A 53,032-nucleotide genomic window follows, 5' to 3' on the forward strand; every position below is an offset into this window, starting at 1 on the left:
CGATCAGCTCGTTGTCGAGGACGATAGCGCCGTTGGACGATGCGTTGAACACATCCAGGTTATCCTGGACGCGCTCCAGGTATGCAGTTTGCGCCTCATCGTTGTAGATGATCAGGTCGCTGTTTACGGTTGTAGCCATGGGTGAGTCCCCTTACTTGGGCAATTGCAGGAATGCGGTTTGGCCGTGCTTGCGCTGATAATCGCGCTTTTGCTCGGAGGTCATTTCGGAGCGCTTGGGTATGGCCTGACCATTAACCCGCTCCAGGGCATTTGTTCCTGTAGCCCTGGGCCACAAGTGAGGCGCGCTTTCGCGCAGAGATTCCGCCCATTCGAGCGGTGTAAGAGGTGTTTTGCCGTCTTTGCCCATGATGGTCTGGCCAGACTCATCAACGGCGACCGCTTCACCCTCTTCATTCAGAGAGAACACGCCCTTGGCGCGCAGGATGATGTCGTCGGTTGCTTCCGGTAGTGCGCCGGCTTTCAGTGCTGCGCCGCGCACCGAGTCACCTAGGACCTTGCCCTGAAACTTGGCAGCGAAGGCCTCAGCCTTCTCGGCGCGCGCGCTAACCGACTTCAGTTGCTTGTCGTAGTCACCGCGTAGGCGCTCCGTCCGGCGATTAAAGACTTCGTCCACCTTGCCCTCGGTCAGCAGCTTGGTTTCTTCGTCCTGTCCTGCACGACTCAGCAGCCCTTTGACGGCGTCGATGTCGATACCCTCAAATTGGGTTTCGAACTGGGTCAGCTTGCCGGAGGTCTCCTTCAGCTTGCCCAGCAATTCGGTATTCTTGGATTTCAGGCCGGTAACAGAGGCCTCAACGGCAGTCGCGATAGCGGCCTTGATTGCCGGGTTTTCCAGGTCGATTTCGTTTTCTTCTGCCACTTGATTCACCCCTTGGGTTTGATCGGCCCGCTTTGCAGGCATGAAAAAGCCGCCCGTAGGCGGCTGATTGAATGTGTTCGTTTAAATCCCGGCCTTAGCGAATGCGAGTGGTTCTAAAGCCATCATTTGCAACAGTGTCAGCGGTGAGAAATTGCGATCAAGCTGCAGCTCGGCGAATCGTTCGATGCTCAATCCACCTTCGCGAAACAACTTCGCCCGCTTCGGGCCAATGGCTGCATCCTGAAAGGAGGCCGGCTGCCGCTGTAACCAGTGGTAATAGTCGAGGCTGGCCGCGACTTGCTGCGGCCCGTCGTCGCCGACCGAAGCTCGCGTAGCGCCCTTGGCGAATACTTCGCTCAGCTTGGTCAGGAAGATGAAGGTGGTGCGGCAGTTCGGGTGAAACGGCGGCCTCGGCCCGGAGTGGACCGGAAACCGCTGCTTATCCATCGTTCGACAGAGCTGACTGGTCTTGCTGTCCAGCGTGGCGACCATTTCAATCTCGGTCACCACGTCAGTATTGGCCTTGGCCACCTCCATCCGCGCTTGTGACGACACATGCTGAATCGCGGTGTGCACCACCGTGCTGGCATTGCGGTTGGTCGTGGCCAGGATGCCGTCTTTGTACCCTGCCGCTTTGGTACCGCGAATGTTGCGGATGATCTGGAAGTTCGTCTGCCCCTCAAAGAAGCCTTGCCGAATCGTGCCGGTGACGCGCTCGCGCTCCGCCGTGGTCCAGCCCTTAATGAAGGCCTTCAGCAGCTTGCCGCCACCGGTACCACGAACACTGAGTGGATTCGTCAGTACCGCCGTCCGGATTGCAGCCACCGTTGGCATTGCCACATCGAGCGACACACCGACCGGTGCCGTTCTGGCCAGACTCGTAGCTTCGAATTCGGCCTCGTAGTTGGCGATGTCGATCAGGTCGAGGTTCAGCTGCGCACTGTAGCGGTCGAAGATGCCCAGTAGCAGACTGTCGACCTCCTTTAACAGCGCCTCCAGCCGCTTGACGTTGTACTTGGTCAAGTCCGACTGAGTGAGCCGGTCGCGGATCGAGCGGTCGATCTCCTTGAGGAATGGAGCGAACTTGCCGACCTCGCCGGACTTCAGTTGCTCGAGAAAGACAGCATGCCGGATCGTAGCATCAAGGATTGCCTGGTTGACCGCCACTGTTCACCCCCACGTCGTCCAGGCCGAGGCCGTCAGTCTGCTCCTGCAGTTCGTTGTCAATCTGTAGGTCTGTGCGCTCTGGAGCAATCAAGCCCAGTTTGCGCAGATAGGCACGAAGGTCCGCTTTCGCAAAGCCGCCGTTCTGCCAGAGCCCGACCAAGGCGGTGATCATCTGCGGATCAGCCGTCAGCTCGACGAATTCCTGATTGACCTGATAGGCGACTTTGTCAGTGACGCCCATGTAATCGCAGCACCACATGATTGCGCGGGTGTAGGCCTCGCTCAGGTTGGCCACACAGCCGGCGAGTACCGAAGTCGACGCTGACTGATCGCCGCGCGACTCGGTAGCCGTCTTGGTCGCCAGTGACGCGACGACCATCCGGGCGCCGAGCTCGATCATCATCTGGTTCTTGTCGGCCATCGCCTCTTTGACCAGCGTGTTCGGCAGCGGTTGTGCGTAGCCGAAGGCGCCACCAGAAGGCAGCATCATCGGCGCCCGGGAGCCGACGTAAACGCCGTTCTTCTCCATCCAGTCACGCCACTGCTCGTCCAAGCCAGAGATCCACGGCTGGGCCTGACCACACCAGAAGACACTGTCCTCATAATCAGCACTGTTGCGGTAGTGACCCAGGTTGATCATGGCGATGTCGTAGAGCGGCGACTCGTCTATGGTTGGGTCATTGTTCTGCGCGCCTACAAAGGTGAATGGAATCTCTTTCAGCCGGCCTTTAACACCGGTCGGGAAATGCTCCTCCACAACGGCAAGCGGGCCGCCATTCTCCGGTCCGGACCGGCGCCAAACTCGGCAGACGAAACCTTCAGCTTCCAATGCCAGCTCTCGGTACTGCTCGATCGTCTTGAATCCGAATCCGTCTTCGACTTCCGGAGTCTCGCGGAGCACGACCAGAGTCAGAACGTTGTGACCATTCACCATGCCGGTACGCCAGTTGATGATGTCCTCGGCACAGTACGACAAGATCACCGAATGACCGCCGGCGCCTTCGTCCTGGTGGTAGTCGACGTACAGGCCGTGACGCCCAGCCTCAAGCACCTTTTCAAGCGTGCCCTGGGAGTGTTGGTAGATGCTCACGCCGGAGCCGTTGGCGTTGTCCTGCAAGTACTCCAGCTTCTTCGGCACAGTAAGTGTCGGGTCTTTGTGGAAGGCCAAGCCCAGCAAGCCGTTACGTGTGTGGCCGGTTGCGTTCTTGAACACCGCACGCTCGCGGTATGCCTTGTTACGGTCGGCGTTCTCCGGCGACTTGTCATGTGCGTTGATGTACGGCAGCCGCGACACAACACGGTGCTGACCGGCGCAGACATCACGCACAGTCGCCCAGCGGTCCAATACTTCGATGTAATCCGCCCGCTTGAAGGAGACGTCGTTGCTCATCGGGCGTATCCCATTTTGATAGAGGTGACGATCGCTTTGATCGGATAACGTTTGGCGATGAAGTAGCCGGCAGCGTCGTTCATGTGGTCGTGCCCCTTCTTCGGATCTTTGTCCGGCTCACCCTTGTCGGTGTATGTCTGTCGCTCCAGACACAAGGTGAGCTGAGGGCACTGATCGATGTTCACCTTCAGGCGGCGCTCGCCGTAGGCGTTCAGGAACATGGAATTGACTGAGTTGACCCGGTCTTTGACGCCTGGGTTTGTCGAATCAACGATCACCGTAAAGCCGGCCTTCTTCAGCAGTGACAGGTCCGACTCACTGGCGTTTTTGCTGCTGGTGTTCTGACCGCTGGCGTCGGGGTAGACCGCAACTGCGTGGCCTGGGAACCTAGCCTTGATCTTCTCGATCATCTCCGGCGTATCGCGCACCCCGTGGAACTCATCCAGAGCCAGCGGCAGGTCGTCGCGCACGACATAGACGACGGACGCCATCTTCATGACGTTGAAGTCCATGCCGATGTGCAGGGCTTCGTCGGGCTTGATTCGCTCGGAGGTGCGGCACTCATCACGGCTGAATGCGTAGTAGACGACGCCCGCATAGTTTTCGAAGCCGGCCTCGTACTCTTGCCGGAACGTTCGGGGGTCCATCTTGCGACGGGCCGCATCCAACTCTTCAGCTGGTACGTTGCCGCCCTGCAGAGATGTGTACTGCCAACTCTTGTGGTCTGGCTCTCCGCCAGGCTTACCATCTAGGTACGTGTCGTAGCAGTGGTTGAATCCCTTCGGGGTTCCAATGCGCAGTGCATGACCACCCTTGCGCACCCCGACTCCTGGAATCGTGTACTGACAGGTCGAAAGCATCGGCCTCAGAACTTCTTCCCATGCAGCCCACGGGCAATCCGCCCACTCATCCACCAGGACGAAGAACAGGCCGGAGCCCCGCAGGTTGTCGTAGTTGTCCAGCCCAACCACGCGCATGACGTGGCCAGACTTGAGCGTAATCGAGCATTCCGTCTCGTTCGGGCGGTGCGCACGCCAAGCTTCTGGAATGGCCTGCTTCAGACGCCTCCAGAACACGCGCTTAGCCTGCTTGAAGGTCGGCGCGCCATACCAGATTTCATCTTCAACGCTTACGCCCCACTCAGCGACCAGTCGGGCCGCGCGGCGCATCTCTGCCTTGCCCAAGAATGTCTTGCCAAACCGGCGGCCACATACCGCATCACGAAAGCGCGCTTCAGGCTGGAATCCCCAGCAGTAAATGTTCGCCTGCTTCGGCGTCAGCTTTACCGGCGGATCATAGGTGCGGGGTAGTCGGGACATTCTCATCAGGCTCCAGGGTGTACTCAGCAACTGCGTGCTGCTGGTCCGCCTGGGAGCCCAGGGGTTTTTCAGGTTCGAGGCGGCGATTCACGTAGACGTCGCCAACCTCTTTCGCTGCCTGCTCAATGATCTGAACAGCCAACGGGATATTTCGCATGTTCTCGGCCTTGTCAGCCAACCGATTCAGCGCACGAAGTCGGAACGCTCTATTCGCAATCGGCACCTCTGCGGTTTCTTCACGAAAGCGCTTTCTGGTGTCTTCGAAAAGGGTCTTCCACTTCAGATGCAGGTTGCGCCCCACGTACTTCGTAGGGTCGTAGGCCTCGCACTGCTGTCTCGATACCTCTAAGTCGAATTCTGCTTTGACCGACGCGACCACCTGGGATGGCGTGTCAAAGCAGGCGAGCGCCTGTACTACAAAGGCTTTCACCTCGTCTCTGAGTGCGGCCATAAGGGGATATCCGTCAAAGTACTGTCAAAGTCAGGCCGACTTGAGCAGACAGGTTCCGCAGGCCCTCGATATGTTCAATTTCCCCACCTCAGCAGGACTGTTTGCAGCATCCACCAAGGCCTGGACCTCGGGGCTTGCACCGTAGCGGCGGACCACACCGACGAACTCTTCGACGTCGTGGCCGCGCAGCTTCAGTTTGGGAGCGCCTTCTTCGGTGAAGGCTGGTTGACCGTACTTATCGGTCGCCTGGGCAATGTGGTACAGCTCATGTTCGACCAGGGCGCAGAAGTCAGCGTCGGAACACTGGGCGCAGTAATCGGCAGCCAGAGTGATGATGAAGGCCGGCACATCGCCGAACCAATCGCGCATCTGTTGTTCCATCCGGGCTTTCTGCCAACCGCCGGCACGGAACGCTACCTGTTCGGCTTGTCCCAGGACTGTCCGGCCCTGTTTCTCGAAACTCGACGACGCCCACATGATCCGGATGTCTGCATCCAGTAAATGGGCATGGTCTTCGTTGTGAATGCTGCCGGTGTCGGAGAGGATCTCGGTTTGGAGCCACTCCCATACGTCAGAGGCAGGAGTAAGGCGGATACCGAAGTCGGAGAGCTCTGACAGCTCAAGCAGCGACTGGGGCGGCATTGGTCTGCCCATCGTTCACCTAATGCTTGAAATGGTGGCTGGTTGTCGGTATTGCTGGACTTCAACTCAACGCAAGGAGCAATCGCATGGAATACAAGAAGGCTGAAATCGTCGTTCGCAAGGAAACTGGGCAACCGAAAACGCTTCCAGAGGTGGCTTTTACTTTCAACCAAAACCGACCATCTCTTAGCCAAAACATCGCCGCATACAAACCAGGTACGGACGGTCACTGCTGGCTGGGGATTGAAACCGAGCCGTTCGAAGGCTGGGCACAAGCAACCGTCATTGATTTTTCACACCCAAACGACGGTCATGGCGTGTTCTCCGTGGCCGGCATCCCCACTCAGGAAGGAGGGTGGCTTTGGTTCCCGGTGCTCGGGACTGGACCGGTCACGACTTATACTGACCGCTCCTAACAATCAGCTGTCATCCTGACTGTCTCGCTGCGTGCCTGTCCGTGCAGCAGCGCGACGACTAGCCCCTGCGGCAGGCCAGCAGCCTTTGCAGTGCCTACCGCCTTGGCGATTGCGCAATCAAGGTCGATGACGGCCTTGTTGATGTCTGGGCTCATCGGTAGAACGTGGCGCAGGCGGGTGACGTTGCTCATTGGCTGAATGGATCGGCGGGCTTGGCGATCGAACGCACAAACCACATGAAACCTTGCTGCAGATTGGTCTTCGCCAGTGCCAGCAGGCGCGGGTCAACACCCTCAATCTGGCCGATCTGCTTGAACAGCTCACCCGCATCAGCTTCCAGAGCCTTGATGGAGTTCATGCCGTCAATCTCGGATTGAGTCAGGTCGCGGTAGCCGGTGATTTTCTTGTGCTGGTTGTCCATGGTCATACCCTCGTCGCGTGTCGCGACACAATTTGATAATTCACGAAACGTGTCGCGACCTACCCCGCCACCTCAAACACATGCCCACGCCGAGCCCAGGCATAAGCCACCACTCCGGCATGGATCATCACGGTGAATGGGCTCACGTAGTGCCCCTGGATCGCCGCAGCGAAATCTCCAAACGCACCGATGGCCACCAGGTAGAACGAAATGCTGAGCGTTGGCTGCTCAATCGGTCGGACGCGGCGCAGGAAGTCGACCGCAGCGATCACCACCAGCACACACAGGAATGCGTCTATGCCTCCCAGAATAGGATTCATGATCAGGCACTCCCGGTTGCGCCGAACCGTCCCGCCAGTGCCTTGAGGCCCGGGATGATGTTCATCGCCAGCAGGCCAATCAGGAAGGCAACACCATTTTGGGTGTCACTATCTGGCGGAAGGCCAAACTGGTGAACGGCCAGGGGCGTGGTGAAAATCGCCGACAGGAAACCGGTGGCCACCGCCCAGAATGCCTGCTTACGGGTCAGTCCCTGCAATAGGGTCAGCGATACACAAGCGCCCGCGAAACCAGCGACAGCTACGCCGTACTTCGCAACGAGCGCAGCCGCAGCTGTAGATGCTGGTTCAGCCATTTGATACTCCAGAAACGAGAAAGCCCCAGCGAATGCTGAGGCTCGAAATAGATTTGCGGTCTCTCCCGCCGTCCGCCAAAGATCTTCACGACGCTGGCACCCTTCTGCACCAGTCTCGCCGATCCGTCTTGCGCCACTCTGGAGCATGTACGGCCAGGGTGCGCGGGCTGCCGGTGTTAATTCCGTACGTCGCACTATCCGGCTATCGACGTCAAGGCCTTCCCTGGAGCCACCAGTGTAAACTGGCGGGATTGACCGCTCACCAAAACGAACCGTCTAAAATTTCTCTGCGCTGAAGGACTTTCGCACAATGAATCTCTCTCACCTGCAAACCAAAGATTTACTCAAGCTTCAATCTGAAGTAATTGGCGAACTCAGAAGTCGTGGGATCCTGAGAACAATGAACAATCCTGTCGGCGACTATGCCGAGTGGCTGGTTGCTTCCGCTCTGGATTTGAAGCTGACCTCAAACTCAGCCGCAGGCCATGACGCGGAGTCCGGAACAGGCAAAAAGATTCAAATAAAGGCACGCCGTGTAAGCCACAACAACAATTCCAGACAGCTCGGCGCAATACGCAATCTGGATAAAGGCGATTTTGACGAGCTAGTTGCAGTGATTTTTAATGAATCTTACGAAGTAGTTGAGGCCGTATCGATACCTCACTCCATCGTAAAGAAATACAGCACGTACAGATCGCACGTGAATGCACACATTTTGCACCTTCGCGGAGCATTGCTTTCCGACAGCGGCGTTCAGGACATTAGTGCGAAGCTAAGCATTTTCAGCAATGCACACGCGTTGCTCGCAGAGGCCGCCGGAGCCGCACCAGCGGCTTGATCGTCCACGCCCTCCATAGCGGTTCCGCTTAATGGAATACCCCCCAAGGAAAGATCCCTGCGACTATGAAAGAAGAAACCCGGCTCGATGGCCGGGTTCAGGTATTCGTGTGCGTGTTGCGTGAATTGCGCACTATGGGAAAAGTACGCGCAATTCCCCGTCATGTCAATATATTTATGCCGCCTCTTCTTCTTTTTCCGCGTGTATCACCTGCCATACCGGTTGTTGTGCCTGAATATCCACTTCCTTGATGACTTCTTTCAGGGATTCCCACAGATCCAGCCAGTCACGCGTCCAGTTCTTTGGGTCAATCGTCACGCCGAAGAAGGTTTTCATCTCAGCGGCGACCCGGGCCGGCCCCCACTCCGCCGCCCCGACGACCTCACCCTTGTACGATTGCAGGGCCAGGGTCACCAGGTACTGCGCCTTCACGCGCTTTGCCGAAGTGAGGTCTGGCAACTTGGCGTGGGCGGTGATCAGCAGAACGGCGTTCATGACGTGGCGCATGGTCATTGCCGGGTGGTAGAGGTAGTGCCCGAACTGCTGCACCTGGAACGGCAGCGTGTCGATGGCGCGCAAGACCTTGCCGATGGTGGCCAGGTGCGCGGCGCGGGCGGTGGACCGACCAATCGGCGTGCGGCGGGTCTCGCTGATGCTGATCTTCTGCCGAACGATCTGGATGCGCTCCTCCTTGTCCTCGCCCAGGGCGGCAAATACGGCCTCATGGCGGCGCATGCGGTTGCCCTTCTGTACTGGAGCCGACTCCGCTTTCTCGATTGCCACAGCGCTGATCGACGCGTTCGATTCGTGCTGCGACTCAGTCCATACCTGTCTTGCGTTGATCAGCCTCATGCTGCTTCCCTCTTCAGTTCTCTGGTCTTTGCCCGGTAATTGGCCTTGATGGTTTTCAACTCTTCGATGGTGTAACGCTTCGGCTCATGCGGTCCCTCCAGCCACTCAACACGCTCAGTGCCGATGCGCTTAACCAGCTCAATCCGGTAATTCACGATGTCGCCGGACTTGTGGTTATTGCAGGGTGCGCACTGTTTCCAGACGTTCAGCGGCTCGAAGCGCAGTTCGGGATTCGCTCCCACAGTGCGATAGTGCCCGGCGTGCCATTGACCCTGGTGATGCCGGCCGCAACTCACGCATGGCAGGGCTGCATCACGCGCCCTCACCCATTCGTTGAACACGGCCTGCGTTTCCTTTAGGTACTGCGCCCGGCTCTTGAGCTTTACCCGCTTCTCGCGGATCTCTGCCCGCTCCTGGCGCGCCAGTGATTTACGGGCCTTCTCCTTGTTGGCGTTGGTGATCGCAATGGCGCACGGGACGCCACAAGCGGCCTGCAATTCTCTAACCGGAACAAACTCGGTCCGGCATTCGGCGTTTTTGCACTTCTTCTTTCGGAACACTCGCGGGGACTTAGCGAAACCCGATTTCTTGATCAAGCGGCCGCCTCCCACTGTTCAGGCATCTGCCCTTTCGGCTCACTCCAGGTGACGCCCTTCTCGGCGCCGAAGACGTACATGCACTCGATCACGTCGCCCAACTCCTGGACGCTCATGCGCTTGGTGCTGACACCGAGCATCACCACCCCTCCGTTGACGCCCTGGGCCATTCGGATTTCTTGACGAGCCGCCGCCGTCATCAGCGCTTTCCAGTCCTCGCTGTCCAGGCGCTGCATCAGGCCGTTGACCGGCCACTCCACCTGGCGCGAGATGTCGCCGAGCATTGCCCAGAGCTTGGCGTTCTGTTCCAGCGTGCGACGGGACTTCACGGGCCGGACGATGATCTCGACGGCGCCGGCGGCGGAAAGCTCGGTGGCGAACAGATACGCGACCTTGAACACTTCACGAATGCGGTTTGAGCCGGCTGACCAGAAGTGGCGCGGTTTAAGGATTACGCTACCCATGGGCTAACTCCCTGCTGCCACGCTGCGTCTCACGCTTGATGTTCAATCGAGCCAGCAGCTGCACGCGCGCTGCGTCGCCTGAAGTTGGAATCCCCTGAATTTCAAGCAGTCGCACCTGACGCTGGGCACCGAACTCCTCGGCCAATTCAACTTCCGATTTCTGGCTGTCATGGCCAATGCCGATCGCGATGTCCTCCAGCGGAAGCCCATCGACCAGCCTGCGGATGGTGATGTCGTAGGCACGGTCAAACACCTTGCTGGCCTTTTCCGATACCAGGTCCGCGAGGTTGTGCATCTCGCATTGCAGTGCGGCGTGACGCACGGCCGGATGCGACCATTCGCGAGAAGTGCGGCGAGCCGGGTGCAGGTTCAACAGCGCTTCACGAAACGCCTTGTCGTGCGATGGAATGCCCATCATCGCCGGCGTCGGCAAACACCACTTGATGAACTTGCCCACACTCGGCGCGAAGTCCGTCCCGCTCTGGCGGCAATTCTGCAGGCCGTACCGGATCTGCTCCAAGGTGTTGATCTCGGCAACGATGAAGGCCTTGGTCCAGCTGCGTTTGGCTGCGCGCAGGGCGTCGTCGTCGGGCCAAGCCTGCCTCCATGCCGGGAAAATCGCCTGCAACTCCTTGAACAGGGCGTTGACCACTTCCACGGTGCCGGACGGCAAAGTCTTGGGCATGACCGGCATGGGTGCCGGCTGATAATCCGCAATGGCGGACCTCAGGTCCGTGGTGGCGCCGACGATGCTCATCAACTGCGCGGCGCTTCTTGGCCGTTTAGGCTTGTTGCTCATAGGCCGCCACCGATGTCATTCGCCCATGTCTGGTCATCAAAGTCTGGGCCGTTCGCCTGACGCTGCGGCCGAAGCTGATGGACATTGCTGCCCGCGGGGGCCGGCACTGGCACTTCGTCTTCCCAGCGCTTGCCATTGAGCCACGTCGAGGCGTGCGGGATGAATTGGCCGTTGTCCTTGGTCCAGTCGACGCTGAGGCTCTGCGCGCCCAAGGCTTGGATCATGGCCTCAAAAAGTTCTACGGACAGATCAAGCTTGTCCCAGGCCTTGCGCGCAGCGTCCTTACTCACCTTGCGGGGATACAGCGCCCAGAACCGTGCGAACAGCTCCGCAGGATCGACTGCATCATCGCCAAAAGGCTTTTGATCTTTCTCTTCTCTTCTCTTCTCTTCTCTGGTCCGCTTTTTGTCCGCATCACTAGCGGACATATTGCGGACAGACTCACCATTGCGAGTATTGCGCTTGCGCTCATTGTCATTGGCGCGGCGCTTCGCACTCTTGCCGTTGTGCTCGTCAAAGCGAGGCATTACAAGGCTTCCACAGTCATCGAGGGCCACCCACTCAACGTCAATCATGGCCTGCGTGAAGCCTGGCCAGCCAATGACCGCATCCATTGCATCTGTGGTGTAACCGACCAACACGCCATCATCACAATGGGTGTCAAAGATGCTCCAAGCGATGTGCAGTCCGCCGATGATCCGAAGTCTGTCCGCTTGCAATGCGGACACCATGCGGAAAACTTTCGGATGGGTCTGAAGGTCGATGCGCATTTTTATCCAATCTCCAGCCATTACGCGGCTTCCTGTGTGGTGATGGCTACGTCATAACGCTCGACAGCACGAACGGCCAGCTTCAGCTTGCGCTTGGCTGTGTTGACGGCTTGACGGGCGTTGCAGCGAGCGATGTAGAGGTGACGAGTCGCGTCGATAACCGGAAGGAACTCTTCGACCTCCGGGTTGATTGGGCGGCGATCGTCAAATGGGCGGCCATGCTCTTCGAAGAAGTCGGCGTAACCTTGGTCAAGACGGCGCTGAGCTTCGGCAAGATCGTCGAGAGCGGATTGATGAGTCATCGCACGATCGGCAACGCGGAGAGACAGCTGAAGGCGCTCGGTGGTGATCACTGCGCACCTCCCAGCAGATCGGCTTCGCGGCGAGACCACATAGCCTGAAGTTTTGTTAGTCCCTTACCGGTCACCCGAGGAGTGACCACCGTCGTTTTGCCGTTCTCCGGATGTTCAAAAGTACTGAGCTTCGAGGTCAGGTAACCGGATTCAATAGGGCCTTGCATGGGTTCGTTCTTGCGGATAGTGACCCAGCGGCGTTGACGCAAGAACGCCATCAGGCGGTTCTGCCCAGTGCCGATCAGCTTTGCAGCTTCAGCCACCGAGTAGGTTTCGTGCGTGACAGTCACGGCATCGAAGAAACCCACCTTCGGCGCGTCGGCGGCGACCTTCTGCTCGAGCATCAGGTTTTCGTGGGACAGCTCAGAGTTGTCCGCTTCCAGAGCTACGACTTTTTTCACGTTGTCGGTGAGCAAGACAAGCAAGGTGCGCGGATCGTTTAGGGCGGCGGCATAGTCGAAGGCTGGCTTGGCATGAACCAGGCTCCAGAATTCCTTAACGAGGCGCTTTTTGAACTCACGAACAATCGGGCTGTTGCGCATATAGGTGAGGATGAGCGTCGACTGCTGCTCGTTGAGAATGGCAAATTCAGTATCTGCGCCGCCGTGCTGGCCGGCTGGTCTTGGCTGGATTTCAAATCCGAGCAAGCCGAACTCTTCCAGATCAGCCTGATACGTGCGAACAAGCTTGATAACGCTTGCGTGATCGACGCTGCAGCCAGAAGCAATTGCCAGGGTCGTAGTGACGGCCTCGCCATCTATAAGGGTGACGATTTCAGTACGCGACACGTTTTGCGAATTCTGAAAACGTGTCGCGACATGGATCGGGGTATTGCTTGAAATGGGCTGGCTCTGCATAATCGGGTCTCTCTAGTTTTGCGAATCAGCCGACCTCTCCGTCGGCTTTTTTGTGTCTGGAATTTGAGTACTGGATGAATCAACAGCGACTTCGGGTTTCTATCCGCGGAGGCCGGCAGGGCCGATACTGGCTACATGGATCGGCGGACAGGGTTTCGCTTCAGGCGGCCATCTCAGCCCAGGGGAATGACGGGCAAAGTTCCTCCCTCTTCACCTCGCCATTTGTGAACGTCTCAATCTGAATTGCTCTTGCTGCCGGAACCGGTCGATCTCCTGAACACCACTGGCTAACAGTTGGAGTTCGAACATCAAGACGGCTGGCTAGCGCTGTTTGGCTGCCCAAAATACCGGCTGCCTTTCGAACCGCTTCTGCTGGTGTCATGGGGGTTTCTCCGTTTTGTCATGCGCAAAATATAAGGCATTAGCTAATCTATAACAAGCCATTGCCTACTCGGCTAATGGATAGGCTTAATTAGGCAATGCTTACAGGATCGGAATTAGGCGCAGCCATCGAGCAAGCTCGGGTCGCCAAAGGCGTTACAAAGAAGAAGCTCGCCGAAGATTTCGGCGTGGCGGGCCCGTCTGTCCAAGGCTGGGTAAAGACGGGGCGAATCGACAAATCAAAGCTCATGGAGCTGATCGAGTATTTCTCGGACGTTGTGAAGCCGGCTCACTGGGGCTTGAGCGATCGCATGGGCGATATTCTTACGACCCCCGGGGCTGAGCTCGAGCCGAAACCCAAAGCGCGAGTCGATATTCACTTGTCCGACATCAGGCCATGGGACGAAAAAACGCCCCTTGGCGATGACGAAGTTGAGGTCCCGTTTTTGCGTGAGGTCGAACTATCTGCCGGATCGGGCCGCTTCGCTATCGAAGAGGACGGGGGCGAGAGCTTGCGCTTTCGAAAGAAGAATCTGCGCGAGAATAACGTTCAGTTTGACAAGGCCAAATGCGTGACCGTCCGGGGAAACAGCATGCTGCCGGTGCTTCGCGACGGCGCAACTGTTGGCGTCAACCTCGGCAAAACCGGATTGAGCGACGTAATCGACGGCGATTTGTATGCGCTCAACCATAATGGCCAGCTGAGGGTTAAGCAGCTGTACCGCCTTCCGGCAGGTCTTCGGCTGCGCAGCTTTAACCGCGACGACCATCCCGACGAGGACTACACCTTCCAGCAAATGCAGGATGAGCAAATGCACATCCTTGGGCATGTGTTCTGGTGGGCGATGTACGCCAGGTAGCCGACCCGGGAAAGCAAGAGATCTAGGATCTTGATCTACTTATTTTGGTCTTGGACCGCATAGCACAGGGAAGTCAGGTACATGCCTGAAATCATCAATGCCATTGAGATAGTGCGACAAAGCCATCAAGGCTACTCAATAAAGCCCTTTATCGTTCGTGCCGATGATGGGCATTCTTATTTTGTGAAAGGCCTAGCGAAATCCGGCGGCCCTGCCCTCATTTCAGAGGTTCTCGGCGCCGAGCTTGGCAGAAGCCTTGAGCTCCCAATTCCAACATGGCGACTTATGCATGTGCCTCCCGAGCTCATTGCCTTCAGCGCTATACCCAATGTTGGAGACCTAGGTGGAGGACTTGCGTTCGCATCCAGGGCGGTAGAAAACGCCTCCGACTTCACTCTGAGCAACATAAACACCACCTCGGCCGAACTGAAGCGAAGAGTTCTACTCTTCGATTGGTGGGTTCGGAACGAGGATCGCTGCCTGGGCCCCATGGGCGGAAACGTGAATCTAATCCTAGATGCTCAGGGCTCGCTGAACGTCATAGATCACAACCTGGCGTTTGACAGAACCTTCAATTGCGATGACTTTATAGAAAGCCATGTATTCCGAGATAGTCGTGCGGGTTTCAGGGATTACGTCACCCGTCAGGAATACTCGCAAATGCTTAACGGGGGGGTCTTGAACTGGGGTACGATCACTGCCCTTTTGCCAGATGACTGGATCTACCGAGACAGCGACCACATTGACGAGACCGAGCCTACATTGGCTGACCGTCTAGAAATTCTAGAAGTGTTCAGGGAAGAGCGGTTCTGGGGACCCCTATGAAATACATCTGCAACTACTCAATTCTCAGGTTCTTGCCTTACCCTGAAACAGGTGAGTTCGTAAATATTGGTATCGTGTTGATCGCCAATAATGGCGACTTTCGCTTCAAAATCGAGCAGAAACGGCAACGCGTTACAAATTTCTTCCCAAGCCTCGACTCTAAGATTTTTCAGAGGGCTCGCCGCGAGATGAACGCAGAGCTTGCAAGGCTCAGCGGATTTTTCACACAAAATCGTGGCGACCTTGGAGCTTTGTTAAACACTTTCAAGCATCTCATCCATCCGCGAGAAACGATGATGCGATTCAGCGATCCAGGAACGATGGCAACTGATAATGCTGACGTTGCGCTGAAGGCTTTGTTTGACCACTACGTCAATCATAGCTTCGCTACCAAGGAGTATCAGGAAACAGCTCTTGAGAAGCAGCTTGGCAAGCTTTTGGCAGACTCCCATCTGCGGCAGCGCTACAGCGAAAGGAAATTAGGTACCTCCGATTACCCAGTAAAATTTCCATTTGTACTCTGCGAGGGGCAGATGCCAGTCCAGGCTATCAAGCCAATCCATCTAGGCCACGATGAGCCTTCAAAAATCTTGGAGCATGGCGATGCATGGATTTCCAAAGTTAGACGGCTGAATGGAGCGCATCAGCTCGCAGAGGACACCTTGTTCGTTGCGGGACCGCCAGAATCTGGAAAACCAAAATTGCTGAAGGCTTACAGAGAAATATCTGAAGAGCTTCAGTCCTTTGAGGGGGTCCGCGTAATCAGCTATGCCGAAGATAGAGGCGAGCTTTTGAAGCAGATAAAGCAAGGTATACCTACAACACTGCAGTAAAAAAAGCCCGGCCCAGCGCCGGGCTTTTCGTATCCGCCCTCCCCGGCTAATCTGTCTAGAACGCCCAGAGGATCGATCTATGGTTTCTGACAAACTCACCCTGTCGCTGCTTTCTCGAATGGCAGATGTCCAACTGGCACTGGCCACGGGCATGAAGGGGGTTACCCCTACGACTCAGGCATACCCTGAGCAAGCATTGCTACGCATTTCTCACGCCCTTGAGATTGTGGAGGCTGCAGTAGTCGATATCGAGCAGATCCGCGCAGCAAGCAATTCAAGCGCTTATACCAAGCTGCACTGAGTCCGATCGGGCGCTATCACCCCTTCCAGGCCCGTCGAATGAGGGCCTTTTGTTGCCCGCTTATCCTCCCTTGCTTGCCAATCGCCAGGCCATCCATATACTGGATATTCAACCAGTATATGCGAGCACACCCCATGGCCAAGAAAGCCGCCGCACCAAAACTACCCTCCTCCTACGAGCTGCTCGGCACTCGCATTCAGAAGATCATCAACTCAACTGGCGCGCAAACCTCGAAGCGAGCGGTCATCTACAAAGCTCCAGATGAATCGCCGGATGATTGGGTGCAACTGCTCGAGGATATCGCCGAGGCGGACAACGTGACCGTGGCGCACCAGGATGATGGTGGAGTGCAGATTTCTTGGGTTGTACCCAAGGAAGACTGACCGAAACTGAATAGACGAAGCCCGCCGAGCGCGGGCTTTTTCATGCCCTCAAGAAAATAATTAGGCATTACCTATTTACAACTAATTAGCCAATGCCTAATATAAGTCCCAAGCCAACTAATCACCGGCCCAGCAGCGAAAGCCGCGACCGCTCTTTAACAACCTGCGCCATACACGATTACCCGGCGATTCGTTGGGAGGTCAGCCCCGGCCACACCTGTGGGGCGAGAGAAAGTCAGGTGAACAAAATTGCGCTGCCACTACTGGCGACCGGCGACAGACAGGCACGAAAGCCTGCCCACGATGGGATACCCCATACGGCTGTCGAGGTGTTGACCGAACTGGCGAATGACCCGGTAAGCGGCGCGAGACAGATTCAAAATTAGCGCTCTGAGCCTCGGCTATGAGGAGCGCCGGACCTCATGCGGTGTGCCTACTTAAACAGGCGCCAGGGACTGTACGTCGCATGTTGTAAGCACCAATGACCACCTGGCAACGCTGATCAAGCTGGGTGAACAGGAAGTCCCGACGCCAGACCAAAGACGCGCCGGACCTGCAATCAGTAGCGGGGAAAGGCAAAACATCGCTGACGCAATAACCCCGGTCTGACGCCAGTAGCGTGACCGGGCGTTTTACGAACAGTTTCACCACTACACCTGGCCTGCCGGGTGCAGCGGGAAACCAACCGGGAGTCACTACGATGGAAGCGACAATCATCAACGGCGCATGGAAGGGTCACCTCGGTCGCGGCCTTGCACCGCGAGAGCTTCAGTTCCTTCTCTGGATTGCCCAGGGATTCACCTCGAAAGAGATCGCCCGAGAGGCAGGCATCGAGGCCGGCACCGTTAAAAAGCGCCTCACCAATGCGATGTTCAAGCTCGGCGTCACGCGGCGCACCGCCCTGGTGGCTGAGGCGATGAAGCGGCAGATCATCACGCCGATGTGCTTTGTCCTGGCGGCGCTGGTCGCCATTCACTCAATGCTCGATGACGAGTTGATGCGCCGTGATCGCCGCGTGCCTGATCGTCGTACAGCTCAAGTCCGGATGGTGCGGCGGGCCGAATGCCCTGCTCTGGCCGTATGACCGAAACACAGGTTTCACTGGCTGGCCTTGGTGACAGGGCCAGATGGGAAATCAACCGATCAAGCACGGAGCACCAAATGAGCGAACAAACACTTCAGCAGCTTCTGGCCGAGCGGGTCGCCACTTATGCTGCATCCGATCGACCGCGCGAGCTGATCGACGAAGGTATTGAAAAGATGTTCAAGTCCGTCGTCGAGGATGCATTCCGCTCCTACGGTGACTTCTCAGGCCAGATCAAAGAAGCGGTAAAGGCTGCCCTACCGGCGAACGTTTCCGACATGTTCGAGCTTCAGCGTTACAACTCGCTCATCGCCAACGCCCTGCGTCAGCGCTGGGAAGAGGCGGCCATGGGCTCGGTCATCTTGGAGCACGCCGACAAGAGCATCACCGAGCTTCTTTCTGCCGACGGACTACTTACCGGCGAGGTTTCGCTGAAATCCTTGCTCGATGAGTTCATCGATGAGCACAAAGAGCGGGCCGCCGAAGAGCGCTGGAGTTCACCAGAAATCCGATTCGAAGAAAGCAGCTCCTATTCGTCTGAGTTCCTCTACATCGCATTCGACCCTGAGCCGGAAGGCAGTCGAGATCGGCGCATTTATAGTTCCGGCGAGCGCGGTATTCATAGCCTGAAGCATTCGCTTCACGTTCATATCAAAGGTGAGCGCGAAACTGGTGATCGGTTCCGCGCGAAAGAACAGTTCGGTGAAGTGATGAGCGCCAAGCTCGATGACAACAAAGTGGCAATCAACATGCGAATTCGCACGAAGTGGGAACGCATGCTCGCGTCCCTTTACTTCGGCAACGCTATTCTGGTGATCGACTGCGATCCAGACGACTTCTCCTATGGATTCGATGACTGACCAACCAGCGCCACGTCAGCCTGACGAAAACTGCCCGATCCTCTCGACGAGAGCGCATCGGAGATCGCTCGCCCCTCTGTCGTGATAGCAGGGTGGCCACCTTGTCCCGAGCCAGAGCGGATTTTGTCGCGGCGTAGACGGGCAACACTCAAAGGGATTCGAGCGATCTCCGATGCGGACGAAACTGCGGCTTATAACCGCCCACCTGCATCAACCCAGGGAATCAACACGGCGGTGGAAGTCCGCGCCGGAGACGTAACCGGCAAGCTTTGGCTTTAAGATAACGGAGTTCTGTCCGTAACCACATTCCTGCTTCCACACTTGCACATGGGGATCATCGCTTCGGAGCGTTTACGATAAAACTCGTAGTCTTTTGCAGGGACGGTGTTAAAGCCTTCCCAGCGTTCCTCTGTCCTACCCCAATCGTCTGAACGCCAGATCTGTACACCTTCATGCCCACAATCGCTGCAGGTCGCTTTGTACCTGCGCTCATCCCAGCTCATTTTGATCTCCTTATCACCGAAAAACTCGCTGGAATATAGCAGCGATACAGCCCTACATCCCCTCCGACACCACCCGCATGCGACTTCCCACGGCGCCCTCCGGCTGCTAGCCGTGCAGCGAGCTCGCAGCCGAGTTTTGTTGGATCAACACCGCCACTTTGGAGCCGACCATGTCAGCACTACGCAAAGCTCAGTTTGAGTACGACGAACTTCTTCCGCCGTCAGTGAACGAAGATCATCGCGCGGAAACAGAGTGGCTTGAGCACTCCGCCGAGCAACTGGTATGTGGTTCCGATGTCACCTGGAAGCGTCGATCTGGCGCGGCTCGCGTGATTACTGCCGATCAATACGCCACGTACCTGCAAGGACATCTCAACCAGCGCCAGATTGATGGCTTGGACCAGCGAGATTCATTCGCACGCATCGTGCTTGCGTCCATCGTTGGCAGCCAGAGCGAAGCTCACACACATGCCGCCGACCTTCTCGGCGAGCAGCGACCGGTCGAAACCGTCGAAAAAATCGCAATGGCCATGCTCAGGCCCTACGCCGCCGACGCGGTTGCCGCCGAGCGAGAAGCGAGGGAAGACGAAGTGGATGGCGATCTGTGAGCCCTCACATCCTGATCGACCAAGCCCTTGATGGCGTCGCCGCCCCATCCGGCGCAGAGGACATCAGCCTGCTGGTCCAGGCACTGATTACGCGCCTCTTCACCGATGGCGCGATCACCACTGACGAGTTCAACCACTACTGCAAGCGGCTGCGGGAAATCTGCCAGCAGCGCAAGGAGGCATCATGACCACATCACCAGTAAAAACGCTGATCGACGAACAGCTCGAAGACGTCACAGCACACAACCTGCGCGAAGCCTATGGCTTGGCCGAACGGCGCGGGTTCTTCGGTGCCCCGCTTGAGCAGTACGCCGAGCCTGGTTATGGCGGTCGCGTCCTGCAGGTGCTGCGTTACCGAGTTGCTCAACTGGAGCGTGAGCAGTGAGCGGCCACGGCGCACATCTACGCGGTCAAAGCCTGGCCAAACGCTGCGCGAAGCTTCGACGTGAAGGCCTGCCACTGACTGAGGTCGCCCAGATCGCCGGCGTCACTCGAGAGCAGGTCGCGGCCAAGATCAAGCTGGGCGAGCGCCTTCTATCGCTCGTTGAGTCTGCATGACGACCTGCCACCTCATCTGGCGCAGCGTCGCAACCTCCCTTCACGGCTGGTCTGGCTGGCTTGCACTGATCACCCTGGCCGATCTGATCGCACCGAAGTAACTCGAATCCAATTTCACAGCGCCCCGCAAGGATGGCGCGGGAGACACTCATGTCTGCTCAAAGCGTGGCGCAAGTGGCGCACGAACAAACGCTACACATTCTTCCTCATGCTGCGACCAGCACCAGCGCACTGGTACTCGACGGCGACAGCCTCGACAAAATGATGCGCCTAGCTGATGTCATGGCCACCGGCCGCGCCACAGTGCCCAAGCACTTCAACGGAAACTCGGCTGACTGTCTCGCTGTGGTGATGCAGTCGATGCAATGGAAGATGAACCCGTTTGCGGTCGCGCAGAAAACGCACCTGGTGAATGGCGTGCTCGGTTACGAAGCTCAGTTGGTCAACGCGGTGATCACCACCTGCGCACCAGTGCTGGACCGTCTGCATTACGAGTGGTACGGCGCCTGGGAAAAGGTGATCGGTAAGTTCGACATCAAGACCAATACCGAAGGAAAGCAGTACCGCCAGCCAGGCTGGAAGTTGGAAGACGAAGAAGGCTTGGGCGTGAAGGTCTGGGCCACGTTCCGCGGCGAGGACGAGCCTCGCGTTCTGGAGCTGCTGCTGGCTCAGGCCCGCACTCGCAACAGCACGCTCTGGGCCGATGATCCCCGCCAACAGCTGGCCTACCTCGCCACCAAGCGCTGGTCCCGCCTCTATTGCCCCGACGTGATCCTTGGCGTGTACAGCCCCGATGAGCTCGAAGAGTCTGCGCCAATCATCCGTGATGTTTCTCCGACAAAGACTCGGGGCACCGCCGAGCTTCCCCCCTATCCCGAAGAAAAGCTCACCGAGAACCTGCCGAAATGGCAGATCGCGGTCGACGCCGGCAAGTCATCACCTGGCCACCTGATCGCAACCGTCAGCAGCAAATTCACCCTGAGTGAAGAACAGATCGAAAAGATCAACGCCCTCGCACCTATTGAAGGAGAGCAAGAATGAAAATCCATAACGTCGCTCAGGGCTCCGAAGCCTGGCATGCGCTCCGCGCCAACTACTTCACCGCCTCCGAAGCCCCGGCGATGATGGGCGCGTCGAAGCAGATGAAGCGTACCGAACTGCTCCACGCCAAGAAGACCGGCCTCGACCGCGACGTGTCGTGGTGGGTGCAGAAATACCTGTTCGACAAGGGCCATGAAGCCGAAGCAATGGCGCGGCCAATCTTGGAAGAACGAATAGGCGAAGACCTGTTCCCCGTTGTCGGTACCGAGGGTGACCTGCTCGCCTCGCTCGATGGTTGCACCATGCTCGGCGAGACATTGTTCGAACACAAAATGTGGAACGAACAGCTCGCCGCTGATGTGCTGGCCGGTACCCTCGACCCGCACTATTACTGGCAGCTCGAACAGCAACTGCTGGTGAGCGGCGCGGAGAAAGTGATCTTCGTTTGTTCCGATGGCACCGAGGACAATTTCGTATCGATGGAATACACGCCGATACCGGGTCGCGCCGCGACACTCGTTGCCGGGTGGAAGCAGTTCCAAGCCGACCTGCTCGACTTCACACCTGCCGAGGTTCTGCCTGAGGCCGTCGGCAAGACACCTGAAAGCCTTCCCGCACTGCGCATCGAAGTCACCGGCATGGTCACCGCCAGCAATCTGGAGCAGTTCAAGGCTCACTCGTTGGCAGTCTTTGCGGCGATCAACACCGAATTGGAAACCGACCAGCACTTCGCCGATGCCGAGAAGACGGTCAAGTGGTGCGGTGATGTTGAAGAGCGCCTGGCTGCGGCCAAGCAACACGCACTGAGCCAAACCGAAAGCATCGACGCCCTCTTCCGCACCATCGACGAGATCAGCGCCGAGGCACGCACCAAGCGCCTGATGCTCGACAAGCTGGTCAAGGCTCGAAAGGTCAGCATCCGCGAAGACATCATCATGGGTGCGGCCAAGGCACTACAAATCCACATCGACCAGATCAACGCGTCACTGGGCGGTAAGGCTCGCATGCCTGCGGTGACGGCAGACTTCGCCGGCGCCATCAAAGGCAAGAAGAGCATCAGCAGCCTGCGCGATGCCGCCGACTCAGAGCTGGCCCGGGCGAAGATCGCTGCCAGCCAGACCGGCGACAGCATCCGCGTCAACTTGGCCAGCTATGACGAACTCGCCGCAAGCCACACATTCTTGTTTAACGACCTCCAGCAGCTGGTGCTTAAGGCCAATGACGACCTGGTCGCGCTGATCAAGGTGCGGATCTCGGAGCATCAGAAAGCCGAAGAAGTGAAGGCTGAAGCTCAACGGGAGCGGATTCGGAAGGAAGAGCTGCAGCGGATCGAAGACGAAGCGAAAGCAAAGGCTGTCATCGAGCCGGCACCTGCACAACCAGCACCGACCGCCTCCTCGATGAGAGCCGCTCCAGCGGTTGCTGCAATTGCGAAGCCCGCAGTGGCCACAGCAAAGCCGGTGACCTACCGAGCGGAAGTCACGGACCTTGAAGCGCTGGTGCACGCGGTTGCCGGTGGCCTCGCACCGCTCAGCGTGCTGACCGTGAAATGGGAAGCGTTGGATGCTCTGGTTGCACAGCAAGGTTCACTGTTCAGCATGGCCGGCGTAACCCTGGTGAACGCAGCGGCATGAGCAAGATCAAGCGAGTAGTAAATCAAAGACGCCGGCAGCCTTGGCTGGGCCTGCCGGCCAGCGGAATTGAAGAGGTAGACCATGGCCAAGAGTGGGAAGGAGCGATCGGCCAAGACGGCACTGAAGCGGGTGGCGAAGCTCGAGGTGGAGCTACGCCACAAAGTGCGCCACGGCATCACGGAGATGCTGGCCGATCTGATGCGCTGGAACGAAATCGAGGAAGCTGGCGAGGTGTTGCAACTGCTGATCTTGAATGCTGACCCGGTTGCGGCTCTATCGCAGGCAGCAGTAGAGCTTTCGTCGACACCACCTGGATTGATCCGACATCACGTCAGGCCTGGTGCTCTCGATCAGCTGAATGAGATTGCCAAGAGCCTGCACGGGGCCAGCCACAAGCATGCGATTGAGCTGCTGATTCTGTGTGCGCATGCGGCCGGACCCGAAGGCTCCACCGAGTATCTATGCATTCCGCGACACGAAATCGTGTTTAGCGAAAACGTGTCGCGCATTTTTTTTGAATGAAAGCCTGCGCGAATTACGCAAAGACCCGGGCGACGAGCACTTCCCTCCGAACTGATGTCTTACCTCACACTGATGAGCTGCATAGCCCGCCTTTACTTAACTGGTGGGACGGGTGATGGGTCTGATGGCAGCTTGTATACATACCTGGGGTAGTAAAGACATTCCGCTTTGGCAGCAATGGCGGCCTCATACCTGGCCTTGGGACCGTTTGGCTCTATCATAGCCACGATCATTTTTTCCTTCACGCTTGCACTAATACTGTTCATGACTTGAGCATCAGCTGCTCCACTAAATCCCGCTTCATCAATGGTTCTCGTGGCCATGTTAGCTGCGCCGCCCATCCCGCTGAAGGCCGCGATCCATGGCGCATTAGCTGCTGCATTTGCACTAATCAGAGCTGGAGCCACCACGGCGCCAGCTACGAGTCCACCAAGAGATATCCATAAGTTTTTTTTCGATCTTTTCTCGGCTAGGGCGCTTCTCGAACCTAATACCTCGCTGCATACCAAGTTCGCATCATCAATTGCAGCCTGAATGACTGGCTCTGCAATCGCATTATCCGCTCGGCCTGTTTGAGTTTGCGAAACGGCTAATAACTGTTTTTCGCTAAGTGGTGATGTACCGCATCCAGCGAAAACAAAGAAAGCAAGCGCGAAAATAATTTTTTTGATCATGCGTCGAGTCCATTCGCTGAGATTGAACAGAGTTTGTTCAAACACAGTGGTAGCACAACGAAATTAAATTGCCATAACACAGCACATTTTTTGGCTTCGTCGCGGGCCATCTGCGCATAGATAACACTCAGCCTCTTTTCGCATCAGGTCACGGAGGGCGGCGCCCGACTGGAGACAACCCATGAGCTATAACTGCGCATACGTCCGGCAGCACTATCAGGTGCCTGCCGAAGTCGGTCGCCGTGTCATCGCCTACGGAAAACCCGGTGTCATCCTCGCTGATCGCGACCACTACATCGGCGTAGTTCTGGACGAAGACCCGAAGAAGCGTATCCGGAACCACCACCCAACCCACGAAATGCAGTACGGCGAAATGGCCGATACCCTGCCGCTCAAGGAGTGGAAAGTCATCCCTCCATGGGTCGATTGGTTCGATGTTGAGCATTACATCGGCGACGCCCGCCACTGGGTGAAGACAGTCTGGGCAGCCACGCGCAGTCAAGCCAAGTACAAGGCCTACGAAGACCTGCAAGACAACTGCTATAGCTCGAAGGCCATGTGCTACTTCAAAGCCAGGCGTGCCTAACCGCCCTCACTTATTGCGCTGAATTGTCTGTGAATAGGTCAATCGACTGCCCGTAGGTAGCAAACTCAATTATCTGCCGCAAGCAAATAATCACCTCCAGTTTCTGCTTGTCGTCGGGAATTCCTATTCGCTTCAGCATCGCTCTGGCGTCTTCCTCGATCGCCGCGAGTGCATCGATGTCGCTTTGCAATCTCATGTCAGTCTCCCGTCAGGCTGCATCGAGCATAAACCAATAGCCCACTTCAACGAATCACGCCAGCCGGCGAGGCAGGCGCCTGACTGGAAATCACTTATGACCCCTTCCCTCCAGATACTGGTTGGCGACTGCCTGAAGCTGATGCGGCAGATACCTGACAACTCGGTCGACAGCGTCGTGACCGATCCACCCTACGGTATTCGGTTCATGGGCAAGAGCTGGGATGGCCAGGATATCGAAGACCGCGCCGCCTACCGGGCCAGCATGCCGTCACATGCTTCAGCGTGCGGCCCGAATGGCGGACATCGCTCAGTTGCGGCCGAGGCTGGCAAGTACGATCTGACGCCCAACGGCATGCGCGCCTTCCAGTCCTTCACCCTAGAGTGGGCAACGGAGGCGCTTCGGGTACTTAAGCCCGGCGGACACCTGCTGTCGTTCGCCGCAGCTCGCACCTACCACCATATGGCGGTGGGTATCGAAATGGCGGGATTCGAGATTCGCGACCAGATCATGTGGGTGTTCGGTTCAGGCTTTCCCAAGTCGCACAACCTCAAGGGTGACCACAAAGGCTGGGGCACCGCTCTCAAACCGGCGCATGAACCAATCTGCATGGCCCGCAAGCCGCTGACAGGTACGGTTGCGGCCAATGCTCTGGAACATGGCACCGGACCAATCAACGTAGACGCCTGTCGCATTCACGGGCCGGATGCCGCCGGCGGCCAATACACCCAGAAGCGGATGGCACCAGGACACAACGTCAATGAAACTGGCAAATGGAAGCAGGACGTGGAATTCACCGGCGAGCGAAAGGCCGGGCGCTGGCCAGCCAATCTGATTCACGACGGAAGCGACTGTGTGGTTGCGATGTTTCCGACGGAGGCCGGCGCCAGCGCACCAGTGCGCGGTAACGAAGCCAGCGCGGCGAGTACTGGCGAGATCACTGGCAAGCGCGATCGAGTGGCTGGGGCATTTCACGGCGACACCGGCAGCGCCGCCCGCTTCTTCTACTGCGCCAAGACGAGCCGCGCCGATCGGCACGAAGGCCTGATCAACCCAGGTCCCCAATTCAAACGCGGCAACACGTTACGTAAAGTTGAGAACGCTGCCACCACCGGCAACACGCACCCAACGGTGAAGCCCACCGACCTGATGGCCTACTTGCTTCGTTTGATCACTCCGGCGGGCGGCACCGCGCTCGATCCGTTCATGGGCTCAGGCAGCACCGGTAAAGCAGCAATGCGCGAGGGCTTCAAGTTCATCGGCTGCGAGATCGACGAACAGTACGTGGCGATCGCCCGGGCGCGTATTCAGCACGAGCTCGACAAACAAAACGTGCCCCCTCGATGGGTCGACAACCAACTATCCCTGTTCACTTCAAAGGAAGGTGCGTTATGAGCACATTTGCAGTGTTTGGCATGACCCGCGCTGTCGCCATGGCCGAGGCCAAGAAGCGCACCAAAGGCACCCGCAAGAATCTTCAGGCGCCAGGCGGCGTCGAGCAAATCCCTCTGCCTGAGTGGTTGGCCATGGTCGAGAGGAAGACCGAGCAGATCATGGGGGGGGTACGGTTCGCCAGCTCTCGCCGCTGTTCGACGCACCTCAGTACGCCGAACAGTTCATTGAACTGGCCCGCAAGACGCTTCAGTGCCGTGACTTGCGGATCAGGTTCAAGGCAGTCCTGACGGACGCCAAAGGCAAGCCAATCATCAACCCGAAGACGAAGGCGCCGAAGGTTGGGTTTACGGAGTGGCCGCCGAAGCAAGAGTCTCAAGCGGCGGCCTGACCCGCCCCACTTATTGCGCTGATTCTCTTTTACTGGAGTCAAGCATGCTGATAGTGAGTCCGGCCATTTCCCAATAATGATTAAGTAGAGTTATGTTTTTTTGCGCGGTTCCACTTAACGGGTCCCAGTTAGGAAGCCGCTTGCAAACATCAAGAGCAAAATCAGAGGCAACTTTTAACTCGTTCAGCATGTACACCTGCCCTGCATCCAGCTCCATAATGTCAATCGATTTCAATGCCTCGATATGCGGCGGCCATTTCAGATTCCAGCCTATTTCTAAATAAGGATTAATGGTATTAGCTCCAAAATCCTCTACGGCATTGAAGATAGTACTGTGAAGAAGTCTTAGTTGCTCCTGTTGGTTTTTCGCCAACAAAAGCAGAATGCTTTTTATTCTTTCAGACTTTTGTTTTTCAGCGAGAACCTTCTCAGCATTTTGCTTTTCGGCTTGGCGATTGCTGATTTGAAATGCTCCCCAAATCGCAGCGATTGAGCCAACGGCCTGAACCCAGCTTGCCAGCTCGCTGCTGGTGAGTTTCAGAAGAGCGATACAGAAAATCGCGGCCAAGGCCAAAACAAAATTTTGCACTGACATCCAAGGCTTCAGCAGTTCCTTCCCGCGATCGTTCAGCATCCCTTTACCCACCTTGAAGTTTGACCGGCAAATATATCCGGCGAGGCCCCCTTATGTCCGCACAACAGAAGAAACCCCAGTTCATCCATGGCCAGCCAAGCATGGGCCTACCATTCCAGAAAGAACTGGTAGTGGATCTGTTCGCCGGCGGTGGCGGCGCCAGCACCGGCATCGCCCGGGCGTATCGGGAGCCGGATGTGGCGGTAAACCACAACCCGATCGCCTTGGCCGTGCACCGTGCCAACCACCCAGAAACAGCCCACTACGTCGCCGACGTGTTCGAAGTTGATCCTGTCCACGCCACAGGCGGGCAGCCGGTGGGCATCCTCTGGGCGTCCCCAGACTGCCGCCACCACAGCAAGGCCAAGGGCGGCGCGCCACGCGATCGCGGTGTACGCGGTCTGGCGTGGGTGGTCGTCCGCTGGGCTCACGCAACCCGACCACGCCTGATGTTCCTGGAGAACGTCGAAGAGTTCTGCGACTGGGGGCCGATCGATGAGGAAGGCCAGCCAATCAAGGCTGAGCGCGGCCGGACCTTCAAGTCATTCATTGCCGCGCTCAGTACCGGCTTGGCGGCCGACCATCCGGATATGCCGGAAGTCATGCAATCGATCGGTGAGTTCGTACCAGTGGAAGCGCTGGTGCGCGGCCTCGGCTACAACGTCGAGTGGCGAGAGCGCATCGCGGCCAATGCCGGGGCGCCGACGATCCGCAAGCGCTTGTACCTGGTGGCGCGCAGTGACGGCAAACCAATCGTCTGGCCCGCGGCGAAGCGCCACAAAGTTCCGACGGGCAAACAGCAGCCTTGGCGCACAGCTGCGGAGTGCATCGACTGGAACAACCTGGGCCGCACGATCTTCCGCGACAAGCCAATGGCGGTGAACACAATGCGTCGGGTGGCCAAGGGCTGCTGGCGGCATGTGCTGACCAGCCTGAAGCCGTTCATTGTCCCGATGCGCGGCACCTCAGCGGCTCACACCAGCACCCACGGTACGGACGAATCACTTTCAACGATCAGCGCTGGCGGCACGCACCACGCATTGGTGCAACCTGTTGCCGCGCCACTCCTCACCGAGTGCGCCAACGGCTCAGCGCAGCGCAACTTCAGCGCGGTCGAGCCGCTGCGCACGCAGGTTGCCCAGGTCAAGGGCGGCCACTTCGCGCTGGCGGCCTGTCACCTGACCCACCTCACGCACCACGGAGAGCGCAGCGGGTATTCTCCAGATGACTCTTTTCGCACGGTCACCGGCGCCAACCGCGGCGAGCAAGCCCTTGTTGCTGCGAACATGGTCACCTTGCGGAAAGGATCGGTTGGCGCCGACGTTGCCAACCCACTTGGCGTGGTAGCCACCAGCACCGGCCATCACGCAGTTTCGGCGGCGTTCTTCGAGCAGGCTAACGGTGGTTTCTACGACGGGGACGGGCGCGCGGCCGACTCGCCGCTCTCGACCATCTGCCAGTCCGGCGCCAACCAGCGGCTGGCGAACGCCTACCTGGTGAAGTACTACGGCAACGAGAAGGACGGTATTTCGCTCACCGAGCCAATGCACACGCTACCAACAAAAGACCGGGTGGCGTTGGTTGAGGTCATACAGGTGCCGAACACGCTGACGCCGGAGCAACTGGAAGGTGCCCGCCGCTGTGCTGCATTCATGCACGAACACCTGCCGGAGCACTTCAAAGACCCGGCCGAGATGGTCATGGTCGGCGGCTATGTGCTGGTGGACATAACCCTGCGCATGCTCCAACCGCCAGAGCTGAAGGCCGCGCAGGGCTTCGACAAGGACTACATCATTGATCGTGGGCTGTTCGTCGACCCGGTTACCGGTGCCGAGGAATGGCGCGACATCAACAAAACGGATCAGGTTCGGCTGATCGGAAACAGCGTGTGCCCAGACGAGGCGGAAGCCCTTGTTGCAGCAAATGCCGCCGACATCATCGAGCTTTACCAGCGCCTGGCGGCCTGACCCACCCTCACCTATTGCACTGAGCTGAATCCGATTGACAGTTCATCCCCAAAGCCCCAAACGGCAGTTCCGATTATGACCAGTGCGGTTGAGAGCTTCACGAAGCGCGAAATCTGAGATCCGTACTTACTCCTCGCTATACCGAATGAGTTCCCAGCAAAAGACTCATCATTGAAAACGTCGGCCATATCTCTGGCTTTCAAGCCAGCCAAAAACGACAAACCGGACATGATCGCCCCACTTCTAGCTATCCACATACTTGGCTTATCAAACCCGTAGCAAAGCGCAATTGCGGTAATTGGTGCGGCGATTGCCAGCGACGCATAAATGATGAAGGGCGTCCTTGAGCGGAGCACCGCCTTTTCGTAAGGGCACGACTCAATCTTTTCCATAACCACCCCGCATTCGCTCTATTTGAGCAGAACAAATACCCCACCTCGCCGGATCGTGCCAGCCCAGGTCATGTAGATAACCGTTACCCACCCCTTTCCATCGCCACTCTCCACCGCCCGAGCATGACTCGGCATAGGACGCCCCATGCCCGCAGAAAACAAACCGGCCGAGCCTGAGTTTGATCTCAGCACCTCGGAAGGCGGACGCGGTTACATCGCCAATTTGTTCAAGACCCGACTTAAGCGTCACGACTTCACCCGGTACATCAACGAGCGCCTGGCCGCTGACTTCGCCTGCACCTTGTCGCGGCACCTCGAATATTCCAAGTCCCGCGAGAACAGATTGCAACAACGAGTCGATGCGCTGGAGGCGGAGAAGACGACCAGCTGGGAACGGACACGCGCGGCGATCCGCAAACACGCGCTCGACGACGCTGCGACCGTCTGTACCCGCCTGGCGTACGACGAGTACTACCCCGGTAACACCCGCTTCCGCTACCACGTTCCGAAGAAGTGCGCCCAGCGCGGCGATCTATTCATCAAAGCCGCAAACGCGATCCTTGAAACTGATGCCGAAGCGACGCCGTGAAGCGGTTCCTGCGCCGAAAGCTCGAAGCCTGGCTGATCCGACTGGCGATCATCATCCTCAAGGGCCGCAACGTCGCCCGCTCCATGGTCGTCTCACGCCGCGACAACAACGTAATGTGGGGCATGGCCGAGCAGCTCGAAGACATCGCCAAGCGCATCAGTAAAAACTACCCGTAACTCCCTCCCCCTTCAAAGTCAGCCGCTATAGCGGCAAGGACGAGTGTGCCCATGGAAAAGATAAAGGCTGGACCGGATCATTACCGCTTTGTCGATGAAATCGGCCCTGACGGCCTCGAAGTGCATTGCATCACCTACACGGTGATCGGTGAAACGGCGCAGTGCTGGTATGTAGCCGATGAATACACCGTCAACATGATTAACGGTTACCAGCACAGTTGGACGGCGGACGCCGTAAAGAAGCGCCGCAAGCGCGTGCTCAAGGAAACCAATGCGCATAGCAAGCGATTTGCCTACCCGGACAAGGTCCACGCCCTGCGCTCCTACAAATTGCGCAAATCGCGCCAGCTCGGGCATGCCGAGCTTACCCTGGAGCGCGCCCGTGCGGCGCTGGGTTACTTCGGTGACTTGTCGATGATGAATGAGGCGCCCGTCGCCGAAAAGCTGATCATCCCCAACGAGCACATCCAAGGCATGGGCTGGGGGGATTACTGATGATCCTGCTCACACAGCGCCAGCCCTCGCCTACATGGCCTGGCTCATCTACACGGGGCCACGGTGAGGCTCGCCCCGCCAGCTGCGTCAGGAAGGGGGCTGATTGGTTTGCAGTTGGTGAGGCGAACAAATAGACACTAGCTCACCTGCCCAACTTTCCTCACACCCTTCATCAGATACCCATAACCCACCTACCAGCCTGCCGGTGAACGGCGGGCGAGGAATCCTCATGACCAAAGAAAACGTGTACGACGAGCAAATCAGTCCGCTGGTTCGCCAGATCATCGACATCTGCCGAGAGCATGAAATTGCCCTGCTGCTTTCAGCTCAGCTTGAGGACGAGGATGAACGGGAGCTGTTCTGCACCACCATCCTGCCCGGCACGGATGAGGTGTCGTGCGAGAAGTTTGTCCAGGCGCTGAACATCATCAGGCCGCCTAGCCGTTCTGCAATGCACATCACCACCACTCATGCGGATGGCAGCCAGACCCTGACCGCAATCATCTGACCCCCTCCCCACCTTCTGCCACCACGCGCGGCATGGAGCACAGCATGCAATCCGAAATCCTATCGGACGAAGAACTGGCCGACATCACCGGCTACAAGGCCAGAGCCTATCAGCGGCGCTGGCTCGATGACCGCAAGTGGCTCTATGTCGAGAGCCGAGGCAAGCGCCCGCTGGTGGGACGGCAGTACGCCCGCATGAAGCTGGGCATGGTGACACCGACCATCCACGATCCCAACCCGCCGCCGGCCGCGCCCGCATGGACGCCCGACTTCTCACGAGTGAACTGATATGCGACCCCGCAAGGCCGAAACACGCAATTTGCCGCCCCGGATGTACCAGTGGACGCGACCACGGAAAAGCGGAAAGGATTGGATTGCCTATTACTACCTGGACATGGCCGGAAAGGCGATCCCGCTGGGCAAAGACCTGGACCTGGCCAGGATCAAATGGGCGGAACTCGAAGCCAAGGAAAAGCCGCTCGACCTGCGCACCATGAAAGGCATATTCGACAGGTACATCCGCGATATCGTCTCCAAGAAAGCGCCACGCACCCAGAAGGACAATCTGTCGGAGATCAAGCAACTGCGCCCGATGTTCGACAGCGCCCCCATTGACTCGATCACCCCGGCAACGATTGCCGGTTATCGGGATGCACGGACGGCCAAAGTTCGGGCAAATCGCGAGATCGCCACCCTCTCCCACATTTTCAATATCGCCCGAGAATGGGGGCTGACGACCAAGGAGAATCCCTGCCAGGGTGTCCGCAAAAACAAGGAAAAGCCGCGGGACTACTACGCGAATGATGTGGTTTGGGGCGCAGTTTACAAGAAGGCAGCTCAAGAGCTGAAAGACGCGATGGACCTGGCTTACCTGACGGGTCAAAGGCCGGCAGATGTTCTGGTCATGCGGAAGGACGACATCGAGGGGGAATACTTGGGAGTGCAGCAGAACAAGACGCACAAAAAGCTTCGAATCCAGATGACTACCGGCGGCGAGGCAAACAGCCTGGGTCTATTGATCGCAAAAATGGCAGAGCGCAATGCTCAGCACATTTGCAGCTATCTGATTGTCAGTGCGCGCGGCAAGCGCATGACTGCGAAGATGCTTCGTGACAGATGGGACAAGGCTCGGGAAAAAGCCAAGAAAGAGGCGGATGAAGTGGGTGACACGCTACTGGCTGAAAAAATCGGCAGCTTCCAGTTTCGTGACATCAGGCCAAAAGCCGCGTCAGAAATCCTTGACGTGGGTGATGCGAGCCTGCTCCTCGGGCATACAAAGGGCGAMATCACGGAGCGGGTTTACCGACGCATCGGCGCCATTGCTAAGCCGTCAAAATAGCCCGAAAACGCGTTACAAAACTCAAAATTGGCCCCTTGTAGAGCGCGGCCTACAGGGGGGCTGAAAAACAAACGTAATGTAACGAAAAAGAGCTACAGGCCACGGTTTCAGCGGCTTTAAATATCGGTCTTGAAAACCGTCGACTGTAACAGGTCCATGAGTTCGAATCCCATCGCCTCCGCCATCTTATGTACGACAAAGCCCTGATTATTCAGGGCTTTGTCGTTTCTGGGGTTTGAAAATCTGCGCTGCTTTTGGGGGGCGTTACAAAACTATTTGGCATCGGCTGGAGTGACTGTCAAATGAAGGTTTCTATCCTCACGGTCATCGCCCTCTATTGCATTGGCACCAGCGCAGCGTTTGCTGATGGCTCGCGGGCAACAAGCAACAGACACGGGCCGGCAGGCATCGCGGTCGGTGAGCCCTTGACCTTGGTCAGCTATGCAATGGCTCAGGCGAAGCTGGGTGAGCCGGTCACTCTCGACGAGTTGTCGGGACTGCTCAACAAATTCCGCCGCTTCACCGGCCGCGCCGAAGGCCTGTCCATCAGCTCAGCTCAAGCGTGCTTCAGTCTGACCCACCCTCGCCTATTTCGAAGCAGACTTAAATGGCATCACGTAAGTAAAGAATCCTTTCAGGTCATCGCGCAGGCGTTCTGAAATTAGAGGGTCATCAAATATGCGGGGGTCAAAGTAGATGAGCCACGTGCCATCCGGCCTTAGCTCCGAGTCGGCAAAGTAGGCCCCCACTTCGTTCTCTGTAAGTCCTGTGGCGTCAGCAATTTCCTTGATCGTAGGCTTGCTATTCATCAGCGGCCTCCTTGATTCGGCGGCATGCCGAATCCTCAACAAATAGCCCACAACCCCGAATCACGCCACAGCCTTCCGTCACGGAGGGCGGCGCCTACGATTACGACCCTACGTGCGAAAGCTCTTCGTCAATGATTCGCTCAGCATTCTTCGCAGCGGTTGTCGCAAACTCGTAACAGATCCAGAAGTCCTGCTCCGTTACGGATACAGATCCCTGCAAGTTCTCCAGGCAGCGCGCTAATGCATGCTTTATCAAGCCACCATTTAGAGCATTGCGGGCTGCCTCTTCACCTTCAACCGCTCGAATGGCAGCTTCGATTTCTTCGATCTGCTTAATCTTCGCCACCAGCACGACCTTGGCGGACTCATCTCGCTCGATGATCTTGGTCCAAGAGTGATCAACTATCAGCGTTTTCATTAGTAGCTCCCCGTCTTCATGGCTTATGCCGGGTCATCAATCAATAGCCTACAAACTCACATCTCGCCATCGCATCCGATCTTGGAGGGTGGCGCCTACTGAAAGCTCGGCACGCTTTGCCAACATGTCGCGACCAGAAATCGTTGTGACTGAAGATTGGTTCGATGTTGAGTATTACATCGGCGACGCCCGCCACTGGGTGAAGACAGTCTGGGCAGCCACTCGCAGCCAAGCCAAGTACAAGGCTTACGAAGACCTGCAAGACAACGGCTGTAGCTCGAAGGCCATACGCTACACCGGCCCAAAGGATTAACTGGCCATGAACAGCGAAGGTGAGCCCCCCTGCATCTCAACCTGAGCGCCTATTACCCAATTCGGTGATCACCCGATTGAGTGGCGTTTGATGTGGGCACTCCAACCTTTCAGGGTATTCGTACCCTGGTGCTGCTGGTATTGGTGCTGGCGCCGATCAGGTCACCAACGTGTTCGACGATCACGGTCCATTCGTCGCAGGCGGCGTTATACCAGGCTTCGGCGAGTATCGCCTCGGACGCTGAAGCAGACTTCTGGAGCTTGGTGATGGTGTCCAGGAGTTCTCCCGCGAATGCCGTCCACCCGGTACGGAGCGAGTCGAGCGCGATGGCTATGCGGTTCATGTCGCCGAGCACCATGCCCGTGGATAACGTGAGGCCGTTCAAGGTGACAATCACCTGATCATCGGTGCTGAGTTCAGTCTGGTCACCTGCTATTGTCTGCTGATAGCCACTGATCTGCGTTTGCATCGAGGAGATCAGCGTTTGCGCCTCGGCGATCGACGCCACGCCAATGCCCGCCAGGATCAGCGACGCGCCTCCCGTGAAGGGTGTGAGCAGGACGCCGAAAATCGTCTCGATAATGCCACTGGTCCGTTTCGACTCTGCCTTGGATATCGCATCGCGGTCCGCCTGGATCTGCGTGTTCAGGGAAGCGATCTGCGCGTTGATGCTGGTGATCTGGGCCTGTAGCCGTTGCTCCTCAGCCTGCACCGCGCCGATGGTCGCTTGCATGTTCTGATGGGGGGTCTGCATGTTGACTTCGAAGGCCTTCAGCTTCGTCAGATAATCACCGCTTTGCGAGACAATCGACTGGATCGGCGGCTGCAACGCTTGTAGTGCGCTGACGAGCTGAGCCTGGGCGCTGTCGGAAGGGCTTTTTATCAGTGCAGCCAAAAGGGCCTGGATCTGCGGTGCACCGGCGGTAAAGGCATTGCCTGCCTGCTGGATCGTCTGGAGCACTTGCGAACTGAAGTAGAGGACACCGCTTTGCCGCCAGTCGAGGACAAGGTCCTCTGCCGCGCCGAGTTCGGCGTCGAGTTGCGGATACCAACTGGAGCTGACACCCGCGATCTGGGCCTCGACGACAGCCTGGCACGAAGCGTTGAGGAGCACGACGGCTGACATCGCCCCGTCGATCTGCGCATCCGCAGTCTTGGCACTTAATGGCATCAATAACTCCTTAATGAATGAGTACTGCGCGGCACATTGCCGCGCAGTATCTGTTCGATCACGCGGCCTGAGAGGTGATCTTGCCGTCCATGTCCATCTGGGCGGTGGGCATGTTGATCTGGGTACCCTGCAGTGTCGTGGCGAAATCAATGGCGAGCTGCCACTCGTTCGCCGCCGCATTCGTGAACGCCATTTCGAGCAACGTGCTGAGTGCTTTGTCGGCTTTGGTCAGATCGTTAATAACGCCCTGCAAATCGTCGTGGAACCCGGCCCAGCTCGTGCGGAAGTCAGAAAGTGAGCTCTCTGCCTGCACCATGTTGCCGACCGCCTGATTTGCCGATGTCGCAAGCCCCTGGAGCGCCACAATCTGTGCCTGATCGGAGGACTTTTCCACCTGGTCTGCCGCAATCTGTTGGAAGTCAGAGTTGATCTCACTCTGAAACTTCGACCACTCAACCGCACCGCCGACAATCCCGGCTACGGCAACAGCGCCTACCACGAGGCTCGCGCCACCGGAAACAGGAGCCAGCGCGAGCGCGACAACGCCCAGAAAGATGCCGACGCCGACGGCGATCTGCGCATCCATCATGTACTTGTTCAGTTGAGTGATCGTATCGTTGAGGTTCTGGATTGCCGTATTCATCGCATCGATATCGCTTTGAAGCGCGACCTCGGCGTTCTGGATACTGCTGGCGCCGCTCGACAGATTGTCGTGCGCCGTCTGCAACCGGTCTCCCCAGGCCTTCAATTGAGCACTGGTTGTATCGACCGTGGCCAGGATCTCCGTTATCTGGCCCAACAGGCCGCCAATCAGCTGTTGAACCTGCTTGACATACTGGTTGTCCGCCCCCGACGCATTCGGATTGGCCTGACAAATGCTCACTATCTCGGCCGTAATAGCCTGGTACGTCGTGCCATAGTCGAGCACAGCCTGTGGAACACTCGCCGTCACCGAGGGCGCGATATTGTCGACCCAATCGCGGGCCACAGTTTTGGCGTCGTCGAGGTGAGTGCTGAGGGCGTCGTACCATGACGGCTTCGGATCGGGAGCAGTGAAGGTTGTGTTAAGGACGCCATGACATGCCTGAGTAATCAGGATGAGCGACAGGAATCCCTTCTGGGTCTTGGACTGAAGTGCCGGCTGCGGGGTTGGGTCAGACATTTTTACTCTCCTTAGTGAACCGCTGATACAGATCGGGTCCGTGCTTGTTGGGGATTGAGTACCACGGGCCTCCCTGTAGCTGTCTTGAACGTCGTCAGGGATGCGGCGAAACCGGCGATTGTCTGCCAGTTCGCAGCGGCGGTAGAGAGTGTCAGCAGATCGAAATAACCGGCTGGGTCAGCGCCATCGTTCAGCGCATCGATTGCCTGCTGCACACCTTGTGCCTGGTCGCGCCACATTTGCGAGAGCTGCGGCACTACATCGTTTATCGACCTGAAGGAAAGTTGCAGGTTGTAAAGAAGCTGCAGGACCGACTTGGTCGCTGCGGCGGCCTGAGCGGCCTGGCTCGCTTCGATTTGAAGCTCGGCGATCTTCTGCAAGGTCGCCTGGACTTCTGCGGAGCCTTCGACAAGGTCGGCGAAGAACCGCCCGATCGTGATCGCAGACGTCAGGAAGGAAAGAAACGGAACGCCTTCAGCGCCGTCGACCGCGACATCGTAGACGATGCTCACGGACGTGGAGACGACGCCTTTGCCGTCGCTGATCGAGCCGCTCGTGATAGCGTCCCCGAGCGATCCGACCAAGTCCTCAAGTCGCGCGAGTTCGGCCGCGATCTTCACCATCTGCTGCTCTTCCGCGGCCAGAGACTCCCATCCCTGATCAATACTCGCCTCAAGGAGCGGCTGGATGTCCGAGAAAGTATCGAGCTGCTCTTTCAACGCAACCCCGGCCGCATCAGTTGCCACCGCTGCGGCCTGCAGTTGCGGTATCAGCACTTGGCCAAGCACCTGCACCCACTGCGACGCAGTGACGAGCTGGCCGTTCTTTTGCAGGCTGGCGATCGAAGCAAACGTCGCATTATAGGTAGCGAACTGATCCAGAATCGGCGCCCAGATCGAAGGTTTCGCCATGATCCAGCCACCACCCGCAGCCGCCAACATCGCCACCCGGTTTCGCACGGAAGCGAGCCAGTCAGGATCCTCCGTGAGCTTCCCGATGAAGATGGTACGGGTCGTGGCACAATAGTTGTCGATGCTCACGACCTCGTTCAGCGCCGCAACCAGTAACGTCTTTGCGAAGTTGACAGTAGGACTGAGCATCAGGCAGTAATCACAAGGAAGGGGTCAAAGGTTTTGGAAGTTCCGTCCATGGTCAGCACCACCGAATACTGCTGCTGGCTGCTGGTTCCCTGAGCCTCGACGCGCCCTTCCCAGTAAACACCGTTCGGGTTTTTGTACTGGCTCGGCACACACACCTTGTCTGTAATCATCTGGCCGGTGAACTGGGTGATGCTGACGTCGCTGGACGGTGAAACCGGCACCACGCTCCAGGTAATCAGTTGCCCGTCCTGGCATGCAGTCTTGAGCTCAACCTGACCCTCATTGCCGGAACCTACATATTTGTTGGTGTCGACAAGGTAGACGTTATCTTGCAGGTTTCCGGCGAGCGCAGCTTCCACGTCGACGACGATCAGTACATCGATGGTTTTTAAAGTCATTACTTTCTCCAAGGTAGCCGCGCACCGAGGTTCGGCGTCAGGCAATTTTCAGATTTGAGTTCAAAGACATGGATTTGCCGCCGACCGACAGGGTCACGGTGTAAGCGAAGGAAGCGAACTGCTGTCTGGATTGCACCTGGCCGGACCAGAATTGATCGCCTTGAGGCCCGTTTGTGCTCGGTCTACAGATGCCACTAGACACCATGTCGCCCGAAAAACCGGTGATTGCCACCTCGGCACTGGGGTCGATGGCGGTGACGCTCCAGATCACCACTTGTCCGTCCTGACAGACGGTGTTGAGCGTGGAAGTCCCCTCGCCCCATGATCCGAGGTAACCCTTGGTATCGACCAGATAGGCATTGTCCATTGCGGACCCGCTAGCCAGTGCACCATCGGTATCTATAACGATCAGCGCAGATATAGAGCTCATTCCAAGGATCCCTCCCACTACCGCTTTCCTGATGGCAGACGCCGTACAAGGCGACAGGGTCGATGCCATCGGCTGGGAGACTAGACCCGAGATCAGCTTGCCGCAAACCGATAATGTTAAATTGCTATGACTGTGTGAAATTTCAGGCGTAGCGACCGGCGAATGGTTGCAGTGCTGCGTTGTTCAACCCTTTTGATTAAAAGCTGGCGAGAGCATGGCCTGCCTGGCTTAAAGTAAAAATCGCAAAACGAAAAAAGAGGCCGAAGCCTCTTTTTAATACCACCGAGTCGAGTAGGAGGCGTCTTCACAGCCGCCCCTCGAACGATGGCCCCGCCGCCACATGGGCATGGGCTGACTCGGGGGGCGCGGTGAGCAGCTACCTTGAGCTAGCCGGGGCTTGGGTGCATCCGGTGCGCTTTTCCTATCTAAACCTGCACTTCAGTATGTTGGACGACCTCATAGAGCGCCCGAAATCGATCGTCTAAACTCAGGGTTGAGCTTGAGGGTTCAGCCATGTGCGGACGACTTTCGCAATACAAGGGTATCCACGACTTCGTGGCGGCGCTGAGCATGCCCAATGCTCTGGTCAACACCGTTGGCGACCAGCCGCTCGAGCAGTACAACGTCGCCCCCACAACAAGGGTCGCACTCTTTCGCCAGGAGGGCGACACACTGCGCGCCGACCTGGTCAGGTGGTGTTGGCGACCGCATTGGGCAACCGATCAGCCAGCGAAACCGAACGGCAGAGTCGAAAAGGTAGCGCATAGCCCATTCTACCGGGCGATCTGGCCACACCGAGCCATCACCCCCATCAACAACTGGTTTGAATGGGTCGATGAGGGCGGGCCGAAGAAGCAGCCCTATTTGATCCGGCATCGGGACGGCTCACCGATCCTGTGCGCTGCTATTGGCCAGTTTACGACCGGCGAACACGCGCCTAGCGAGTATGACGGCTTCGTGATCATCACTGCCGATTCGGCAGGCGGCATAGTGGACATCCACGATCAACGTCCGGTAACACTGGCGCCCGAGGTAGCACGGGAATGGCTCGACCCGGCCACACCCAAGGAGCGCGCCGAGCATATGATGATTCAACAGGGAGAGCCGTCCGAGGCCTTCGAATGGTTCAGGGTCGACGCAGCCATTGGCAATGTGCGCAACCAAGGCGCGAGCCTGATCAAACCGATTTGATGGGCATTTTTTTAATCGGAGAGCAGATTGCCGGGCTTTCACACCGTCTGTGCAGGTGCCTTTTTTTAGCCTGGTGTTTATGCAAAGTCGAAGCCTTGTAAAACCACTCGATGTAGTCAACGATGCAATTGGCTTTCGTCCCATGTTTTGTGCCATGGCACCCTGCCCCACTTCCTGAATGTTCAGGACCAAAGTTCACGGACTTTATCCACGAAAGACCTGATGACAGCAGAACCGACTATCCTTTCGGATAGTGAACGCTGCACTCTTGGCAAAAAGGGACGCCATGCCAAACCATGATCGCGCCATCGGCTCCAGACCCGACATCACATGCGGTGATCGAACCTGTCTGATCAGGCCCTGGTTACTCTGGATGGCTTCAATTACGGTTTTCTGTCTTTTCACGGCAACTCCCGGATACGGGCAGAACCTGCCAACTGCAGCGGGTGTCGAAAACGCCACGGTTACGGTGATTCAAGCGCAGGAAATCGTTTCCAGGGCCACCCTCGAAGCCGTTCGCTGGAGCGGCCCTGAATCCGGCCCGCAAGCCCTGAAGGGCAAGAGCATCGCCCTTGTCGCAGAAGATTTGCGTAACGGAGGAATTCTCGGTGTCGCGCAGGGCGCTCGGGAGGCAGCCAAGGCGATGGGCTGGACGCTGGAGATATTCGATGGCGCGGGATCATCGACCGGGCGCGCAAAGGCCTTTTCCGATGCCCTGGCAGCGAAACCCGACGGGCTCATTTTGTGCGGCTCCGATGCCCTTGAGAACAATGCGGCACTGATCCTCTTCGCCAACAGGAATGTGCCGGTGGTTGGCTGGCACGCCGGGGCACGCCCAGGGCCGATTGACGGCACTCCGGTGGCCATGAATGTCACGACCGACCCGCTCGAAGTGGCTCGCCTCACAGCCATGGCGGCAGTGGCACAGTCAAACGGACACGCCGGCGTGGTCATCCTGACCGACTCCAAGTACAGCATCGCCATGGCGAAAGCCAAGGCCATGGAAAACGTCATTCGGGCCTGTCGGGAATGTACGTTGCTGGAAGTGCGCGATGTCGCGATCTCCGATAGTGGCGAGAAGATGCCGGCGCTCACCAATGAACTGCTTCAACGCTATGGCAAGCGCTGGACCCACACGCTGGCCATCAACGATATCTATTTCGACTACTCGATTGCCTCATTGACCAACGCCGCAATACCCGGTGACGGCATCAGTCTGTTGTCTGCCGGTGATGGCAGCGCTTCGGCTTTCTTGCGCATACAGGCAAAAACCTACCAGACCGTCACCGTGGCCGAGCCGCTCAACCTGCATGGCTGGCAAGTGATGGATGAATTGAACCGGCTGTTTGCAGGTCAGCCGGTGAGCGGCTTCGTAGCGCCGATTCACCTGGTCAATGCCGACAATATCGCCTTCGACGGCGGGAAGAAATTCCAGTACGACCCTGACAATAGCTATCGAGAAATCTATCGCCACCAATGGAATCCCTGACATTGGACGTTACTTCCCGGCTCGGACGCCAGCTATTTCCGCAATCGCTACGCGCACAGTTCACACTGGCGTTTCTGACGCTGGCGCTGCTGATCCTGGCGGGTGGTGCAACGGCGGTCTACGCGTTGCGCACGTCAAACAGCGCCACTCGCCAGCTGACGGATGAACGACTGGTCCGCATGCAAAATGGGCAAGACATGCTGCAGCGTACCTTGCTGATCGAACGCCAGACCGATCAACTCCTGACAACCCGCTCCCCCGACTCCCTGCGTACAAGCTATGCGGCGACCGTCGAACAGCTTGAAGCCCTTGATCAGTTGGTGCAGCAACTGACTGCCGCGAACAGTGGCGTGGCGATACTCGACATGTATCAGTCGAGTCAGATGTTTCGCAATACCGCCAACATCGTTGCGCAGTTGCGAGAAAGCCTGCTGCAAACCGAGGTCACCTTCGAGCAGACCCTGGAAGATCACACCACCCGGTTAACCGCGACCAAGACTCCGGTCAGTCTGGAACTGGCGGTGTTACTTTTCGATCTGCCGCAGGCTGTTGACAGTGATGCCGTGCAACGCCTGCGGATCCGATATGAGCGCCTGTCACGTACCGCAGGCAAGTTGCCCGACGCGGAGGTGGAAACGCCCGATCTCTTCTCCCTGCGCCTGAGGCTCATCAATCAGCACAACGTCATACAGCGGTTCAATGAGGAGCTGAAGAATGAGGCCGGGGTTCTGGTCGCGGTGGCCCGTGCGCAATCCAGTGCCTACACCGAAGACTATCGCAACGCCGTGCAACGCCTGGTCGAGGCCTCAAATCGTAGCCAGCAATGGGTGCTGATCATGTTGGGCGCCAGCCTGGTGTTCGCCTGGTTTGTGACCCGGGTCTTCATGGGCCGTCATGTGCTCGTGCGCCTGAATGAAATAAGCCGGCAATTGCGTCAGGAACACACTGACAAAACGCATTTGATGATGGCCGAACACGGGAAAGACGAGATCGGCAACATGGCTCACGCGGTGAATCAATTCCTCAAAGACCGACTACAGCTGGAAAAAAGAACGGTCCAATTGAGTATCGCCACAGAGCGGCTCGCCGTGCAAAACAGCCGATTAGAGCAAGAAGCCGTCATCCGTGCCGGACAAGGTCGTGTCCTGGAGCTGATCGCCAGGAGCACCGAGCTTGCAGAAGTCCTCGACAGCCTGGCTCACCTGGTCGAGTCCCAACTGGACGGGATGATGGTGTCCATCCTGGTGCTGGATGAGGATGGCAAGCACCTGCTGCATGGGGCTGCGCCCAGTTTGCCGAAAGCCTATAACCAGCTCATTGACGGGATTGCGATCGGTCCGAACGTCGGTTCATGCGGCACCGCGGTGTATCGACGAGAACCGGTCATCGTCACGGATATCGAGCTGGATCCGCTGTGGGAAGAGTACCGTTCAGCCGCTGCGCCCTATGGATTTCGCGCCTGCTGGTCGACGCCGATTCTGTCCCATGAGCGAAAGGTATTGGGGACGTTTGCCTTGTATTCCAGCACCGTACGCAGCCCTAGCTCGACCGAGACGCGACTGATCGACATGGCGACACCGCTTGCCGGCATTGCGATAGAACGCCAACTGACCGAAAAACGCATTCGCTATATGGGCGACCATGACGCACTGACCGGGCTGCCGAATCGCACACTGCTCGAAGACCGTCTCAAGCAGGCAATACTTTATGCTCAGCGCTACAACCGCCAGGTCACAGTGGCGTTTCTCGATCTGGACAAATTCAAACTGGTGAATGACAGCCTTGGGCACAGTGCGGGAGACGAACTGCTGAAAACCGTCGCCCAGCGCATGCTGGAGTGTGTACGCCGCACCGACACCGTCGTGCGACTGGGTGGCGACGAGTTTGTGATCATCCTGTTCGACCAGCCCTCAGACCTCGACGGCGTTACTCCAGCCCTGCACAAAATCCAGGAAGCCATCCTGCGGCCAATTCAGCTCAGCGGACATACGCTCCACGTCACCTGCAGCATGGGGTTGGCCACCTACCCTGCCGACGGCAGCGATACCGAGACTTTGCTCAGCAACGCGGACGCCGCCATGTATCGGGCCAAGGAGTTGGGTCGCAACAGTTACCAGTTCTATACGAGCGAGATGAATAACAAGGTTCAGGGCAAGCTCGCCATGCAAGACGGGCTTCGCAACGCACTCAACCATGACGAGTTCCTGCTGCTGTACCAGCCTCAGGTGGATTTGCAGTCAGGTCAGATTATCGGCGTAGAGGCACTGATCCGCTGGCAGCACCCCGAGCTCGGCATGGTGTCTCCAATCAAATTCATTCCGCAGGCCGAAGATACCGGGTTGATCGTCCCCATCGGCGACTGGGTGATTCATACCGCGTGCAGACAGAACAAGGACTGGCAGGATGCGGGCTGGCCGCCGATCACCATGTCGGTGAATATTTCAGCACGCCAGTTCATCGAAAGGGACCTGATCGACCGGGTGAGGCATGCCTTGAAAGAAACCGGACTGGACCCGATGTACCTTGAGCTGGAGCTGACCGAAAGCCTGATCATGCAAGACCTTCAGCAAGCCATCAGCAAAATGAAAGAACTGCAATCAATGGGGATCAGTCTCTCGATCGACGACTTCGGCACCGGCTACTCCAGCCTCGCCGCATTGAAAAGCTTCCCGATCGCGAGACTCAAGATCGATCAGTCTTTCGTACACGATCTGCCTGACAACGAGAACGACAAAGCCATCGCCACCGCGGTGATTTCGCTGGGGCACACACTGAACCTCAAGGTCATTGCCGAAGGTGTCGAAACCCAAGAGCAGCAAACCTTCCTGCGTGAAAACGGCTGCGATGAAATACAGGGTCACTTCTTCAGCAGAGCGGTCAGCGCAGAGGAAATCAGCCTGTTACTGCGTACGCCCCGGTTGCCTCAACCGAGCCACATTGCGAGCCCTGACTCGGTAAGGCGAAAACGCGATGTAAAACGCCCAAGCAGTCCAATGCCTGGGCATTAATCACTCAGCGTACGGTAGCGTGGGAACGATCTGTATTGATCGAGTTGATGGCGAGGGAATTGAGCAATCCATGACTGACCGCGAGCAACTTCATCGAGATGGCTATGCACTGCTCCGTCGAGCGATCCCGGCCGAGTGGCTGGACGACCTTCGTGCCGTGTTCGATGCGGGCGTGAAGCCGGCGGACCAATGGCCCGTGCCGCGTGGCATGGATTGGCGCCATTCGCTGCTGGACGCTGATTCGAAGGTTCAGGCTGTGTGTCGTCTGCCCCAGGTGCTGGCGGTGGTGGGCGAGTTGATCGGAGAACGGTTCTTCCTCTCGCAGGTAGAAGGTCGCGAGCCTCTTGCAGGTGGCGGTCATCAGCAGCTGCACCGCGATTTGTCGGCCCAACGGCCAGGCGACATTGTGAATGTCCTGGCTTATTTCGACGATTATGGTCCCGAGAACGGCGCGACACGCATCGTCCCGGGCAGCCATCGCCCTGAGCAGGGAGAGCCGCCATTCGACTTCAACGACGAGTCCCGATCTGTACAACTTTCAGGCTCCGCGGGTGACATCCTGGTGTTTGATGTCGATTTAGTGCATGCGGCCAGTCTGAACTTAATCGGCCAACGCCGTCGCTCTATCCTGATTAGTTATTTTTCGGAGCCTCTATATGCGTCACATCTGGAAACGGTGAGCCTGCGAAATATTCGGATGGACACGACCGATCGGTTCGATCCCTCGGATTGGGAACATTTCTTCGAAGGAGAAAAAGCTGGAACACCGGCCAGCCATATATTTCATTTGGGTAACATTTCTACTGCCTGGAAATAAGCGGGACATACTCCAGCAAAGGACACAAGGCACTCTATGCAGGCCGCCTCATAAGGAATCCAGCGTGCAGGTATTAGCCCTATAGCCTGTCACTGCCATCAACTCGATGCGGTATAGAACGTCTTAATCCATGGAGTAAACAGTATGAGTCTGTCCAGAAAATTGCTTGTCGGCGTTGCCTTGAGCGGCCTGCTGCTCGGCGGGTGCACCTCAAGAATCACGGAGAAAGAACAGTACTCAGGGTTTCTTCCCGACTACAACAACTTGCAGGAAGTCACTACACCCAGCGGTGAGAAGGCCATGCGTTGGGTGACTCCATCCTGGAACCCGAACACTTATGACACGGTAGCCTTCAAGCGATTGGAACTGTACCCGACACCACAGCCCAATGAACGGGTCAACCGCCAGACCCTGGACCAACTGCAAGCCTACATGACGAACAATGCCAAGAGCGCACTGGGCCAGAAGTACCGTGTGGTACCCAATGTTCAGTCGGCCCCTGCCGGTTCGCGAGTCCTGGTCGTACGCGCTGCGATTACCGGGGTCAGCACGTCCAATGAAGGTATGAAATGGTATGAAGTGGTTCCGGTCGCGGCCGCGATAGGCGCGACTCAGGCGGCCACCGGCCACCGTAATCAAGAAACCGAGTTGTACATTGAGGCCGAGATAATCGACGCAAGCAATGGCCGGACTGTGGCCAAAGTGGTGCGCAAGGTCTTCGGCGAGCAATTGAAAAATGCAAGCCAGCCGGTTACCGCCAACGATTTCAAAGCGGCAATCAAAAAACTGGACAGCGACATACAAGCATTCATCGAATAGCAATGAAGTGTCAGCCAGCTTCCGTGGATGACTGTGTTTCTCATCTCAGCCCCGCAGGAAAATCTTGGTGCCGTCCAATCTGACGGCGCCAGCCACTCGGGCGCCCGCCTGCGTCTATGCAGCTACGCTACACAGGAGCAGCAAGCGGCAGAGCACATTGACATCCGGACTATAAAAACTGCCCTTGCGGCAAGGCGAGATTTATAACCCCGTGCGTAAATGTCGATGCATTCGCGATTGCCTTCTGCGAAAACAGCCGCAACATGACAACTTTGCCCAACGTATCGCTGCGTAAAGCCTCTTCATCCGGGTTGCCGATCAGGACGATATTGGGTGCAACAGACCAGCCGCCAGCCTGCGCATAGAAACGAGCGAGCGGCGGATCACACGTGAAGACGCCGATATCAAGATTACTGCGCTCCATACAACGAGTCGCCGCGGCGACGGTATTCAACCCAAGACCTCGCCCTTGACAATCTGGATCGGTCATGACGCAACTCAGCCCGGCGATTTCAAATGTGTCACCCGCATGTTCAATCGCTTTCATTACGACCGCGGCATAACTGACGACCCTGTCGTGCGCGCAGGTATAGAACGAGAATGCATCGAACACTGGATCGTGCAGCGGTATCGCCGTATTGATTTCATCTTCTCCCGTCTCCGGATAGACACGGTTTTGCAGCAAAGCAAACTCTCGTTTCAAAGCCGAAGAGGCCCGAATGTAGGCTATCGCGTCAACAGCCCAAGGCTCTGTTGGCTTACGGTGGATCATTGTTATCCCTTCTCCTGAAATGACATGCCTGATCTAAACCTCGCCCCTCATAGGTACGCAGGCATCCAGCGCATAGTGTTTCCAGACTCCTCACACCGTCGGTCTGAAGCCTGAGAACTATAAACGAATGCCGTGCGTCCTAATTCATGCAAACCCACTCACATCGATGGACGCCATCATGCATTTAAAGAAGACGAATTTCGTAGCTTTGATGACATGCGTAATGATGCTGGCTGCAGCGCCTTTACTCCCAATGTCCTCTGCCTATGCAAAAAGTGGTGGCGGCGGAAACAGTGCAGGTCACGGCAGCAGTAGCGGCGCCGGCGGCCAGGGAGTAGGTCATTCTGCTGATGCTGACAGCAATGGCCGTAGCGAAGGCCATACTGCTGACGCTGATAGCACTGGCCGTAGCGAAGGTCTGGATAGCGATCATGACGGTAAAGCAATCAGGGATCATGGAATCAGTGGCAAGCACACCGGGAGTATTCGCCATGACAGCAAAGGTCATGGTTCGGCGACTTCAGGGATCGCACACTCTAAAACCACACGCGGACTTACAAAGGCCACTGCGATCTCGACCACCACACCTGGCGATCACAATGAAAAGGGGCTGAGTAACGCTGCTACTTCGAGCACCAAACATTCGAGCACCAAACAAGATCAGGATAAAGATCAGTAGACCCGATCTTTACGTCTTCATGCTCCAGTATGATGCAGAGAGCCCGCCGGTTGCGGGCTTTCTCATTTTCCACCTCAGCCGACCTTGAACATCTCAACCAGCCTCTTGGCTCGCCTGCGTTTCACGACCTCTTTCAGCCTCTTGAACCAACGCGTTCAAGAGTTCTTCGGTATGGTTTATCGATTCACGTATCTCGTCAAACGCCTCATCCAGAGCTTTTTCGATCTCGAGTGCAGGAGATCCACGCAATGTCTCCTGTATTTCCAGCTCGTCTTGCTTGAATTGCGAAAGGTTGGCGCGCAAGCCCTCTAATCGAAGAGATATCTGTGAGATATGGTGTCGGCGGCGCTGAACCATGATGTTTCTCCTGTTGAGCTCCCATATCTATTTAGAACGCTGTCTGCAAAGAGATGTTCGCATTTCCTGACCAAAGGATTCGGTCGCGGAAAAAGTCCTTTAGAGAGAACTCTACGACACCATTCGTCGCCTATTAAAACGTGGTGCAGGATACGGCTCAAGGATTGCTAACTACGCCCGTAGCAGCCCCGGAACGACGTAATTCTGACGCGGCGGCAATCAACATTAACGCTTAAGGACTCCAGCGATACGCCTGGTCAGTCACCGGAGATGCAACGTGTCAACTCTCAATGAAATCGCAGCGAACCACGCGAGAATGGCTAAGGCAAACGAAGAAGAGTCGACCGGGCTGAATGAGCGACACCTTCAAATAGTGGGTAGCTTCGAAATTTCCGCCATCGATGCGCAACAGCACATTCCACTGCACCTGATCGCCGGAGTGCAAGACAACCATTTCGAACAAACAACTGGCTACTTGCTCTGACTGCGTTTGATCTCAATACCGGGTTGGTACGTCATCGGCTTGTCGCAGGCCACGCAGAAAAATTGATATTTTGAACAGTGTGCGAGCAAAACGTGCGGTGAGCTGATCGGGAGATCCGGGAGGGTGTCATGGCCGCTGTTAGCGATACGCTGAAGCTGTTTCTCGCGGGCGACGTCATGACCGCCCGCGGCATCGACTCGGTACTGCCGCATCCTGGCGATCCGCGGCTTTACGAAGCTTACGTCAAGCATGCCGGCGACTACGTCCGGCTGGCAGAAAAACTCAATGGCCCGATTCCCCGCCCAGTCGACTTCACCTATATCTGGGGTGCCGCGCTGGATGAATTCGAACTTCGCCAGCCGCAGGCACGCATCATCAATCTGGAAACTGCGGTGTCCCGCCGCGGACGACCGGAACCAAAAGGCATCAATTACCGCATGAGTCCGGATAACTTCCCGGTCATCAGCGTGGCCGGCATCGACTGCTGCATGCTGGCCAACAACCATGTGCTGGACTGGGGAGAAGCCGGTCTGACCGATACGCTGGACACCCTGTCGAGCAACAGTATGTGCAGCGCTGGCGCCGGGCATAACCGGCAAACTGCCGAAGCACCTGCCGTGCTGCCGCAGCCTGGCGGGTGGCGCTTGCTGGTGTTTGGCCTCGGCGCACCCGACAGCGGCATCCCACCGGACTGGACCGCCACGGACAAGCGCGCGGGCGTTGCGCGGCTGGAGGACCTGTCGATGCAAACCCTGCACCTTGTGGCCAAACGGATGCTTGCGGGCAAAAAACCGGGAGACCGGGTGGTCGCGTCCATCCACTGGGGCGGCAACTGGGGGTTCGATATCCCGAAGGAGCAGATCCGGTTCGCCCATGCCTTGATCGACGAGGCCGGAGTCGACGTGGTACACGGGCATTCCTCGCACCACATCAAGGGCATCGAGGTGTACCGCGAACGCCTGATTCTCTATGGCTGCGGTGATCTCTTGAACGATTACGAAGGCATCGAGAACCACGCAGCCTTTCGCGGCGACCTGGGGCTTCTGTACTTTGCCTCGCTGGATCCGAGCGGGTGCCTGCAATCGCTGGACCTGATACCCACCCGACTCCGTCGCTTTCGCATCTGTCGCGCCGAAGGGGATGACCGCCAATGGCTGCACGACACCCTTTCCCGCGAGTGCGCACGCTTGGGTAGCGGCATCCGGTCGGGCGCGAAGAATGCCTTCACGTTGTGTTGGTAGGAAAACAGGTCGGCTTTCTGTTGCGAATGGTTGCACCCAACCCGCCGGATTCACCTGAATAACCTATGGAATCTCAACCATCAGGGCTCTGACGCCCAGATAACGTTCGAGCTGTTGATAACCGGACACCGGTCAGGGTTGATCTCGCGCTCGCGATGAAGCCAGACCCTGGTTCGCTCGACATCGAATTGTCGCTCGTTCCTTTCCCTCATAACGATGCCGGATACGCCGAAATGCCCGCACTCAGGACAAATCAGTTCAATGCCATCCATTGCGGATTCAATACGTCGCGCGTCTTCCGAGCAGATCAAACACCACATGAGCCACTCCCAAGCACCTGTCAGTTTCCACGACCAAGCAATCTAACCACCAACTCATGCCCCACCGCCGGGCATCGCCGAACGTCTTCCAGGCGCTGACTTCTCGCCTACCCTCGCAGTGCAGGTTGTCAATTAATAGACCATTTCCAACCGTCACGCTACCTCGACAAAAATTTCCTTTTCCCCATAGAAAGTGCGGCAGCCCTGATCTCGATCAGACGGTTGTGAATACCCTCGGTGAGTGTCGATCAAGTGACCATCGGCCTCGCCTTTTGTCGCAAGTCGATTGACTGAAGGGGGCCTTGGGAGCCCAGTACTCAACGGGCCAGACCAGATCACAAGAAGAAAAATCATGTCGAAAATAACGGTGATATCCGGTGACTTTCTGGCAGGCGATGCTGAATTTCAATCTGGTTTTTTCACTCTGAAATCCGCACTGAAACCTTCTCTCGAACTAAAGATTCCCCTGTCAAATCTGGAAACTCTGGAAACAGCAACCGAAGAAGTCGTCAACAAGAAAGGCAGCGTTATTCGATGGAGTCTGGCGGGAGCATTGCTTCTGGGGCCGATTGGGCTAGTGGCAGGCTGGTTACTATGTGATACAGAAAGGGAAATAACGTTCTACGCAAAATTCAAGGATGGCCGCTGCTTACTGGCCACCACTGATATCGGTACTTACTCAAAGATCTCTGCCTCTCCCCTCAAGTAACGCCCCCTCCCCTCAAAGTCAGCCTCTAAAACGGCAAGTGTTCGCCCTGACCAGCAGCTGGCCACTCAGCATGTTTCCTGAAGCATCTGGCAGGGCGAACAAGTAAACCTTACGCGCTTCGCAACGTCGCGTCCGCCACCCAATTCTGAACAATTCACAACTGAACAGCCAGGCTCTGCTGTCTGCCAGCATCCATCCGCCCCTTAACCGACAAAGCCCAGCGCGGGGCTGGGCTTTGTCATTCCATTGAGCTTATCTTTTCGGAGGTTTTTTGTGGCTGTCCAATCGACCGCTCTCCAGCAAATCCTTGTACTTCAACGCCTCTGCTTCACTGTGATAGACGCCGACCAGAACATCTCCCTGAAAGACATCCCACATCCTGATTCCCGCGCTACTTGATTCATGAGACATGTGATGCTCATCGCGCTCTTTGACGGTAATGACCATTTGCACATCCTCTGGATGAGGCAGGTAAGGTCTTTTTTACTCCTGTCATCTCCAAGATTCCATACCGAAAGCCTTCACCTCTCTCTGACGCTCCTGGGGGGAGTGATTCCGGGGCAATCACGCTGTCGTTATTTGACCGCCTGCGCATTTGGCAATAAGCAAGATGAGCATATGGCGAAAACGAATACCCATGCTGAAAATATCTCAACGGTATAAGAAAAATAGAATACGCTAACTATTGATACCCACGTCTAATGGCAGGATTTCATGCTGACAAGGAAGGCTTCATTCTTTTCCGCCGGGTGGACCGATGCCAAACTAAAAGTCGGACACGTCATCCTCTTTGTTGCCATCGTATGCATCTCGCTGATAGCAATAAGTACATGGGGAATCTTCAACTCCCTGGAGTACCATCTGCACGACAAGGAAACCGAGATGTCCAATCTCTCGAAGACTTTATCGTCCAATATCGAGGCAACCCTTACGCAGGCTGACACCGTACTTATCGGGGTCAAGGAACGACTGGAAACAGAAGGCAGCAACGCAGAAAAACTAAAAAAACTGGAAGAGTTACTAAAAATACAACAAAAACGCCTGCCTCAAATACACGGTTTTTTTATCTATGATGAACAGGGTCGCTGGCTGCTGAATTCAAATGGTGTCATACCCGCGGGTTCCAACAACTCGGACCGTGACTACTTCATTTATCATCGCGACCATACGGACCCGGGCCCTTATCTTGGCCCGTCCATACGCAGTCGCTCAACCAATGACTGGATCATGACGGTATCACGCCGAATCAACCATCCGGACGGCAGTTTTGCCGGCGTTGCACTCGCTACTATTTACCTCAACTACTTCCTCAATCTTTACGAAGGTGTGGACACCGGAACGAATGGCCTGATCAATCTGGTGAGTTCCAGCGGCAACATTGTGGTGCGCAAACCATTTCGCGACCAGGACATCGGCATTAACATATCAAAAGGCGAAGTGTTCGCCCTGTTAAAACCTGATGTGAACTCCGGCACGGCGACCATAAAATCGTTTATCGACGGTGTCGAGCGGGTCATAGGCTTTCGACGCATTAATGGATACCCCCTTGTCGTCATCGCCGAATTTGATAGAAATGAAATACTGGCGGACTGGCGGAGCGAATCCCTCGCCAGCCTGATCATTTCCTCCATATTATTAATAATCCTCAGCTTTATTGGCTATCGACTCATCAAGCTCATGAGTCAGCAAATTCAAGCGCAAAGAGAATTGCAAACCTCTCAGAAAGACTACATTGAAGCCAATAAGATTCTGGGTTTGATGGCCCTTGAAGATGGACTGACACGGCTGGCCAACCGACGCCATTTTGATTTCTTCATAGAAGCTGAAGTTGCCAGGAAAAAACGCAAGAAACTGGACGGCACGGCACTGATCATGATCGATGTTGACCTCTTCAAGAGCTACAACGACCTCTACGGCCACGTACAGGGTGATGAGTGCCTGAAGGCCGTGGGCGCAATCATTAGAAAGCATGTAAACCGAACCGGTGATCTCGCCGCCCGGTACGGCGGGGAAGAGTTTGCCGTTGTACTGTCAAACACCGATTATGTCGGGGCTTTCCTGCTGGCCGAAAAAATCCGACTCGATTTGGAGCACGCTCAAATCCAACACAGCGACTCTCCGCTAGGGGTCGTCACCATCAGTATTGGCATTAGTTCACTCTCCGAGCTGGAGGTCGACACGGTAGAGAGCTTGGTGGATATCGCCGACAAAGCGCTATACATCGCCAAGTCCAGCGGGAGAAACAGGACCGTCATATCAAATTAGCAAGGATGGCAGACGGCAGTAAAAAAGCAGCCAGGCAGTCGCTGGCCGCTTCGTCACCTCGAAGCAAAAACCTCCATCTAATCCGACGTTACCGATTCCCTGGAACGATTTGGCCGACTGGCCATCTTCCCTTCGGCATCGCAATGCAATAGGGAAACGTTGTAATCGTAGGTCGATATCAAGGGCACTGGATCATCATTGCGGGCCATCTCAAGCCATCGCCTTGTACGTTCAAGGTCAAATGATTCGTGCGTCAACGTCATTTTCGCAACAAGATTGGCCGAGACTTTGAAGTGTCCACAACCGGCTGTGCATTTGACCTCTGAGCAGTCTCCCAGCGCGTGAACAGTCTTGGCGGCAGCCTGACAAATTAAGCACTTCATATGAGATCTCCCTATCGATGACTTCTCAACTGTAGCCGATCCCCGGCCGAAAACGAGAAAAGCCCTGCAAGCGCAAACCTGCAGGGCTTCTCGGTCATACTGACCTTCTCATCAAGC

The 53,032-nt window shown here is 56.9% G+C and carries 68 protein-coding genes and 2 pseudogenes (1 of these 70 running past the window's edge); 38 read left to right on the plus strand and 32 right to left on the minus strand.

Annotated features, from left to right (window positions below; all coding sequences use genetic code 11):
* From AC1DHT_RS04550 to AC1DHT_RS04580, 7 genes are all read right to left on the minus strand, one after another.
* Positions 1–139, minus strand: the 5' end (the start) of a protein-coding gene (locus tag AC1DHT_RS04550) for a major capsid protein (protein WP_477751970.1). Its footprint begins 827 nt before the window's first position; only the first 139 of its 966 coding nucleotides appear in the window; its start codon is at positions 137–139; the stop codon falls past the left edge of the window.
* A gap of 12 nt (positions 140–151) precedes the next feature.
* Entirely contained in the window at positions 152–880 is a 729-nt protein-coding gene (locus tag AC1DHT_RS04555) for a hypothetical protein (protein ID WP_477751995.1), read from the minus strand.
* An 81-nt stretch (positions 881–961) separates the two neighbouring features.
* Positions 962–2,047: a phage minor head protein gene (locus AC1DHT_RS04560; RefSeq protein WP_477761277.1), complete on the minus strand. Its 1,086-nt coding sequence runs from the start codon at positions 2,045–2,047 to the stop codon at positions 962–964.
* Positions 2,022–3,437 (minus strand): DUF4055 domain-containing protein, encoded by a 1,416-nt coding sequence (locus AC1DHT_RS04565; RefSeq protein WP_477761278.1) that lies wholly within the window; start codon positions 3,435–3,437, stop codon positions 2,022–2,024. Before AC1DHT_RS04565 ends, AC1DHT_RS04560 begins: the two co-directional genes overlap by 26 nt.
* Positions 3,434–4,756, minus strand: coding sequence for a phage terminase large subunit family protein (locus tag AC1DHT_RS04570; RefSeq protein ID WP_477761279.1), 1,323 nt, complete (start codon positions 4,754–4,756; stop codon positions 3,434–3,436). The genes AC1DHT_RS04565 and AC1DHT_RS04570 overlap by 4 nt, the downstream gene beginning before the upstream one ends.
* Positions 4,731–5,207 carry a DUF2280 domain-containing protein gene (locus AC1DHT_RS04575; RefSeq protein WP_477751966.1) on the minus strand — a complete coding sequence of 159 codons (477 nt, stop codon included), beginning with the start codon at positions 5,205–5,207 and terminating at the stop codon, positions 4,731–4,733. The genes AC1DHT_RS04570 and AC1DHT_RS04575 overlap by 26 nt, the downstream gene beginning before the upstream one ends.
* Positions 5,208–5,237: 30 nt before the next feature.
* Complete coding sequence (locus AC1DHT_RS04580) at positions 5,238–5,861, minus strand: putative metallopeptidase (protein WP_477761280.1); 624 nt, start codon at positions 5,859–5,861, stop codon at positions 5,238–5,240.
* A gap of 74 nt (positions 5,862–5,935) precedes the next feature.
* Here AC1DHT_RS04580 and AC1DHT_RS04585 point away from each other — a divergent pair, with 74 nt between their 5' ends.
* The gene (locus tag AC1DHT_RS04585; RefSeq protein WP_477761281.1) at positions 5,936–6,265 is read left to right on the plus strand and encodes a hypothetical protein; all 330 of its coding nucleotides are present in this window, start codon (positions 5,936–5,938) and stop codon (positions 6,263–6,265) included.
* Here the strand turns inward: AC1DHT_RS04585 and AC1DHT_RS04590 are convergent.
* The 4 genes from AC1DHT_RS04590 to AC1DHT_RS04605 are packed head-to-tail and all read right to left on the minus strand — an operon-like array spanning position 6,262 to position 7,320.
* A complete protein-coding gene (locus AC1DHT_RS04590) occupies positions 6,262–6,456 on the minus strand; it encodes a hypothetical protein (RefSeq protein WP_477761282.1) in 195 nt (64 codons plus the stop codon). The genes AC1DHT_RS04585 and AC1DHT_RS04590 overlap by 4 nt on opposite strands.
* The gene (locus AC1DHT_RS04595) at positions 6,453–6,686 is read right to left on the minus strand and encodes an Acb2/Tad1 domain-containing protein (protein ID WP_477761283.1); all 234 of its coding nucleotides are present in this window, start codon (positions 6,684–6,686) and stop codon (positions 6,453–6,455) included. Before AC1DHT_RS04595 ends, AC1DHT_RS04590 begins: the two co-directional genes overlap by 4 nt.
* 59 nt (positions 6,687–6,745) lie before the next feature.
* Positions 6,746–7,006, minus strand: a complete 261-nt coding sequence (locus AC1DHT_RS04600) for a hypothetical protein (protein ID WP_477761284.1) — start codon at positions 7,004–7,006, stop codon at positions 6,746–6,748.
* A 2-nt stretch (positions 7,007–7,008) separates the two neighbouring features.
* Positions 7,009–7,320, minus strand: a complete 312-nt coding sequence (locus AC1DHT_RS04605; protein ID WP_054597600.1) for a hypothetical protein — start codon at positions 7,318–7,320, stop codon at positions 7,009–7,011.
* A 310-nt stretch (positions 7,321–7,630) separates the two neighbouring features.
* Between AC1DHT_RS04605 and AC1DHT_RS04610 the strand changes: the two genes are divergently transcribed.
* A complete protein-coding gene (locus AC1DHT_RS04610; RefSeq protein WP_477761285.1) occupies positions 7,631–8,158 on the plus strand; it encodes a DUF6998 domain-containing protein in 528 nt (175 codons plus the stop codon).
* Positions 8,159–8,332: 174 nt separating this feature from the next.
* On the opposite strand, the gene AC1DHT_RS04615 is transcribed toward AC1DHT_RS04610, so the two are convergent.
* From AC1DHT_RS04615 to AC1DHT_RS04650, 8 genes are all read right to left on the minus strand, one after another.
* Positions 8,333–9,010 (minus strand): hypothetical protein, encoded by a 678-nt coding sequence (locus AC1DHT_RS04615; protein ID WP_477751962.1) that lies wholly within the window; start codon positions 9,008–9,010, stop codon positions 8,333–8,335.
* Positions 9,007–9,606 (minus strand): recombination protein NinG, encoded by a 600-nt coding sequence (locus AC1DHT_RS04620; protein WP_477751961.1) that lies wholly within the window; start codon positions 9,604–9,606, stop codon positions 9,007–9,009. Before AC1DHT_RS04620 ends, AC1DHT_RS04615 begins: the two co-directional genes overlap by 4 nt.
* The gene (locus AC1DHT_RS04625; RefSeq protein ID WP_477751960.1) at positions 9,603–10,070 is read right to left on the minus strand and encodes a recombination protein NinB; all 468 of its coding nucleotides are present in this window, start codon (positions 10,068–10,070) and stop codon (positions 9,603–9,605) included. Before AC1DHT_RS04625 ends, AC1DHT_RS04620 begins: the two co-directional genes overlap by 4 nt.
* Positions 10,063–10,869, minus strand: coding sequence for a replication protein P (locus tag AC1DHT_RS04630; protein WP_477751959.1), 807 nt, complete (start codon positions 10,867–10,869; stop codon positions 10,063–10,065). The genes AC1DHT_RS04625 and AC1DHT_RS04630 overlap by 8 nt, the downstream gene beginning before the upstream one ends.
* Positions 10,866–11,660, minus strand: a complete 795-nt coding sequence (locus AC1DHT_RS04635; protein WP_477751958.1) for a Pyocin large subunit-like protein — start codon at positions 11,658–11,660, stop codon at positions 10,866–10,868. Before AC1DHT_RS04635 ends, AC1DHT_RS04630 begins: the two co-directional genes overlap by 4 nt.
* Positions 11,660–11,992 (minus strand): hypothetical protein, encoded by a 333-nt coding sequence (locus tag AC1DHT_RS04640; protein WP_477751957.1) that lies wholly within the window; start codon positions 11,990–11,992, stop codon positions 11,660–11,662. The genes AC1DHT_RS04635 and AC1DHT_RS04640 overlap by 1 nt, the downstream gene beginning before the upstream one ends.
* Positions 11,989–12,849, minus strand: a complete 861-nt coding sequence (locus AC1DHT_RS04645) for a phage antirepressor KilAC domain-containing protein (RefSeq protein WP_477761286.1) — start codon at positions 12,847–12,849, stop codon at positions 11,989–11,991. Before AC1DHT_RS04645 ends, AC1DHT_RS04640 begins: the two co-directional genes overlap by 4 nt.
* Before the next feature lie 160 nt (positions 12,850–13,009).
* Positions 13,010–13,231, minus strand: a complete 222-nt coding sequence (locus tag AC1DHT_RS04650) for a Cro/CI family transcriptional regulator (protein WP_477761287.1) — start codon at positions 13,229–13,231, stop codon at positions 13,010–13,012.
* 379 nt (positions 13,232–13,610) lie between these two features.
* On the opposite strand from AC1DHT_RS04650, the pseudogene AC1DHT_RS04655 reads away from it, so the two are divergent.
* The 14 genes and pseudogenes from AC1DHT_RS04655 to AC1DHT_RS04720 all read left to right on the plus strand — a co-directional run.
* Positions 13,611–14,090 (plus strand): annotated as a pseudogene (locus tag AC1DHT_RS04655) (S24 family peptidase); the annotation flags it as partial.
* An 81-nt stretch (positions 14,091–14,171) separates the two neighbouring features.
* Entirely contained in the window at positions 14,172–14,915 is a 744-nt protein-coding gene (locus tag AC1DHT_RS04660; RefSeq protein ID WP_477761288.1) for a HipA family kinase, read from the plus strand.
* Positions 14,912–15,748, plus strand: a complete 837-nt coding sequence (locus AC1DHT_RS04665) for a DUF3037 domain-containing protein (protein ID WP_477761289.1) — start codon at positions 14,912–14,914, stop codon at positions 15,746–15,748. The genes AC1DHT_RS04660 and AC1DHT_RS04665 overlap by 4 nt, the downstream gene beginning before the upstream one ends.
* 79 nt (positions 15,749–15,827) lie before the next feature.
* Positions 15,828–16,049 (plus strand): hypothetical protein, encoded by a 222-nt coding sequence (locus AC1DHT_RS04670; protein ID WP_477761290.1) that lies wholly within the window; start codon positions 15,828–15,830, stop codon positions 16,047–16,049.
* 134 nt (positions 16,050–16,183) lie between these two features.
* Positions 16,184–16,432, plus strand: coding sequence for a DUF1654 domain-containing protein (locus AC1DHT_RS04675; protein WP_477761291.1), 249 nt, complete (start codon positions 16,184–16,186; stop codon positions 16,430–16,432).
* A 700-nt stretch (positions 16,433–17,132) separates the two neighbouring features.
* Entirely contained in the window at positions 17,133–17,516 is a 384-nt protein-coding gene (locus AC1DHT_RS04680) for a response regulator transcription factor (RefSeq protein ID WP_477761292.1), read from the plus strand.
* A 77-nt stretch (positions 17,517–17,593) separates the two neighbouring features.
* On the plus strand, positions 17,594–18,376 hold the full coding sequence (locus AC1DHT_RS04685) for a hypothetical protein (protein ID WP_477761293.1): 783 nt from the start codon (positions 17,594–17,596) through the stop codon (positions 18,374–18,376).
* Between the two features lie 673 nt (positions 18,377–19,049).
* Positions 19,050–19,487 carry a hypothetical protein gene (locus tag AC1DHT_RS04690; RefSeq protein WP_477761294.1) on the plus strand — a complete coding sequence of 146 codons (438 nt, stop codon included), beginning with the start codon at positions 19,050–19,052 and terminating at the stop codon, positions 19,485–19,487.
* A complete protein-coding gene (locus AC1DHT_RS04695) occupies positions 19,484–19,675 on the plus strand; it encodes a hypothetical protein (RefSeq protein ID WP_477761295.1) in 192 nt (63 codons plus the stop codon). Before AC1DHT_RS04690 ends, AC1DHT_RS04695 begins: the two co-directional genes overlap by 4 nt.
* Entirely contained in the window at positions 19,672–19,872 is a 201-nt protein-coding gene (locus AC1DHT_RS04700) for a hypothetical protein (RefSeq protein WP_477761296.1), read from the plus strand. The genes AC1DHT_RS04695 and AC1DHT_RS04700 overlap by 4 nt, the downstream gene beginning before the upstream one ends.
* Positions 19,869–20,045 carry a hypothetical protein gene (locus AC1DHT_RS04705; RefSeq protein WP_477761297.1) on the plus strand — a complete coding sequence of 59 codons (177 nt, stop codon included), beginning with the start codon at positions 19,869–19,871 and terminating at the stop codon, positions 20,043–20,045. The genes AC1DHT_RS04700 and AC1DHT_RS04705 overlap by 4 nt, the downstream gene beginning before the upstream one ends.
* Positions 20,046–20,195: 150 nt before the next feature.
* Positions 20,196–21,086: a RecT family recombinase gene (locus AC1DHT_RS04710; RefSeq protein WP_477761298.1), complete on the plus strand. Its 891-nt coding sequence runs from the start codon at positions 20,196–20,198 to the stop codon at positions 21,084–21,086.
* Positions 21,083–22,720, plus strand: coding sequence for a YqaJ viral recombinase family protein (locus AC1DHT_RS04715; RefSeq protein ID WP_477761299.1), 1,638 nt, complete (start codon positions 21,083–21,085; stop codon positions 22,718–22,720). The genes AC1DHT_RS04710 and AC1DHT_RS04715 overlap by 4 nt, the downstream gene beginning before the upstream one ends.
* Before the next feature lie 81 nt (positions 22,721–22,801).
* A complete protein-coding gene (locus AC1DHT_RS04720; protein WP_477761300.1) occupies positions 22,802–23,242 on the plus strand; it encodes a hypothetical protein in 441 nt (146 codons plus the stop codon).
* A 92-nt stretch (positions 23,243–23,334) separates the two neighbouring features.
* Here the strand turns inward: AC1DHT_RS04720 and AC1DHT_RS04725 are convergent, their stop codons facing one another.
* The gene (locus AC1DHT_RS04725) at positions 23,335–23,916 is read right to left on the minus strand and encodes a hypothetical protein (RefSeq protein WP_477761301.1); all 582 of its coding nucleotides are present in this window, start codon (positions 23,914–23,916) and stop codon (positions 23,335–23,337) included.
* A gap of 181 nt (positions 23,917–24,097) precedes the next feature.
* Between AC1DHT_RS04725 and AC1DHT_RS04730 the strand changes: the two genes are divergently transcribed.
* Entirely contained in the window at positions 24,098–24,502 is a 405-nt protein-coding gene (locus AC1DHT_RS04730) for a hypothetical protein (protein WP_477761302.1), read from the plus strand.
* A 10-nt stretch (positions 24,503–24,512) separates the two neighbouring features.
* On the opposite strand, the gene AC1DHT_RS04735 is transcribed toward AC1DHT_RS04730, so the two are convergent.
* Positions 24,513–24,698: a hypothetical protein gene (locus AC1DHT_RS04735; protein ID WP_477761303.1), complete on the minus strand. Its 186-nt coding sequence runs from the start codon at positions 24,696–24,698 to the stop codon at positions 24,513–24,515.
* Between the two features lie 96 nt (positions 24,699–24,794).
* Here AC1DHT_RS04735 and AC1DHT_RS04740 point away from each other — a divergent pair, with 96 nt between their 5' ends.
* Both AC1DHT_RS04740 and AC1DHT_RS04745 read left to right on the plus strand, forming a co-directional pair.
* A complete protein-coding gene (locus tag AC1DHT_RS04740; protein WP_477761304.1) occupies positions 24,795–26,093 on the plus strand; it encodes a DNA-methyltransferase in 1,299 nt (432 codons plus the stop codon).
* On the plus strand, positions 26,090–26,380 hold the full coding sequence (locus tag AC1DHT_RS04745) for a hypothetical protein (protein ID WP_477760925.1): 291 nt from the start codon (positions 26,090–26,092) through the stop codon (positions 26,378–26,380). Before AC1DHT_RS04740 ends, AC1DHT_RS04745 begins: the two co-directional genes overlap by 4 nt.
* 111 nt (positions 26,381–26,491) lie before the next feature.
* Here the strand turns inward: AC1DHT_RS04745 and AC1DHT_RS04750 are convergent, their stop codons facing one another.
* The gene (locus AC1DHT_RS04750; RefSeq protein WP_477760926.1) at positions 26,492–27,115 is read right to left on the minus strand and encodes a hypothetical protein; all 624 of its coding nucleotides are present in this window, start codon (positions 27,113–27,115) and stop codon (positions 26,492–26,494) included.
* Between the two features lie 53 nt (positions 27,116–27,168).
* Here AC1DHT_RS04750 and AC1DHT_RS04755 point away from each other — a divergent pair, with 53 nt between their 5' ends.
* Positions 27,169–29,082, plus strand: coding sequence for a DNA cytosine methyltransferase (locus AC1DHT_RS04755; protein WP_477760927.1), 1,914 nt, complete (start codon positions 27,169–27,171; stop codon positions 29,080–29,082).
* A gap of 11 nt (positions 29,083–29,093) precedes the next feature.
* Here AC1DHT_RS04755 and AC1DHT_RS04760 read toward each other — a convergent pair whose 3' ends face one another.
* Positions 29,094–29,474 carry a hypothetical protein gene (locus tag AC1DHT_RS04760; protein WP_477760928.1) on the minus strand — a complete coding sequence of 127 codons (381 nt, stop codon included), beginning with the start codon at positions 29,472–29,474 and terminating at the stop codon, positions 29,094–29,096.
* A 145-nt stretch (positions 29,475–29,619) separates the two neighbouring features.
* Between AC1DHT_RS04760 and AC1DHT_RS04765 the strand changes: the two genes are divergently transcribed.
* The 7 genes and pseudogenes from AC1DHT_RS04765 to AC1DHT_RS04795 all read left to right on the plus strand — a co-directional run.
* Positions 29,620–30,063, plus strand: a complete 444-nt coding sequence (locus tag AC1DHT_RS04765) for a hypothetical protein (RefSeq protein WP_477760929.1) — start codon at positions 29,620–29,622, stop codon at positions 30,061–30,063.
* Entirely contained in the window at positions 30,060–30,239 is a 180-nt protein-coding gene (locus AC1DHT_RS04770) for a hypothetical protein (protein ID WP_477760930.1), read from the plus strand. The genes AC1DHT_RS04765 and AC1DHT_RS04770 overlap by 4 nt, the downstream gene beginning before the upstream one ends.
* Positions 30,240–30,290: 51 nt before the next feature.
* Positions 30,291–30,734 (plus strand): hypothetical protein, encoded by a 444-nt coding sequence (locus AC1DHT_RS04775; RefSeq protein ID WP_477760931.1) that lies wholly within the window; start codon positions 30,291–30,293, stop codon positions 30,732–30,734.
* Between the two features lie 229 nt (positions 30,735–30,963).
* A complete protein-coding gene (locus AC1DHT_RS04780) occupies positions 30,964–31,242 on the plus strand; it encodes a hypothetical protein (protein ID WP_262116361.1) in 279 nt (92 codons plus the stop codon).
* Between the two features lie 44 nt (positions 31,243–31,286).
* Complete coding sequence (locus tag AC1DHT_RS04785) at positions 31,287–31,529, plus strand: DUF4224 domain-containing protein (RefSeq protein WP_262116362.1); 243 nt, start codon at positions 31,287–31,289, stop codon at positions 31,527–31,529.
* Position 31,530: 1 nt separating this feature from the next.
* Positions 31,531–32,580, plus strand: a complete 1,050-nt coding sequence (locus AC1DHT_RS04790; protein WP_477761305.1) for a tyrosine-type recombinase/integrase — start codon at positions 31,531–31,533, stop codon at positions 32,578–32,580.
* Positions 32,581–33,008: 428 nt separating this feature from the next.
* A pseudogene (locus AC1DHT_RS04795) lies at positions 33,009–33,131 on the plus strand (nucleoid-associated protein YejK); the annotation flags it as partial.
* A 358-nt stretch (positions 33,132–33,489) separates the two neighbouring features.
* Here the strand turns inward: AC1DHT_RS04795 and AC1DHT_RS04800 are convergent.
* Positions 33,490–33,807 (minus strand): hypothetical protein, encoded by a 318-nt coding sequence (locus AC1DHT_RS04800; RefSeq protein ID WP_427545669.1) that lies wholly within the window; start codon positions 33,805–33,807, stop codon positions 33,490–33,492.
* Between the two features lie 145 nt (positions 33,808–33,952).
* On the opposite strand from AC1DHT_RS04800, the gene AC1DHT_RS04805 reads away from it, so the two are divergent.
* Complete coding sequence (locus AC1DHT_RS04805; RefSeq protein WP_427545667.1) at positions 33,953–34,120, plus strand: hypothetical protein; 168 nt, start codon at positions 33,953–33,955, stop codon at positions 34,118–34,120.
* Between the two features lie 109 nt (positions 34,121–34,229).
* On the opposite strand, the gene makE is transcribed toward AC1DHT_RS04805, so the two are convergent.
* The 5 genes from makE to makC (AC1DHT_RS04830) are packed head-to-tail and all read right to left on the minus strand — an operon-like array spanning position 34,230 to position 38,381.
* Complete coding sequence (gene makE, locus AC1DHT_RS04810) at positions 34,230–35,291, minus strand: alpha-pore-forming cytotoxin subunit MakE (protein ID WP_427545665.1); 1,062 nt, start codon at positions 35,289–35,291, stop codon at positions 34,230–34,232.
* 58 nt (positions 35,292–35,349) lie between these two features.
* Complete coding sequence (gene makA, locus AC1DHT_RS04815; RefSeq protein WP_427545663.1) at positions 35,350–36,453, minus strand: alpha-pore-forming cytotoxin MakA; 1,104 nt, start codon at positions 36,451–36,453, stop codon at positions 35,350–35,352.
* A gap of 11 nt (positions 36,454–36,464) precedes the next feature.
* The gene (gene makB / locus AC1DHT_RS04820) at positions 36,465–37,553 is read right to left on the minus strand and encodes an alpha-pore-forming cytotoxin subunit MakB (RefSeq protein WP_427545661.1); all 1,089 of its coding nucleotides are present in this window, start codon (positions 37,551–37,553) and stop codon (positions 36,465–36,467) included.
* Complete coding sequence (gene makC / locus AC1DHT_RS04825; RefSeq protein ID WP_427545659.1) at positions 37,553–37,951, minus strand: alpha-pore-forming tripartite toxin MakABE regulator; 399 nt, start codon at positions 37,949–37,951, stop codon at positions 37,553–37,555. The genes makB and makC (AC1DHT_RS04825) overlap by 1 nt, the downstream gene beginning before the upstream one ends.
* A 37-nt stretch (positions 37,952–37,988) precedes the next feature.
* Entirely contained in the window at positions 37,989–38,381 is a 393-nt protein-coding gene (makC, locus tag AC1DHT_RS04830) for an alpha-pore-forming tripartite toxin MakABE regulator (protein ID WP_427545657.1), read from the minus strand.
* 513 nt (positions 38,382–38,894) lie between these two features.
* On the opposite strand from makC (AC1DHT_RS04830), the gene AC1DHT_RS04835 reads away from it, so the two are divergent.
* The 5 genes from AC1DHT_RS04835 to AC1DHT_RS04855 all read left to right on the plus strand — a co-directional run bounded on the left by AC1DHT_RS04835 (position 38,895) and on the right by AC1DHT_RS04855 (position 45,705).
* Positions 38,895–39,572 carry an SOS response-associated peptidase family protein gene (locus AC1DHT_RS04835; protein ID WP_427538646.1) on the plus strand — a complete coding sequence of 226 codons (678 nt, stop codon included), beginning with the start codon at positions 38,895–38,897 and terminating at the stop codon, positions 39,570–39,572.
* Positions 39,573–40,041: 469 nt separating this feature from the next.
* Complete coding sequence (locus tag AC1DHT_RS04840; protein WP_427538655.1) at positions 40,042–41,061, plus strand: substrate-binding domain-containing protein; 1,020 nt, start codon at positions 40,042–40,044, stop codon at positions 41,059–41,061.
* On the plus strand, positions 41,049–44,069 hold the full coding sequence (locus AC1DHT_RS04845) for an EAL domain-containing protein (protein WP_427538643.1): 3,021 nt from the start codon (positions 41,049–41,051) through the stop codon (positions 44,067–44,069). The genes AC1DHT_RS04840 and AC1DHT_RS04845 overlap by 13 nt, the downstream gene beginning before the upstream one ends.
* A 70-nt stretch (positions 44,070–44,139) precedes the next feature.
* Positions 44,140–44,886: a phytanoyl-CoA dioxygenase family protein gene (locus AC1DHT_RS04850; RefSeq protein ID WP_427538640.1), complete on the plus strand. Its 747-nt coding sequence runs from the start codon at positions 44,140–44,142 to the stop codon at positions 44,884–44,886.
* A 144-nt stretch (positions 44,887–45,030) separates the two neighbouring features.
* Complete coding sequence (locus AC1DHT_RS04855) at positions 45,031–45,705, plus strand: DUF3313 domain-containing protein (protein WP_427538637.1); 675 nt, start codon at positions 45,031–45,033, stop codon at positions 45,703–45,705.
* 169 nt (positions 45,706–45,874) lie between these two features.
* Here AC1DHT_RS04855 and AC1DHT_RS04860 read toward each other — a convergent pair whose 3' ends face one another.
* Entirely contained in the window at positions 45,875–46,477 is a 603-nt protein-coding gene (locus AC1DHT_RS04860; protein ID WP_427538634.1) for a GNAT family N-acetyltransferase, read from the minus strand.
* A 178-nt stretch (positions 46,478–46,655) separates the two neighbouring features.
* On the opposite strand from AC1DHT_RS04860, the gene AC1DHT_RS04865 reads away from it, so the two are divergent.
* A complete protein-coding gene (locus AC1DHT_RS04865; RefSeq protein ID WP_427538631.1) occupies positions 46,656–47,156 on the plus strand; it encodes a hypothetical protein in 501 nt (166 codons plus the stop codon).
* 93 nt (positions 47,157–47,249) lie between these two features.
* Here AC1DHT_RS04865 and AC1DHT_RS04870 read toward each other — a convergent pair whose 3' ends face one another.
* Positions 47,250–47,513 (minus strand): hypothetical protein, encoded by a 264-nt coding sequence (locus AC1DHT_RS04870; protein WP_054596954.1) that lies wholly within the window; start codon positions 47,511–47,513, stop codon positions 47,250–47,252.
* 277 nt (positions 47,514–47,790) lie between these two features.
* On the opposite strand from AC1DHT_RS04870, the gene AC1DHT_RS04875 reads away from it, so the two are divergent.
* The 3 genes from AC1DHT_RS04875 to AC1DHT_RS04885 all read left to right on the plus strand — a co-directional run bounded on the left by AC1DHT_RS04875 (position 47,791) and on the right by AC1DHT_RS04885 (position 50,267).
* Positions 47,791–47,997: a hypothetical protein gene (locus AC1DHT_RS04875; RefSeq protein ID WP_427538628.1), complete on the plus strand. Its 207-nt coding sequence runs from the start codon at positions 47,791–47,793 to the stop codon at positions 47,995–47,997.
* Between the two features lie 128 nt (positions 47,998–48,125).
* Complete coding sequence (locus tag AC1DHT_RS04880; protein WP_427538625.1) at positions 48,126–49,238, plus strand: CapA family protein; 1,113 nt, start codon at positions 48,126–48,128, stop codon at positions 49,236–49,238.
* A gap of 672 nt (positions 49,239–49,910) precedes the next feature.
* Positions 49,911–50,267 (plus strand): hypothetical protein, encoded by a 357-nt coding sequence (locus AC1DHT_RS04885; RefSeq protein ID WP_427538622.1) that lies wholly within the window; start codon positions 49,911–49,913, stop codon positions 50,265–50,267.
* Between the two features lie 252 nt (positions 50,268–50,519).
* Here AC1DHT_RS04885 and AC1DHT_RS04890 read toward each other — a convergent pair whose 3' ends face one another.
* Complete coding sequence (locus AC1DHT_RS04890) at positions 50,520–50,714, minus strand: hypothetical protein (protein WP_427538619.1); 195 nt, start codon at positions 50,712–50,714, stop codon at positions 50,520–50,522.
* A gap of 267 nt (positions 50,715–50,981) precedes the next feature.
* On the opposite strand from AC1DHT_RS04890, the gene AC1DHT_RS04895 reads away from it, so the two are divergent.
* Positions 50,982–52,532: a sensor domain-containing diguanylate cyclase gene (locus tag AC1DHT_RS04895; protein ID WP_427538616.1), complete on the plus strand. Its 1,551-nt coding sequence runs from the start codon at positions 50,982–50,984 to the stop codon at positions 52,530–52,532.
* Positions 52,533–53,032 lie beyond the last annotated feature (500 nt).

Source organism: Pseudomonas sp. 05N432, from assembly GCF_056396945.1.

Excerpts from the sequence above, each read along its gene's own strand:
- AC1DHT_RS04680 (WP_477761292.1), top strand. The coding sequence starts at position 17,133 with ATGGAAGCGACAATCATCAACGGCGCATGGAAGGGTCACCTCGGTCGC.
- AC1DHT_RS04580 (WP_477761280.1), bottom strand. The coding sequence starts at position 5,861 with ATGGGCAGACCAATGCCGCCCCAGTCGCTGCTTGAGCTGTCAGAGCTC.
- AC1DHT_RS04625 (WP_477751960.1), bottom strand. The coding sequence starts at position 10,070 with ATGGGTAGCGTAATCCTTAAACCGCGCCACTTCTGGTCAGCCGGCTCA.
- AC1DHT_RS04850 (WP_427538640.1), top strand. The coding sequence starts at position 44,140 with ATGACTGACCGCGAGCAACTTCATCGAGATGGCTATGCACTGCTCCGT.
- AC1DHT_RS04720 (WP_477761300.1), top strand. The coding sequence starts at position 22,802 with ATGGCCAAGAGTGGGAAGGAGCGATCGGCCAAGACGGCACTGAAGCGG.
- AC1DHT_RS04635 (WP_477751958.1), bottom strand. The coding sequence starts at position 11,660 with ATGGCTGGAGATTGGATAAAAATGCGCATCGACCTTCAGACCCATCCG.
- AC1DHT_RS04775 (WP_477760931.1), top strand. The coding sequence starts at position 30,291 with ATGGAAAAGATAAAGGCTGGACCGGATCATTACCGCTTTGTCGATGAA.
- AC1DHT_RS04645 (WP_477761286.1), bottom strand. The coding sequence starts at position 12,849 with ATGCAGAGCCAGCCCATTTCAAGCAATACCCCGATCCATGTCGCGACA.
- makE (WP_427545665.1), bottom strand. The coding sequence starts at position 35,291 with ATGCCATTAAGTGCCAAGACTGCGGATGCGCAGATCGACGGGGCGATG.
- AC1DHT_RS04835 (WP_427538646.1), top strand. The coding sequence starts at position 38,895 with ATGTGCGGACGACTTTCGCAATACAAGGGTATCCACGACTTCGTGGCG.
- makC (WP_427545657.1), bottom strand. The coding sequence starts at position 38,381 with ATGAGCTCTATATCTGCGCTGATCGTTATAGATACCGATGGTGCACTG.
- AC1DHT_RS04780 (WP_262116361.1), top strand. The coding sequence starts at position 30,964 with ATGACCAAAGAAAACGTGTACGACGAGCAAATCAGTCCGCTGGTTCGC.
- AC1DHT_RS04760 (WP_477760928.1), bottom strand. The coding sequence starts at position 29,474 with ATGGAAAAGATTGAGTCGTGCCCTTACGAAAAGGCGGTGCTCCGCTCA.
- AC1DHT_RS04670 (WP_477761290.1), top strand. The coding sequence starts at position 15,828 with ATGGTTTCTGACAAACTCACCCTGTCGCTGCTTTCTCGAATGGCAGAT.
- AC1DHT_RS04745 (WP_477760925.1), top strand. The coding sequence starts at position 26,090 with ATGAGCACATTTGCAGTGTTTGGCATGACCCGCGCTGTCGCCATGGCC.
- AC1DHT_RS04800 (WP_427545669.1), bottom strand. The coding sequence starts at position 33,807 with ATGAAAACGCTGATAGTTGATCACTCTTGGACCAAGATCATCGAGCGA.
- AC1DHT_RS04650 (WP_477761287.1), bottom strand. The coding sequence starts at position 13,231 with ATGACACCAGCAGAAGCGGTTCGAAAGGCAGCCGGTATTTTGGGCAGC.
- AC1DHT_RS04730 (WP_477761302.1), top strand. The coding sequence starts at position 24,098 with ATGAGCTATAACTGCGCATACGTCCGGCAGCACTATCAGGTGCCTGCC.
- AC1DHT_RS04855 (WP_427538637.1), top strand. The coding sequence starts at position 45,031 with ATGAGTCTGTCCAGAAAATTGCTTGTCGGCGTTGCCTTGAGCGGCCTG.
- AC1DHT_RS04605 (WP_054597600.1), bottom strand. The coding sequence starts at position 7,320 with ATGGCTGAACCAGCATCTACAGCTGCGGCTGCGCTCGTTGCGAAGTAC.
- AC1DHT_RS04880 (WP_427538625.1), top strand. The coding sequence starts at position 48,126 with ATGGCCGCTGTTAGCGATACGCTGAAGCTGTTTCTCGCGGGCGACGTC.
- AC1DHT_RS04895 (WP_427538616.1), top strand. The coding sequence starts at position 50,982 with ATGCTGACAAGGAAGGCTTCATTCTTTTCCGCCGGGTGGACCGATGCC.
- AC1DHT_RS04610 (WP_477761285.1), top strand. The coding sequence starts at position 7,631 with ATGAATCTCTCTCACCTGCAAACCAAAGATTTACTCAAGCTTCAATCT.
- AC1DHT_RS04865 (WP_427538631.1), top strand. The coding sequence starts at position 46,656 with ATGCATTTAAAGAAGACGAATTTCGTAGCTTTGATGACATGCGTAATG.
- AC1DHT_RS04575 (WP_477751966.1), bottom strand. The coding sequence starts at position 5,207 with ATGGCCGCACTCAGAGACGAGGTGAAAGCCTTTGTAGTACAGGCGCTC.
- AC1DHT_RS04735 (WP_477761303.1), bottom strand. The coding sequence starts at position 24,698 with ATGAGATTGCAAAGCGACATCGATGCACTCGCGGCGATCGAGGAAGAC.
- AC1DHT_RS04690 (WP_477761294.1), top strand. The coding sequence starts at position 19,050 with ATGTCAGCACTACGCAAAGCTCAGTTTGAGTACGACGAACTTCTTCCG.
- AC1DHT_RS04755 (WP_477760927.1), top strand. The coding sequence starts at position 27,169 with ATGTCCGCACAACAGAAGAAACCCCAGTTCATCCATGGCCAGCCAAGC.
- AC1DHT_RS04665 (WP_477761289.1), top strand. The coding sequence starts at position 14,912 with ATGAAATACATCTGCAACTACTCAATTCTCAGGTTCTTGCCTTACCCT.
- AC1DHT_RS04585 (WP_477761281.1), top strand. The coding sequence starts at position 5,936 with ATGGAATACAAGAAGGCTGAAATCGTCGTTCGCAAGGAAACTGGGCAA.
- AC1DHT_RS04750 (WP_477760926.1), bottom strand. The coding sequence starts at position 27,115 with ATGCTGAACGATCGCGGGAAGGAACTGCTGAAGCCTTGGATGTCAGTG.
- AC1DHT_RS04590 (WP_477761282.1), bottom strand. The coding sequence starts at position 6,456 with ATGAGCAACGTCACCCGCCTGCGCCACGTTCTACCGATGAGCCCAGAC.
- AC1DHT_RS04660 (WP_477761288.1), top strand. The coding sequence starts at position 14,172 with ATGCCTGAAATCATCAATGCCATTGAGATAGTGCGACAAAGCCATCAA.
- makC (WP_427545659.1), bottom strand. The coding sequence starts at position 37,951 with ATGACTTTAAAAACCATCGATGTACTGATCGTCGTCGACGTGGAAGCT.
- makA (WP_427545663.1), bottom strand. The coding sequence starts at position 36,453 with ATGTCTGACCCAACCCCGCAGCCGGCACTTCAGTCCAAGACCCAGAAG.
- AC1DHT_RS04715 (WP_477761299.1), top strand. The coding sequence starts at position 21,083 with ATGAAAATCCATAACGTCGCTCAGGGCTCCGAAGCCTGGCATGCGCTC.
- AC1DHT_RS04630 (WP_477751959.1), bottom strand. The coding sequence starts at position 10,869 with ATGAGCAACAAGCCTAAACGGCCAAGAAGCGCCGCGCAGTTGATGAGC.
- makB (WP_427545661.1), bottom strand. The coding sequence starts at position 37,553 with ATGCTCAGTCCTACTGTCAACTTCGCAAAGACGTTACTGGTTGCGGCG.
- AC1DHT_RS04595 (WP_477761283.1), bottom strand. The coding sequence starts at position 6,686 with ATGGACAACCAGCACAAGAAAATCACCGGCTACCGCGACCTGACTCAA.
- AC1DHT_RS04725 (WP_477761301.1), bottom strand. The coding sequence starts at position 23,916 with ATGATCAAAAAAATTATTTTCGCGCTTGCTTTCTTTGTTTTCGCTGGA.
- AC1DHT_RS04860 (WP_427538634.1), bottom strand. The coding sequence starts at position 46,477 with ATGATCCACCGTAAGCCAACAGAGCCTTGGGCTGTTGACGCGATAGCC.
- AC1DHT_RS04710 (WP_477761298.1), top strand. The coding sequence starts at position 20,196 with ATGTCTGCTCAAAGCGTGGCGCAAGTGGCGCACGAACAAACGCTACAC.
- AC1DHT_RS04890 (WP_427538619.1), bottom strand. The coding sequence starts at position 50,714 with ATGGTCATTACCGTCAAAGAGCGCGATGAGCATCACATGTCTCATGAA.
- AC1DHT_RS04785 (WP_262116362.1), top strand. The coding sequence starts at position 31,287 with ATGCAATCCGAAATCCTATCGGACGAAGAACTGGCCGACATCACCGGC.
- AC1DHT_RS04870 (WP_054596954.1), bottom strand. The coding sequence starts at position 47,513 with ATGGTTCAGCGCCGCCGACACCATATCTCACAGATATCTCTTCGATTA.
- AC1DHT_RS04565 (WP_477761278.1), bottom strand. The coding sequence starts at position 3,437 with ATGAGCAACGACGTCTCCTTCAAGCGGGCGGATTACATCGAAGTATTG.
- AC1DHT_RS04615 (WP_477751962.1), bottom strand. The coding sequence starts at position 9,010 with ATGAGGCTGATCAACGCAAGACAGGTATGGACTGAGTCGCAGCACGAA.
- AC1DHT_RS04845 (WP_427538643.1), top strand. The coding sequence starts at position 41,049 with ATGGAATCCCTGACATTGGACGTTACTTCCCGGCTCGGACGCCAGCTA.
- AC1DHT_RS04685 (WP_477761293.1), top strand. The coding sequence starts at position 17,594 with ATGAGCGAACAAACACTTCAGCAGCTTCTGGCCGAGCGGGTCGCCACT.
- AC1DHT_RS04600 (WP_477761284.1), bottom strand. The coding sequence starts at position 7,006 with ATGAATCCTATTCTGGGAGGCATAGACGCATTCCTGTGTGTGCTGGTG.
- AC1DHT_RS04675 (WP_477761291.1), top strand. The coding sequence starts at position 16,184 with ATGGCCAAGAAAGCCGCCGCACCAAAACTACCCTCCTCCTACGAGCTG.
- AC1DHT_RS04885 (WP_427538622.1), top strand. The coding sequence starts at position 49,911 with ATGTCGAAAATAACGGTGATATCCGGTGACTTTCTGGCAGGCGATGCT.
- AC1DHT_RS04570 (WP_477761279.1), bottom strand. The coding sequence starts at position 4,756 with ATGTCCCGACTACCCCGCACCTATGATCCGCCGGTAAAGCTGACGCCG.
- AC1DHT_RS04765 (WP_477760929.1), top strand. The coding sequence starts at position 29,620 with ATGCCCGCAGAAAACAAACCGGCCGAGCCTGAGTTTGATCTCAGCACC.
- AC1DHT_RS04740 (WP_477761304.1), top strand. The coding sequence starts at position 24,795 with ATGACCCCTTCCCTCCAGATACTGGTTGGCGACTGCCTGAAGCTGATG.
- AC1DHT_RS04700 (WP_477761296.1), top strand. The coding sequence starts at position 19,672 with ATGACCACATCACCAGTAAAAACGCTGATCGACGAACAGCTCGAAGAC.